A 55,887-nucleotide genomic window follows, 5' to 3' on the forward strand; every position below is an offset into this window, starting at 1 on the left:
GAGAGTTCGGTCTTTGTGGCGGCGGGGAGTCCTGTTGGGGTTGCTAGGAGGACGGGGCCGTTGAGTGTGCCGGCCGCTGCTGCTCCTGAGAGTGCATCGGGGTAGGTGGTGCCGCTGGCGATGTAGACGGTGCCGACACCGGTGGCGAAGGTAGCCTTGGAGATAGCTGCCGATGTCGCGTATCTGTCGGTTCCTGCGATGCGTATGACAGTTGAGCTGTAGGCGGTTAACTGTGTTTGGACGGTGTTGTTGAAGGCGCCGGTGCCGCCGAGGATGATGATTCGTTTGGGTTTGAGGCGGGAGAGTTCGGTCTTTGTGGCGGCGGGGAGTCCTGTTGGGGTTGCTAGGAGGACGGGGCCGTTGAGTGTGCCGGCCGCTGCTGCTCCTGAGAGTGCGTCGGGGTAGGTGGTGCCGCTGGCGATGTAGACGGTGCCGACACCGTTGGCGAAGGTAGCCTTGGAGATAGCTGCCGATGTCGCGTATCTGTCGGTTCCTGCGATGCGGTGGACCGGTGCGGACGGAACGATTGCTGAACTGGCCGTCGACATCGAAGACGTACCGCCTGCGTTCTTGGCTGCAGCCCTAAACGTGTACGTCGTTCCGTTTGTCAGTCCTGGCACTGTGCAGGTTCCGGCAGCTGTAGCCAGGCTGCAAGAGGCGCCTCCTGGTGTCGCAGTGATTGATACAGATGTGGCTGCTGCGCCATTGATGTTCTTGGCAACAGTGACTACCGCGCGGCCGTTGCCGGGGACTGCCTTCGGCGCGGGGGGAGCAAGAGGTGGCTGGTTGATGTTTTCACCGCCGGCAATTAGGAATGAACTCCATCCGGAGCCTATCGAAGAGGCAGGACCAAAGGACGAGTTACCCAGAACGGGGATGTAGCTAATTGCTCCAGCTGTCGTCCGGCGGATCAGCCCGGTGGATCCTGGCGAAGTGAAGTCGCTGTAGACGGAAACGCTAGTGAAAGCGTTCCAACCAGTGCCGATGGTCCTGCGTGGCTCATTCAGGAGGCCCCCCGACCCGTTTGAACGGGCTAGTCTCAATGTGCCGTCTGGGTACTGGGCCATAAGATCTTGGCGTCCATCGCCGTCGTAGTCCAGCATGGTCAAATTGATGCCGTTCCAGCCCTGAGCGATTCGTTTTGGCGTTCCCAAAGCGTTGCCCGATGAATTCGTCCAAAGGCTGAGGTCGCCGTTGCCTCCGCGGGTCAGTATTTGGGGGTATTTGCTTGAGTTGAGCCAGTATCCGACCGCGAGTTGGTGGCCGGACCAGCCTGACGCCGCGAGCGTACGGGGTCCGGAGAACCCCCCGCCCGGCAGCCCCGGGTAGAAGGCAAGGGATCCGGTTTTTCGTTGGGCCAATAGGTCCAGCACGCCGTCGGAGTTCCAGTCAATGACAGTGATGGAACGCATGCTTGTCCACCCCTGCCCAATCTGTCTGCGGGTTCCGAAGGCTCCTGATCCATTCGCAGGGTAATTCCATAGTGCTCCGGAGCTATCTGCGGCAACTAAATCCGCAGCGCTGGCGATGGAGGGTTTTCTCACCGGTGTCGGAGTTGGCGCTACCGGCGCGCCTGCGTTGGCAGCAAACTCATTCAGACTGCTCTGGGTCCCGTTCCAAGTGTTGGAGTCGCCTGCGAACGGACCGCTGTCGCTGTATTGCCAGACACTGTAATTTTTCCATGCCCCGGGTACCCAAGGGTTAGTAGCGCCATAGGCGGCAATGTGCAGAGGATGGTTTGTGAATGCTGTGGAATTGGAGGTGCAGTCCTGCCACCAATAATAGTTGGTGTAGATCATAGGCAGGCGGCCTGTTCGGTCTAAGATGCGTTGCGAGAACGCACTGATCCACGACACCATTTGGTTAGGGTTCAGACCATAACAATTTGCGCCGTAAGGATTGTTTTCAATGTCCAAGAGGGGCGGTAGTGTCTTGCCGTCCGCACTCCATCCGCCCCCGTTATCGACAAAAAAGTCTGCCTGGGACACAGCGCTTGATTGGTTGGGAAGCGCGAAGTGGTAGCCACCTCGCAACATGCCTACTTTGGAAGCGCCGGAATAGTGAGACGAAAATGACGCGTCCCGGAAAGTGTTCCCTTCCGACGCTTTGACGTAGACAAATCGGGCACCAAGACGCCACTGCTCAGTCCAGCTGACCTGGCTGATCGAGTGGGTTGCACTATCAGCCTGCCAACCGCTGACGTCCATGCCTAGTACACCCGCTGGAATTGCTGCAGACAAGGGCTGCGCCGCAAAAGGTTGTGAGTTTGTGGTGGTCGTCCCTTTGGGCTGCTGGGCTGAAGTATCCTTAGCCAACCCCATGCCCATGTAGGCGCCGTATGGTGCATCCACGGCTGATGAAGGCGTGGGTGACGACTCGGGCGAGGACAACGGGATGGCAGACGGTGCGGGCGATACAGGAGTAGTAGAAGTCGCCGTTTGAGGGACCGCGGTAGTAACTGCCTGGGCTGAGGGATCGGCCGGTGCAGGGGTCGATTCGGCATGTGCCGGAACCACGCCAAGCGAAAGCACCAACGACATTGTCAGCAAGCCAGCAATCACTATGGGCCGGGCTCGACCGGACGGGCGGCAACCGGGAAGGGATGAAAACCTGGACCTAGTTGAAAACATAGATGTAGCTCCGGAGCGGTGTTTGTAGTTGGTCACGTCTGAACGACGGCTAAAAGGCACAGGCCAGAGACTAAGATGTGCCCCCAAGACCATACCTTCCAGCTTACCCTGCGGTGTAGAAGTGGCCAACGATACTAACGTTGTCTGTTCCAGCTAACGGTTCCCGGAGAACCACCAGGCGCTATAGGCTTGAACACATGAAGGTATTAGTCACCGGCGGCGCCGGCTATATAGGTTCACATACGGTCCTTTGTCTTTTGGCAGCAGGTCATGAGGTTGTCGTCCTAGATAATCTTGCGAATTCATCTGTTGAGTCGCTGAATCGTGTCGAGGAGCTTTCTGGCAAGCACCCGGTTTTTCATGAGCTTGACCTGTTGGACGCAGCAGGAGTTGACTCGCTGTTTTCTGCTGGAAAATTTGATGCTGTTATCCATTTTGCAGGTCTAAAGGCAGTGGGAGAGTCGGTGGCTGAGCCGCTGCGCTACTACCAGAACAACATCGTTGGCACGTTGAACCTGCTCGCATCCATGGACAAACACGGCGTTCGCACCATCGTCTTTAGCTCTTCCGCCACAGTGTACGGAGCCAGCGAAGAAGTCCCTCTGATAGAGAAGATGCCGTTGGATGCCACAAACCCCTATGGACGCACCAAAGAACAGATCGAGGACATACTCACCGATCTGGGAGCAGCTGATCCCAGCTGGAGGGTGGCCCTGCTGAGGTACTTCAATCCGGTAGGCGCGCACGAATCCGGTCGGATCGGGGAAGACCCCACAGGCGTCCCTAACAACTTGTTGCCATTCGTGGCCCAGGTGGCGGTGGGCCGGCGTGAGAAGGTCATGGTATTCGGTAACGACTACCCGACTCCCGATGGCACGGGAGTTCGGGACTACATCCATGTCATGGATCTTGCCGCAGGGCACATTGCCGCATTGGACTACCTGCCCGAGCACTCAGGTGTCTTCCGCTGGAACCTAGGCACGGGTAATGGCTCATCAGTACTTGAAGTCATTCAGGCCTTTGGAGCTGCCGCCGGAACGCCGGTGCCGTTCGAGTTCGCTCCGCGCCGCACCGGCGATGCCGCAGTCAGCTACGCAGACCCGTCAGCGGCCCTGGCCGATCTGGGCTGGTCGGCGCACCGCAGCTTGGCGCAGATGTGTGAAGACCACTGGCGCTGGCAGCGCGAGAACCCCTTGGGATATGGGGCTTAGTAACCTCGGCAGTTAGGCGACGAGCCGGCGTTTGACTGAGCGCAGCAAGCTCTTCCCCAGCGAGTCTTCGCCCTGGGCCCGTGCGGGCCCAGGGTAGAGCTTTGCGGCTTCAGCCATCTTGCGCGCCATCAGGGTGGGTAGGTTTTGCTGGAGGGTGTTGGCGGTTTGAGGCGCAGGAGAGTCTCCGGCGGCTGCATACTTCCACCCTGAACCAAGGCTCTTCACAGACTCGTGCTTGACATCGTAATAGCCAGTTTTCGCCTCGATAACCGTTCCCGTTGCACCGGCCGCGGCCGCGAGCAGATGGAAGTGAAAACGGGTGGTCAACCATTCTTGGCTAGCTGCCACGGGCAGGCCATTGAGCCAGATTTCTGAAAACGGGACGAAGTTTACCTCCGGTATCAGGTCGCTTAACTGCTCGAAGGCGACGCGGTCCGAGCCAGGAATGGCCTCGAAGTAGTGGACGCTGCGGCCCTTTTCAGCCGCTAGGATAATGCGTTCGCGGGCGATCGCCACAGCATTCTCCAGATAGCCGTCGTCGGAGGTGTCATTTTGTATGCAAATGCAGAGACTGTTGGCAGCTAGCGTATTTCGCCCCAGTTCTGCGCCTACTCCCAAAAACGCATCATCAATCCCCGAGTTCAGACCGAAAGTACTTGCACTTTCAGCGTCCCGAGCACTGGCGTACTCAAAGCCATTGAATAGTGAGTCGGCGTCAACTTCGCCATTGACATCAAACGGCATAAGTCCAAGACCGGTGGCAAACAAGCGAGCTCCTGACACCTCGCGTACGGCTTGCATGGCGGCAATGAGGCCATAGTGCTGAGGCCACATGCCATTGATGTGGCCACCGCCTAGGAGGTGCAGTGAGCTGGCTTTGCGCAATTGCAAAAGACCAAGATCGTACTGCGGCGAGCCGAGATTTTTGACCAAATCGGTTACTCGGTCCTTCAGCGCCCGCGGAGCAAGGCTGGCAGAGTCCGCCACTGCCCGCCAGAGAGTGTTGGTGACACGCAGTTTGGGGTGCAAGCCGGCAAAAAGCACTTGAGCTAGCCCGGGGTGAGGGCAGTCCAAATAGACTTCCGTATGTGGCTGCGTCTTGGCCAAATATCGCAGCCACGAGGACGCAATGAATTCGTCACCAAAATTGGGGTTCCCCGACGGTGCAACGAGGTAAATGAAGGGCTGGCTCATGCTCATAGATTAGCTGATCCACACATATAAGTTCTCATATTTCTCGCAGCAGAGCGCACACTCTACTCACAGGTAACTCAACGGACACAGGGCGCTTCGGTGCAGTAGGAAGCAGCAACAAGCCACTGCTTCAAATGCATAGTTATCTACAGCGCCAAAACTCGCCCAATCCCGGCGCTAGTCTCCGGCTACGCTCCGCGCCGTTGGAAACGGCGAACATCGCAAAGGGGGCGGACGTTGTCTGATTGGATGCGCTGACACAAGTTGAGGATGACGTCAGGTAGCTCATCGGCTGTAAAGGTCTTGATCCGCTGAGACAAGGCATGGAAGTCGGTGCCTTGGTTGAGGCAGTTGTCAACAACTCTGTCAACAACTTTTGCGAGCGTTCCCTCCTCGGTGCAGTCCCGGCACTCGCTCAAGCTGCCGATGCCAAGCTGACGGTTTGCAACGCCGTCGCCGGTTTCGGTGCGCTGCAATTACTCCTCGAAGATCCAGATGAAGTCATGCATATTGTGTAAGCCGGAGGTCTCGGACGATTGGACAGGACATGGTGGTTTCTCCGCCAGGCCGGTTACTGGGAGAGGGTCACCAGGGGCGCGCGCCGGGTGCTGCCCAGGAAACCACTCCGTGCTGAAACTGTTGTTCGCAGTAACCGTTGGCGCAGACTTCATTCCAAATTGGGTAGCCCATTCGTCCATTGACTCCGCCTAGCTGGTTCCAGCGCGACTGTATGCCATTCTTGACGAAAACGGCTGTGCGAGTGTTTGATGACCAGTAGTAACGACCGGTTTGGAATTGCTGATAACAACCTTTCTGGGCGAGTCCACAGATCTCATCACCCAAAGGGTAGCCCTCCGGGCCCAACCATCCAGCGAAGGCACCGGTGTGCGCTGCACCTATGGCTCCACGCGTTATGCGAGCACCCGAGGCTGCCGACCAAATAATGGTCCCTCCTTGAAACCCTTGCTTGCAGCCTCCGCGAGGAATCCCACACTGCTCCTCGGCAGTTGGATAGCCCAGGTAGCTATTCTGGGCGCCGACGCTTTTGTACCGTGACCCGATGGCTCCACGAAGAGTCTTTGCTCCGGTTTTGGTAGACCAAGCTATTTGCCCGTTCTGGAAGTTCTGAACACAACCTTTATCGCGCAAATTACACTTTTCATCACTCAGTGGAAGGCCAAGAGTGCCCACCATGAATCCTGAATTCCAGTACATCGACCTGATGCCGCCCCGGACTATTGTGGCGCCAGTCCTCTTTGACCAGATGATCTGCCCGCCCTGAAAAGACTGAAGACATGAAGTCGTTGAACCAAAACATTCTTCCTGATCAATGGGATAACCGAGAATGCCGTTTTGAGCAGCGGTGCTTACCCACTTGGACTTGATGCCACCTTTGATCAATGAGGCAGCTGATGTGGAGCTGGAGAAGATCGTCCCGGTGTCGAAGCTTTGGCTGCATCCGCTGTCCTTCAATCCGCATGAAGCCTGGCCAATAGGGTAGCCAACAACGGAGATTCCACCGAGCCAGTTAAATCTGTAGCCGATATCTGTTCCAAGTGCGATTGAGATAATGCCCTGTAGAGGTTGCCAAGTACGAACCGTGATTCCCTTGCCGTCGAAGGAGTCGAACTCTTGGTAGGAGCCTTCTGTGGTATTAATTTCATCAGTAACTGGCACGCCTATTCCTGATTTCAATCCCCCAACTTCAAACCATTGGGGTCCAACATGCCCTTGACTTCTGAGCGCAACCGTTACGGTATTGCCTCTGACAACGAAGATTGTGCCACCCTCAAATTCTTGGCGGCAGATTCCGTCCTGACAGTTGGCATCTGCGGAGGGTTCCCCCAACACGCTTAGGGCTCCACCCATTTTCTGCCACTTCTCGGTCATGAGCTTGGTGAGGACGGCGGGCACCGACATAGGTGCAGCTGGTGGAGTCGCTAGCTTTGTAATTGGAGATGGAATCAGTACGGACGTTGGCTCCGGAGTGATCGGTTCAGGAGAGGCTGGCTCGTGGTCTGGAGAAAAAGTGGGGATGGCTGGTAGAGCTGACTCAACTGCAACCGTTGGAGATGGCGTAGGTGAACTCTCGCTCTCCGCCGAAGCTGGTGAAACCACCCAGCCGGTCATGACCATGCTCAAGGCTGCGACCAGCGCGATAGTTCGTCGTTTCACGGATTCCCCCGGGTGGATTTTACAAAGGCTTCCCAAATATATGCTTGTGATGCCAGCGGCGCAATACCGAACGACATGAAGTAGCCACCTGCAGCCCCTACTTATCCACAGCCACACGATTGCCCCTAGCGCGTCCCTGTTGAACGGGTCTAGGCTCCTGACCATTGGCAAGGGCGAACACCGCAAAGGGGCGGACGTGGTCTGATTGGATGCGCTGACACAAGTTGAGGATGAAGTCCGGGAACTCATCCGCCGTAAAGGTCTTGATCCGCTGAGGCAGGGCATGGAAGTCCGTGCCTTGGTTGAGGCAGCGGTCAACGATTATGGCGAGCGCTCCCTACTCGGTGCGGTCCCAGCCCTCGCCCAAGCTGCCGATGCCAAACTGACGGTGTTCAACGCCGTCGCCGGTTTCGGTGCACTGCAACCACTCCTTGAAGATCCGGACATAGAGGAAATTTGGCTCAACGCCCCTGATGAGGTGTTTGTGGCTAGGCACGGCGAATCCGAACTCACCAACCTGGTATTTACCGCAGAGCAAGTGCGCGATCTGGTGGAACGGATGCTGAAAAGTTCTGGCCGCCGGCTGGATTTGAGCAGCCCCTTCGTGGACGCCGCCCTACCGGACGGCAGCCGGCTGCACGTGGTGATCCCGGACATCACCCAAACCCATTGGGCCGTGAACATCCGCAAGTTCACTGCCCGGGCCAGCCGCCTGGACCATCTGGTGGAGCTGGGTTCCCTCACACCACAGGCGGCACGTTTTTTGGGGGCAGCCGTCAGCAGCGGGCTGAACATCCTGGTCTCGGGCGCAACCCAGGCTGGTAAAACCACACTGCTGAACTGTTTGGCCTCCGGTATTGGTTCCCGCGAGCGTGTGGTTACCGTCGAGGAAATATTCGAGCTGAAGCTTCCCCTGCGCGACGTGGTGGGGCTGCAATGCCGCCAACCCAACCTCGAGGGCATGGGCGAGATCCCGCTGCGCCGCCTCGTCAAGGAGGCACTGCGCATGCGCCCGGACCGGCTCATTGTGGGTGAGGTGCGTGAGGCGGAAAGCCTGGACATGCTGATCGCCCTAAATAGTGGTCTTCCCGGGATGGCCTCGGTCCATGCAAACTCGGCGCATGACGCTGTGGTGAAGATTTGCACCCTCCCGCTTCTCGCAGGAGAGAACATCACGGCCGCCTTCGTCCTGCCAACAGTGGCGGCCTGTATAGATCTGGTGGTGCACTGCGTCCGAGCTCCCAATGGGCGGCGGTCCGTGGGGCAAATCCTGGCCCTGGGCCGCCGTGTGGAAAACGGCATCATCGAATCGAGCCTCGTCTTTGACACGGTCAACGGCCGGCTGGAAGCCTCGGACACCGCTATGCCGGCTCCTGAGAAGTTCGCAGCGGCAGGCTACAACGTGGCCGCCTTGATGGGGGAGTCCTAATGTCCGCGGTCCTCGGGCTGGTGGCAGGCCTGGGCTTGTTCCTGATCTGGACGGCCTGCTGGAGTGAACCTGCCCGCAGCGCTGTCCCGGTCCGGGGTAATAAGGTGGCCTCATTGCTCCACCGGGCCGGCGTTCCTCAAGTCAGCCCGGCCTCCCTGCTGGTCAGCACCGCCGTGTTTGCCGTGGTGGTGGTCCTGATTGTTGTGGTGCTGACCCGCGCCCCGGCCATAGCCTTGTGCTTTGGCTTGTTCAGCGCCTACCTGCCCTTTGCGCTGCTGGCGATGCGCGCACGACGCCGGGCGGCAGTCATGCGCGATCTCTGGCCTGACGTTGTGGACCATTTACGCTCGGCCATCAGAGCCGGGCTTTCACTTCCCGAAGCTCTGACTCAGCTGGGGAGCAAGGGCCCGCTCCAACTCCGTGAAGAATTCAAAGCCTTTGGTGCGGATTACCGGGCCACCGGGCACTTCGAAAGCGCCTTGCAAAGACTCAAAGGATCATTGGCTGATCCCGTTGCGGACAGGATCATTGAGGCGTTGCGGCTCACGCGCGATGTTGGCGGCTCCGACTTGGGCAAACTGCTGGGCACGCTCTCCGAATTCCTGCGGGACCACGCCAGAACCCGGAGCGAACTTGAAGCCCGGCAGTCATGGACGGTCAACGCAGCCCGCCTGGCCGTAGCCGCGCCCTGGATTGTACTGATGCTCATGGCCACGCGCCCCGAAGCCATTGGCGCGTATAACTCAGCGCCCGGGTGGGCGGTACTGGGAGGGGGCCTTGTGCTCTCCGTGGTTTGCTACCGGATCATGCTGCGCATTGGGGCGTTGCCAGAGGAACAGCGGGTGCTGCAATGACGGGGCAGCTGCTGCTGGTGACCGGCGTCGGGCTTGCCCTGGGGGCCGGGCTATGGCTGACGTTGGTGCGGCTTCCTGCCATGCGTCGGCCCAGCTTTGCCCAACGTGTGGAACCTCAATTACTGACGGCTTCCAGGCGTTCCCGGCTTCTGGAGAAGGAAGAACAAGTGCCGCTCTTTGGCCCACTGGAGCGCATTGCGCGCCTGGTGCTCAAGGATGCTGTGCAGAGACTTGGCCGGAGCAATATCAGTGTTCACGGACTCAGCGCCCGTCTTGCACAGGCTGGGCGGCAAGAGAGTGCTCTGGAATTCCGTGCCGCACAGTTGATTGTTGCCGGGGTGGGGCTGCTTTTAGGGGTGCTGTTGGCGCTGTTCTTACTGTGGCAAGGCCGCCTGAATCTTCTGGGCGCTGTGGTGCTCTCTGTGGGGCCCATGATGGGCGGGTACGTGTTGTATGACTACCTTCTGAGCTCACGGATCCAACGCCGGCAGGCCCGCATGCTGGCAGAATTCCCGGCGCTCGCAGAGCTGATGGCTTTGGCGGTGGGTGCGGGGGAGAGCGCCGTCAGTGCGCTGGACCGGGTGGCACGGTCCTCATCCGGGGTGCTTTCTGCCGAATTTGGCGCGGTCCTGGCTCAAACACGGACGGGAATGCCGCTAGTAGAAGCCCTGAATCAATTCTCGGCCAGAGTCAATGTGCCGGCCCTGGCCCGGTTTGTGGACGGCATCAGTGTGGCCATCAATAGGGGCACCCCGCTGGCCGAGGTACTACGGGCACAGGCTCAGGATGTGAGGGACGTGGCCAAGCGTGAGCTGATGGAATCGGCCGGACGCAAGGAAATCGGCATGATGGTGCCACTGATCTTCGGGGTGCTGCCGCTGACAGTTGTTTTCGCCGTCTTTCCCGGCCTGGCCCTGCTGCAGTTTGGTTTCTAGATGGGCAGACACGGGACTACACGCAGAGGAAAGACTTTAGCAAAACAACAGCATCAGCAAAGGGAGAGGAAACATCATGCACGTTTTCAACAAGGCCAGGGGAAGGGCAACGGCGCGGTTCAGGGCAGTGATGACGTTCAGCGGCGGGCTACACGTGCGCGCGAGGATGTGGATCAGTGTGGCGAGGGGGTACTTGGTCCGGCAGTGGCAGCGGGCCAACTGCCGGTTGTCCCTGCCACTGGCCCTGCGCCCAGCAACGGGCAGAAGCCAAGGAGACGTGCCCGGGTGGGTTTTAATAACCCTCATGAGCGCCGTTCTGGTGGCCGGGTTGCTGGCCATCGCCGGGCCCGCACTGGAGGGCCTGTTCAACCAAGCCATGGAACAAGTTCAGCCTTAGCTTCGGTGCGGGAAACCGGGGCTGCGGTGGTCGACTTTGTTCTGGTGGGAGCGTTGGTGACGGTGATCTTTGTGGCCCTGCTCCAGCTGGCGTTGGTGCTGCACGTGCGCAACACTATGGCTGATGCCGCCTCATCCGCTGCCAGATACGGTGCCTTGGGGGATAGGACCGCGGCCGATGCCAAGGACCGGGCCATCCACCTTATGGATGCTGCCCTGGGGCCCGGCTATGTCCAGGACGTGTCCGTCAGCATTGACACACAGGACGGCCTGGATATTCTCCAAGTCTCGCTCAATGCTCCCTTGCCGTTGATAGGACTCTTCGGACCGGCACGATCCCTGGAGATGACAGGCCATGCCGTCATCACCCGTTGAAGCAAAGCCGCCGCCCGGCGCTAAATCAGAAGAAGGCAGCGCCATTATTGAGTTCATCTTTCTCGCGGTGCTGCTCATGGTGCCCGTGGCTTACCTGATTCTGACGGTGGGACAGCTCCAAGGCGGAGCATATGCGGCAGTGGGGGCCGCAGATCAAGCCGCCAAAGTGTTCGTTTTGCACAAGGACCTCCCCTCCGCACACCAAGCCGCAGAGCGTGCGGTGCGGCTGGCCGTAGCGGACATGGGCTTTGACCCCGGTGCTGCAACTCTGTCCATTACCTGCGATCCCGGCTGTTCCACGGCCGGAGCCATAGTCCGCGCCCACGTGCAGCTCACAGTGGAACTGCCCGTGGTGGGCTCGCTGCCAGGAGTCAATGCCACGGCCGCCACGGTGGAATCCACTGCCCAGCAAAAGGTGGGACGCTACAAATGAAAACCCGCAGGAAAACTGAAACATCTCCAACAACCAACACCGGAGAAGAAACCGGACACGTCATGATCCTGTTGATCGGCTACGTCCTGATCAGCCTGTTGGTAGTCACCGTGGTGGCAGCGGCCGGCAGCATCTACCTAGGGCACAAGAAGCTGCTGTCCATGGCAGACGGCGCTGCGCTCGCAGCCGCGGATACTTTTGAACTCAGCGGAGGCAGTGCCACCGCTGATCCCGGGACCTTGCTCACCGCTCACAGCGTTCTCGGGGCAGCCCAGGATTACCTTGCCGGGATCGGCTCCCCGGAGGGTTTGGGCAACATTGTCCTGGATTCGGCCACCGGTGTGGGGGACGGTAGAACAGCGGTGGTGGGGGTGAGCGCCGTCGTCCATCCCCTCTTTATCAACTTCCTGGTCCCGGAGGGGATCAGTATCAGTGTCAGCAGCACAGCACGGGCCAACTTGGTGCTGTGAAAAGTGCTGTGACGCCCGCGCTGGGGCCCGCCGCATGCAGCCCTGCCAATGCCGTAGGCTTGAATATCATGGCAGAGATTGACTTTCCCGCAGAACTCCGGGCCCTACGCGCAACCTACACTTCCATCGAGCAGGTCTCCGAAGTGGAGAAACTCATGGAAAACATTGAGGATTTATCTGACCAGGCTGGTTCGCCCAACCTCTGGGATGATCCCGCAGCCGCGCAGATAGTCACCTCAAAGCTCAGCCATGCCCAGTCCAAGCTGGAGAAGCTGCGTTCCCTGGAATCCCGGATCGATGATCTTGAGGTCCTTGTGCAGCTGGCTCAGGAAGAGGGCGACGCCGATTCCCTCACCGAAGCTGTCAAGGATCTCGCCGGTTTGCAGAAGTCCCTTCAGGATTTGGAAATCGTGACTCTGCTCGCTGGTGAATACGATGAGCGTGAAGCCGTCATCACCATCCGTTCCGGCGCTGGTGGCGTGGATGCTGCCGACTTCGCCCAAATGCTGTTGCGCATGTACCTGCGCTGGGCCGAACGCCACGGATACCCCACAGCGGTTCTTGACACCTCCTACGCGGAAGAAGCCGGGCTGAAATCCGCCACGTTCGAGGTCAAGGCACCGTACGCCTTTGGCACGCTCAGTGTTGAGGCCGGCACGCACCGCCTGGTGCGCATCAGCCCCTTCGATAACCAGGGCCGCCGCCAAACCTCGTTCGCCGCCGTGGAGGTCATCCCGCTGATCGAATCAACGGACAGCATTGAGATCCCGGATAACGAGATCCGGGTGGATGTTTTCCGCTCCTCAGGTCCGGGCGGGCAGTCCGTGAACACCACCGACTCCGCCGTACGCCTGACCCACCTTCCCACCGGCACCGTGGTGTCCATGCAGAACGAGAAGTCGCAGATTCAGAACCGGGCGGCCGCCATGCGCGTGCTGCAATCGCGCCTGCTGCTGCTGAAGAAGGCTGAGGAAGACGCCACCAAGAAGGCCATGGCCGGTGATGTCAAGGCCTCATGGGGGGATCAGATGCGTTCCTACGTGCTGAACCCGTACCAAATGGTCAAGGACCTGCGCACCGAGCACGAGGTGGGCAACGCTGGCTCCGTGCTGGACGGCGAGATTGATGACTTCATCGACGCCGGAATCCGCTGGCGCGCCGATCAGCGAAACGCCGAAAAGCACTAGACCTTTCGAATTCCCCGTCACAATTGCCGCACAGCTGTGGCAGGGTGGCCGCCAGCAGTAACGTGACTGGCGTTACTCTGTCACACGGCCCGGAAGCCTCCGGTACTTCCGGACAGCATGGGGTGGCTGCGTGCTTGCAGCCATGGTGGGGAAATGGGAATTTGGGTCGGAAGCTGTTTGGCGACATATCCCCGTTGACCTATGCCCTCGCCGTGAAACGGCAGATCGCCCAACGCACGCTGCGCGATTTCATCCGCCGGTTAAAGCTGGCCTCCACCCGCGGGCAACAGGACCTACCGGTGGTCGTGTACAAGCACAATTCCCTCATCCGGCGGAAACTGGGAAATGTGGATGCGGCGCTGCAGGAAAACAAGGCTGTCAGTCTGGGCTTGGCCGCGCCGCATGTGGACGGGATCCTGATCAAGCCCGGCGAAACATTTTCCTTCTGGCACCTAGTGGGGCATTGCTCGGAGAAGAAGGGTTACAAGACGGGCATGACCGTCAGTAGCAACGGCCCATCCTCCGGGATTGGTGGGGGCCTGTGCCAGTTCACCAACCTGCTGCACTGGATGGTGCTGCATAGCCCGTTGGACATTGTGGAACACCACCACCATGGTGGCATCGACTTGTTCCCCGATTTCAACCGGCAAATTCCGTTTGGCACGGGAACCTCCATTGTCTACAACTATCTGGACTACCGGGTGTACAACCCCACGGAGACCACCTTCCAGGTCAGGGTTTCGGTGACCGAGGAATACCTGCGCGGAGAACTGCGCGCCAGTGAACCACTGGGCGTGAAGGTCCATGTCAAAGAAACAGACTCCCATTTCCAGGAAGTGGGGAAGGACGTGTACCGGCGCAACAAGGTCTACCGCAGCGTCATCGACAAACGCACGGGCAATGAGATTGCTAAAGACGGGTCCACCCGGAGTGCGAGGCCTCGCACAGCTAAGGTCGCGCTGCCGGGTGGCCCGGGGAATAATAATCGCGTGTGCAATTATTATGAGTAACTAGACTTGCGGATAAAGCGTAGGCGCTCCCCGTTAGGCGACGGCAGCCAGAAATGGTGCGTTGTACATTGCCAGGATCCGCCGCTTCATTTCCTGCGGGTTGGCAAGGTCCTTCCATTCGAGCCGGACGAAACGCCAACCCAATTCCATGAGCCGCTTTTCGCGCTTCCGTTCCTCCAAGATGACCTTGTCGGTGCGTTCATAGGCGAAGTACTTGATATCGCCGTCAAACTCGACGATCAACTTTTGCCTTTCCCAGAGAAAATCAGGGCGATAGATCCTGCCACCCGCAAGAAGTTCCTTTTGCAGGACTGGCTGGTCAATGGCCATGCCGGCAATGATCAACCGGGTCCTGCTCTCGCCCGGTGATTCCGAAAGACCGTCCAATGAATGCAGCACCCGGCGCGCCTTGCGAACGCCGCGGCGCCCCGGCATCGAATCGACCAAGGCCAACATGACCGCCATCCGGGCTCCCTTGGACAGTGCATGGTCACCAATTATTACTGCTTCTGCGAATCCGCCTGCCCTTGCACAATCAACGACCGTGCGCTCCAACGTTGTTACAGTCACGGACATGCCGGTGCGCAGAAGCAACGAATGGGAATCCGTGACGGGCACAGCCTCGTGGTGTTGGACAACGTCCCTGGCACCGCTTGTCCCGGAGCTGGCCGATGCCCCGGTGACATGAATGCGGGCATCACTGTTCCAGATGAACAGCCCGTGCAGCCGCGCGGCCGTGAAGTACGAGTAGACGGGTTCGCCCCGGACCGTCATGATGTGCGCCAGGATCCGCAGTTTGTCCTTGTCCCAGGGCTTCAACGCTGCCCAGTGTGCGGCTCGCACGTAAGCACCCTTCCGCAGTCTGAAAACTAGTCTCCGGTCCAAAGCGGTGGCGAGCAATCGTTCGCCAAAGCCCGCTTCGGCCAGCTGGGCAGAAGTGGCAACCTGATAGAACGCTGGCCAGGCCTGAACCAATCGTCGCTCCAATTTGTTCTGTTCCATGCCCCGAGTCTGTTGATGCGTTAGGACGTTTTCAAGGAGACTTTGTTGAAACCACCCATTCTGTGGACAACGTAGCCAGTATGCCGCGTGAAATCATCAGCTTCTTCCTTGTCCACACCGCAGAAGCTATACCTTGACATGGCAGGGGCGTGAATGTCAGAGGAACAGAAAGGGCTTCCCCGCGGGAATTGAACTCAAACGGGGCCAACCCGCGAACCACCCCTCAAGAAACGCCGTTCTTGCGGGGTGACACCGGTTTCGGGAGTATACGCAGCCCGGTCCCCTTCTCTCAGCAGCGTTCACCCGGCTTGGCCCCGTTCTCGCGGAAACGTGGCCGCGTCCCGGGGAGCGGGCCGGCCGCAGTGAGAAGCCTGAAGCCGGTGCCTCGGCACCCCACCCTGGATTCACAGCAACCCCCAACCTCGACACACCGCTGCGGAACCAGCAATAGCGCGGCCACACGCCTATAGTCGTTAAGCTGGCGGCTTCTTCCCCCAAACACCTGCCCGGACGCCAGCATGCCAGCGAATTGCGCTGGCCGGGCAATGAAAAAGTCATGATTCGTTTTGAAAATGTGAGCATAGCTTACGATCGCAAGGATAAACCTGCGCTCGACGACGTCTCCTTCGATGTGGAACGCGGCGAGTTTGTGTTCCTAGTGGGCTCCTCCGGTTCCGGCAAGTCAACCCTGTTGCGCTTGATTTTGCGCGAATACCGGACACCACACGGGCAGATTTACGTTGCCGGACAGAATGTTGCCAACGTCCCCAGCTGGCGCGTGCCCAAGTTCCGCCGCGGCATTGGCGTGGTGTTCCAGGACTTCCGCCTGATCCAGACTAAGACCGTGTTCGCCAATGTGGCCTATGCCATGCAGGTGCTGGGCAAGAACCGGGCCGCCATCAAGTCTGAGGTGCCGCGCGTGCTGGAACTGGTGGGCCTGGAAGATAAGGCGCACCGCACACCCACGGAACTCTCCGGTGGTGAGCAGCAGCGTGTGGCCATTGCCCGCGCCATCGTGAACCAGCCAGGAATCCTGCTGGCCGATGAGCCCACAGGAAACTTGGATCCCATCACCAGTGCCGGCATCATGGCCATCCTGGACCGGATCAACCAAAACGGCACCACGGTGGTCATGGCCACGCACGACGATGACATTGTCAACACCATGCGCAAGCGAGTCATCGAGCTCCACCATGGCCAAGTGGTCCGGGATGAGGCTACAGCCCTTTACACCTCCGCGATTCCGGTGGTGCAAGCAGGCGCCGCGGGACCCGCTGTGGTCCCCGTCAAGACGGACGACGCCGAACCCATGACCCGCCGTCGCCGCGCAGCAACTGCCGCGGCAGCAGAGGACGGCACTTCCGCGGAGGAGGGCATGCCGCCACGACTTGAACGCAAGCTGGGAACGCCGCTGGGGGAAGCGGCGCCATCGCCTGCCGATGAGATGAATGACGGGAACAAAAAGTGAGACTTGCCTTCATTATGAGCGAGTTGGGAAGTGGCCTGCGCCGCAACCTGACGATGGTCATTTCAGTGATTCTGGTGACGTTCGTGTCGCTGACGTTCGTGGGAACGGCCGGACTCTTGCAGATGCAGATTGGCCAGCTCAAAGGATTTTGGTATGACAAGGTCCAGGTCACCATTTACCTGTGCACCGACATTCCTGCGAATACCAACTGCGTTTCCGGCCCGGTCACGGATGAGCAGAAGACAACCATTGAGGATCTGCTGGAATCACCGGCTGTGAAGCCGTATGTGGAAACATGGACCTTTGAGTCCCAGGAGGAGGCGCTGGGTCACTTCCAGGAACAGTTTGCCAACTCACCCATGGTGGATTCTGTGGAAGCTGCGAACCTGCCATCCTCGTACCGCATCAAGCTGACCGATCCGACGAAGTACCAGATCATCAACGAGACCTTCGCAGCAACCCCTGGCGTGGATTCCGTGGTGGATCAGCGCAAGGTGCTGAATAAGCTGTTCTCCTGGATGAACATTGCCACCTATGTGGCCATGGGAGTTGCTGCTCTCATGACCATTTGTGCGGCGCTGCTGATTGCCACCACCATCAGACTGTCGGCGCAATCGCGAACCCGAGAGATTGAAATCATGCGTCTTGTGGGCGCCTCACGGACTGTCATTCAGCTACCCTTTGTGCTGGAAGGTGTCATTGCAGCCACAATAGGGGCGCTTCTGGCCTCAGGTGCGGTCTGGTCCATTGTGCACTTCTTCTTTGGCGGTTACCTGGCCTCTTCCAGTTCCGGAACCCCCTACATCTCAACCGCTGATGCCTTTGTGATCTACCCGGTCCTGATACTGCTGGGCATCGTCTTGGCCGGCATCGCATCAGCTGTTTCGTTGCGTAAAAATCTCAAAGTGTAAGGTAAGTAGGGGCCTTGTTACCAAGGAGGCCCTGTGACTGGAGTTGTTAGTGTCAATCGTCAAGGAGCTCAAGGCATGAATTCGAAATCAAGCGGGGGAATTGGAACCGTGAAATCCCCCCGGCTTGGGCGTGCTTTGCCCGGGTCCCGAGCGCTGCGTCACCGTTTCGGTGTTGCTATTGTAGCTCTTCTCGCCGTGGGGTTATTGGGGCTCGTGCCCCCCGCCCAGGCCGACGATCTTGGCGATCAGGCCAGTGCCCTTGAACAGCAAGCTAACGATGTTCAAGCATCGCTTGAGTTTGTGGACTCCGGGATTGCCAAGTCTGCCGCGGATCTTGTCATGTTCCAGGGCCAGCTTCCAGGTGCCCAGGCGGCGCTGACACAGGCACAGGGCCGCGTGAGCGCGGCAACGGCTGAGGTTAACTCCCTCGCAGCACGGATGGATCTTGCCCAGCAGAATAAGGACAAGATCACAGCCCAAATAGCCACGGATGCCAAGAAGGCCACCGAAACAAAGGCTCTCATTGGCCAGATCGCCGCACAGTCCTACAAAGCTGGCGGCTTGCCCGCCAACTTGACCTTGATTCTGGGCGCTGAATCCACCACGGACTTGGCTAACTCCATAGACTTGGCCGAGCAGGCATTGCGCAGCCAGACCGCTGCTCTGGAAGAGTTGACGGCACAGAAGGCAACCAACCAGAATGCCCAGGCCCGTCTGGTAGCGGTAGAAGCTGAAATCACTGACTTGAAGTCGCAGGCCGATGCGGCACTTATTGCCGAACAGAGCGCCCGTGATGCAGCCGCCACGCAAAAAGCAACAGTTGATAAGCTCATCACCGATTCAGCTTCACTGAATGCCAAACTAGAGGCTCAAAAGCCGCAAATCCAGGCCAAACTCAAGGAAGTTCAGGGCAAAAAGGCTGCCGTTGCCGCAGAAATCGCGGAGATTCAGCGCAAAGAGCGTGAAGCTGCCGCGGCCGCTGCCAAGGCAGAAGCCGAACGGATTGCCCGTGCGCAGGCAGCAGCAGCAGCAGCAGCAGCCGCAGCCGCAGCAGGTAACAATAACGGTGGCGGTGGTGGCAATAGCTTCGTGCCTCCGCCCTACGTGCCGCCAGCACCGGGTAACCCCTCCGCGTTCGGACTCCAGCACCCCTTCTCCGTCAATGTCCCCATTACCTCCGGTTTCGGCTGGCGGCAAACACCTGCTGGCACCATCGACTTCAACGGCACGGGCGGCTACGTCCACACTGGCATTGACTTCGGCGCCACGTGCGGTACCCCCGTGTACGCGGCAGCAGCGGGCACCGTGGTCATGGCTGGCTGGGATGTTTGGGGAGGTGGCTGGGGTGTCAAGATCAGCCACGGTGTCATTCAAGGGAACGCTCTCCTGACGGCCTATTACCACAACACCAATGTCCAGGTCAGCAATGGCCAAAAGGTCAGTCGCGGCCAGTTGATCGCCATCTCCGGTGGAACAGGCAACTCCACCGGTTGCCACGCGCACTTTGAAACGTGGCTCAACGGTGTTGCTGTTGATCCCATGACCTTGCTCTAGGCTCTAGAAAAACCGCTTTTTGTACCACCCGGCAGGCCCGGCTGAGAGTTGCATGACCCTCAGCCGGGCCTGGCGTTGTTAGACTTATACCTTGCGCCGCTGATGCGGCACCCAACCATCCGTGAAGGAGCCAGCTGTGCCGAAGGAAAGTGGCCTGAAGGTAGTGGCCACCAATCGCAAGGCCCGGCATGACTACCTCGTCATGGATACCTTTGAGGCCGGGTTGGTCTTGATGGGCACCGAAGTGAAATCGTTGCGTGAAGGCCGGGCCTCCCTGGTTGATGGCTTTGCCACCTTCTACGGAGATGAACTATGGCTTGAGGGTGTTTACATCCCCGAGTATCTAAATGGAAGCTGGACCAACCACACAGCCCGCCGCCGCCGCAAGCTGCTGTTGCACCGTGAAGAGTTGGAAAAGATTGAACGTAAAACCCGCGAATCCGGGTTCACCATCGTGCCCCTGCAGCTGTACTTCAAGGACAGCCGCGCCAAGGTGGAAATTGCCATTGCTCGCGGTAAGAAGGATTACGACAAACGCCACGCCCTGCGTGAACAGCAGGACAACCGTGAGGCGCTCCGTGCCATGCGCGAGAAGAACCGCGGCAGCGAGTAGGCAAGCAGGTTAGACCATGACGCGTGCTGGGCTTGAGAGCCCATCTCATCGGACGGTTTTATGAGTTGTTTGTGGGTGGTGTGCCCTAAGCTGACAGGTGAAGCATCTGTGGCGGAAGGAGGATCGTGACTGCGCTAAAAGATAAACGCTGGTGGATCGGCGCCCTTGGGCTTGTTGTTGTTGCGCTGGTGGTATTTTTTACCCTCCAATTCTTTCGCAACAATGCCCCTCAGATATCGCCCGCCAGTACTGCGCCCGCCAGTACCGCGCCGGCACAGACCGGCCCACCCGCCACCAGCACGGCCCCGCGGTCATCGTCCCCAGGCAACGCCTCGGTGCCCCCAACGCAGGCAAGTGTGGCTCCTGCGCCACCTGCGCCAAGCGTGGCTGAGGCAAAACTGGCGGCTATGACGTTAGAACAACGGGTGGGCCAAACGCTCATGGTTTCCTCGCCCGTGACCGGGGCAGACGCTGATTCTTTGTACGCCTTGGACACCCTGTACGTGGGCAATATTTTCATGGCGGGCCGCAGCGCGGCGGGGCAGGCCGGGATTGGAGCGGAAGTGGCTGCCATTACGGGTCATGTTTCCGGCTCGAGGACAGAGGGTGCGCGGCCATTCGTTGCTACCGACCAGGAAGGCGGGTTCGTGCAGATCATGCGCGGGCCAGGTTTTGCGCAGATACCCCAGGCCATTGAGCAAGGTCAGCTTTCGCCCGCGGAACTGCTCCGTGAGGCCACGGTGTGGGGGCAAGAGCTGGCCGCCGTGGGGGTCACCGTGAATTTGGCTCCCGTGATGGACACAGTGCCCAGCGCAGAGTTCGCGCCACTGAACGCACCCATTGGGACCTTCGGACGCGAGTTTGGTTACACGCCCGCGGCAGTTTCGAGCCACGGGTTGGCTTTTGCTCAAGGCATGATGGATGCGGGCGTAGAGCCTACTGTGAAACATTTTCCGGGTCTGGGGCGGGTGACTGAAAATACTGATGTCTCCGCCGGCGTAACGGATGGCATTACGGTGCGCAATGACACCTATGTGGCCCCGTTCCGGGACGCTGTCAATGCTGGAGTGCCGTGGCTGATGATCTCGAATGCCTCATACCCGCGCATTGATCCGAACAATATGGCCCCGTTCTCCCGGATCATTGTGCACGACATGGTGCGTGGGGACCTCGGCTTCAAGGGTGTCATCATCAGCGACGATATTTGTAACGCCGTCCAAGTCTCGTCAGTACCAGTCTCACAGCGTGGCGTGCTTTTCCTGGAAGCTGGCGGCACCATGGCGTTGTGTACCAATCAGGGGTTGATGCCGCAAATTTATGCGGGCATGGTTGACGCTGCCCGGACGGATCCCGCTTTTGCCGCAACAATTGACGCTGCGGCGCTGCTGATTCTGCAGCAAAAGCAAGCCAAGGGCCTCATTGACTAGCCCGAAGGAATATATTTGGCCCCGCATGCGCTAGCATGGATAGTCCACGGACAGTTCCCAACGGGCACGGTGCGTGGAATTGAAAAAACAATAGGGGATGATCGGTTTCGACGGTGTTCGTCGAGACAGGTGAAGCGGGTCGAGGATACAGGGTTATCTCGTAAACGATCTCTGTAAAACAATAAGTGCTGAATCAAATCGCACTGACTTCGCTCTTGCTGCCTAAGCAGTAAGACAGTCCGTCAGCCCGGGAATGCTCTCGTCCCGGATCCTGACGTCATTTAGAGGGCCACTGCTTCAAACGCTCGTTGTAGGCGTTTGAGGGACTCTTATACAACTGGGCCTGGCAGCTACTTGTTTGCGAGATAGCTGGGGCCGAGAAAAACCGACGCAAACTGCACCCGGAGAAGCCCTGACAACACAACATCGGACGGGAGTTCAATTCTCCCCATCTCCACATCCCTATTGGGACCTGTTCCCCACCATAGCGGTGGGGGACAGGTTCTTTTTTGTTCCGAAGCCTGGTTTTGCGGGTGGGGACTAGCACTCCACCACGTTGACGGCGAGCCCGCCCAGGGCTGTTTCCTTGTATTTGGAGTTCATATCGCGGCCCGTCTCCCGCATCGTGACGATCACCTCGTCGAGCGAAACCCGGTGCTGCCCGTCGCCCCACAGCGCCATTTTCGCCGCGTTAATGGCCTTGGCTGCGGCAATGGCGTTGCGCTCAATGCAGGGGATCTGCACCAACCCGCCAATGGGATCGCAGGTAAGCCCCAGATTGTGCTCCATGGCGATTTCCGCCGCGTTTTCCACCTGCTCCGGCGTACCTCCCATGACCTCGGCAAGACCCGCTGCTGCCATGGACGACGCCGATCCCACCTCACCCTGACAGCCCACCTCCGCACCGGAAATGGAGGCCTGCTCCTTGTACAGGACACCCACAGCCCCGGCCGCGAGGAGAAACTTAACCACGACGTCGTCCTTCTCCCGTTGGGTGGCAGTTGCCATCCCGTCGGTGTAGTGGGTGGCGTAGAACATGACTGCCGGGATGATGCCGGCGGCGCCATTAGTTGGTGCTGTGACCACCCGCCCGCCGGAGGCGTTTTCCTCATTGACGGCCAGTGCCACCAAGTTGACCCATTCCTGCCAGAACTTCGGGTCCCGGTGAGGGTCCTCCTGCTTGAGCCGGGCATGCCAGTCTGGTGCCCGGCGTCGAACTTTGAGGCCCCCTGGCAGCAACCCGGTGCGGGCCAAAGAAGCGTTCTTGCACTCCTCCATGACATCGCGCAAGTGCAGAAGCCCGCTGCGAATATCCTCGGCGCTGCGTTCCACTAGTTCATTGGCATACATGACTGCGCTGAAGTTCGCGCCGGCGGTGGCGCAATGGCCCAACAGTTCGGCCGCCGTTCTGAAGGGGTAGGGCAGTAGCGCCTTGGAACTCTCCAGCTCGGCCGTGGCGCTATCCACTTCGCCCTCACGCACAATGAAGCCGCCACCCACGGAGAAGTAGGTGGCTTCGTGGATGGCATTGCCGGCGTCGTCGAGGACTGCGAATTTCACGCCGTTGGTGTGGCGGGGCAGGACCGTCAACGGGTGCAGGATCATTTCTTCGGCACCGTAGGCCAACTCCTTGCTGCCGGCAAGCAACAAGGGGGCGCCGGTGGCAAAGGCGGCAAGCCGTGATTCCACCTCCGCAGGGAGGATGAGTTCTGGTTCTCGGCCCTCGAGCCCCAGCAGTACTGCAGTCATGGTGCCGTGGCCGCGGCCAGTGGCGGCAAGGGATCCATAGAGGTCAACTCTTATAGCAGCAACTCGTGTCAGTACGCCGGCCACTTCGAGTTCGCGGGCGAAGGCTGCGGCGGCCCTCATCGGTCCCACGGTGTGGGAACTGGAGGGGCCAATTCCTACGGTGAACAGATCAAATACGCCGACGCTCATGGCAGGGCCTTCCGGGATCATTGGGGCGCAGAGTCCAGGGTGTTGACCTGCTTTCCCATGGTACCGCCACACCACGCGCACAGCCCCAGTCCGCACTTATCAGAGCCGGTGGTGAGCTCGAAAATTTATAGTTTCAAGCTAATGGTCATTTGATGGGCCGGTGGAAGGCCCTGGAAACGCTTATTGAGATGGGCGCTGATTGCACGAAAATCGTGTTCCGCGTTGGAATCAGCGGCTTCTTTCCGAGTAAGAAAAGCTCCTCAGCGTTACTAAGTGAAGGTCCATCAAAAAAGGCAAAGTGAGAGCAAAAAATTGAGTGGTGGTCTGGCTCTGCAGCCAAACCACCACTCACCCCCAAAGTTTCATGCGGACATTCGCAACATCCCGTGTTCACACATTCATTATTATGTCAGAGACTAATGGAAAAGTGTACATCTGGGCTCGAAATAATACATCGAAGTGATTATCAGCGGAGTTACTGCTGGGCGGGGCGGCGGATGAAAGAGAACCAGACAAGAGACATCCCGGCCGCTACGAAGAGAATGGAGCCAAAGGAAAGTAACTGAACAAGGCTGCCCACGGGTAGAGGCGCGAGCTTGAGTACCAGAGTTATGCACACGAGGAAGAACCCCATGGACAGGCAGGCAGCTGCACTGCGGTCCACCAGGGCATACCCTGCGGAGAGGGCCGTCTTGGCCGTCGCGGGAACAAGTATGGCCGCAGCATAGGCCGTATAGCTCAGTCCAATCCACATATAGGCCGCCACAGTGGGCTGGTCGCCAAAACGGGTCAATCCAGGGCTGGAGCCCTCCACCTCAGAGAGCAGAAAAGTGATAAGAATACCCACAGTGCTAGCGGCCAGCACCAGTAGCCCTAGGGGTCCTCGGATGAGCTTGAGAGCTGTTGGCGATTTATAGGCCGCAGCGACTCTGGAGGCTAAGAGGAAAAAGACAGCAAACAGACTCAACCTCACAATCACATTTGCCAGATTGTGCTCTCCCAAGAGTTTATCCACGGGAAGATAGATGCTTGGAATGCTCAAAGCCACGGCGATGGATGCCAAAGCAAAGATCCAAAATAACCCACGGTTGTGCCCGGAACGTAGGGCTGGAAGGCGCCAGGCAGTGCACAGGAGGCAAACCCCCAGCACTACCCACTGCAAGATTGAAATCATCCGAGATTCTCCCAAATACTTTGAACAGCGGCTCTGTCATCTTCATTGCGGCGCATGAGGCGGCCAAGGATTTCGAGCCGCTGAGCGGCGAGGCTAGCTAGAGCGCTGTTTGCGGTCTGCCTCAAGGCGAGTTCTCTAGCATCAGGAGCCCACCCTGCCTCTGTGGGGGAGAGAAAGCCGGTGGCAACCAGACCGTTGGTCAAGCCCACGTTGGCAATCCGGGCTGTGGCTACCGCAAGCTCTGCTGAGAGCCTATTGGCGCTGATTTGGGCTGAGAAGTTCTGGGGTGCCATGTCCGCATCCCGGGCCACTCTCTGACGCAGCTCACCCACATCCACGGCGTCGAGCCAGGCGCGCACTGAGGATCTGTGCGGCACTGATGTCAATAGCGCAGGCTTACGGGCCAGGGCGCCCTCTACCTGCGTCTGCCGGTTCAAGATCTCTTGGAGCAGGTCATAATCTGAAATTTGGCTCAGCAGCTCAGCTTGCGTAGGCGCTTTGATGCCTGTGGCCAGGTCAGTGAAGAGGGGGAAAGTAGAGAGGGAGGCCACCACTGGTAGGTTCAAAGAACGGCTGACGGCGGCTACGGTGGCCACTGAAACCCGCCCCCGAACCAGCTGCTGGGCCAAAGTTGAGCGCTTAATGCCGGCGGATCGGCACACCGCTGCTTGGCTGATATCGCCAGCAACAGTGCGCAGCCACTGCTGGAAGAGTTTGGCCGGAACTGTCACGTCAAAACTCTACTCGATGCAGGCCTGCAGCGCTGTGGCAAGCCGCGAACAAACCACACCACCCCCACGCCCCGTTGCCTAACTACTGGTCTTGGGAATCGACGATGCCAATAAAACGGCTCCCCACGCCGTCGTACTGGCTGCGACGAGAACCGGGCTCAGGCTCAGGCAGCTCCGAAGTTTCATGGAAGTCGCAGATGACATAAGTGAATTCCGGCCACCACTTTTTGGGGCGGGCCACTTCCAGGAAATCGCACAGGTAGCAGCGCAGATCCACCCAGACCGGACGTTTACCGGTGGCGTTAGCCCGGGATTGCGCCAGCCACGCCGGGGGATTGGTGTCAAGGGCGGCAACTTCGGCGGCGCTCAAACGCGAGGGGATACCGTTGCGGGCTGCCATCTCCGGCGGAATATTCAAAGCTTGAGCCACTTGCCGGCGGTTGAGCGAGACGCGGGGGGAATTGTTGTTTGCCATGGTGCTATCAAGAATAGGTCTAAGCCTGCGCGCTGGCGATTCCTGCTCTCCGGCAGGGCACCGCAAAAGCTGCGTGGAGCACGCCAAACACGCTCGGATGGCGCTCTATGGGGTCCAAACGGGGCCCTCGGGAGGGTGATAATCGCCACAAATTACCCATGGTGCAGGGCGCCGTGAGAGCAAATTTTGCGAGAATACAACAAATTTCCATACCATCCCCTATGCTGTGGGAAAACATCGAGGAATTTAAGGCGCGTTTCCAGCTTTCTAGGGCTAGGATGGGGCGCTGAAAGACCCCGCCATTACCACGAGTACTTCAGGAGTTTGAAAACCGCATGGCAACGGATTACGACGCACCCCGCAACAAGGACGAAGACCACGAGACAGAGTCGCTTCAGGCGCTCCAGGTTCAGCGTGGCGGTGCACAGACGGCCCATATTGACGTCGAAGATTCAGACACCGCAGAGGGCATGGATCTGCCCGGCGCGGACCTCTCCAACGAGGAACTGGTTGTTCAGGTCATTCCCGCCCAGGATGATGAATTCACCTGCTCATCATGCTTCCTGGTCCGCCACCGCAGTCAGGTAGCACGCGAAAAGAACGGCATGCTGTTCTGCAAGGATTGCGAAGGCTAAAGAGGCCGGTACAGCCCGCGGCAGCCTAAGCACTGCCGCAGGCTCAGCTGCACTGCCGGCACGTAGCGTTCGTTGCATCCGGGCGTCATCAAGCAGGAGAGCAAATCATGGTTGAGCGTGTTCAAGAGCTAGCGGCGCGGTTCGCCGCGCCCGGCGCTAATGCGCCGTGGCTACTGTGCGACAGCCATCCCGCTGGCGAGATTGCCTTCACGGTGATTGACGCAGAGTTAGAGAGCATAGACATCAGTTACGGCGAACTGCGGGCGAAGTCCACGCAGTTCGCCGCAGCTTTGCGCTCTCTTGGAGTCAAGCGCGGAGATCACGTGGCCACTCTCATGGCGAAGTCTGCCGAGCTGGTGATTGCCCTGCTGGGAATTTGGCGGCTGGGAGCCGTTGACGTTCCCCTCTTTACGGCTTTCGCCCACGACGCCATTGATTTCCGCCTCAAGGCCAGCGGTTCGCGGCTGGTCATTTGCGATGCCGATCAGCGCCGCAAGCTGCTGCCGCCGGGTGAAGTCCCCACGGATGCCTCACATCTGGTGATTGTGGCTCACGGTGACGCTTTTGGTTACGATCTCTCACTCGATGAGATGGTGGCCGGGACCGGCGCCTTTGCCGATTTGGCGGAACTCTCCGCCGCAAATACAGGCCCGCCTTCCGCCGAGGATACTGCCGCGGATACGGCCCCGTACGACGCCGGACTGGTGGCCGTGGGTGGGGGTGGAACGCTGGCGCAGTTGTTTACCTCAGGGACCACTGGCGCGCCTAAGGGTGTGCCCATTCCCCTGCAGGCGGTAGCTTCCTTTGCTGGCTACCACCACTTTGGTTTGGATGTCCGCAAGGACGATGTTTTCTGGAACGCTGCCGATCCCGGCTGGGCTTACGGCTTGTACTTCGCTATTTTGGCGCCTCTGGCCGCAGGTCACCGCTCACTATTGCTCCGTGCCCCCTTCACGCCAGAGCTGGTGTGGGCCGTCATGGAGAAATTCTCCGTCACTAACTTTGCCGCAGCCCCCACGTTGTACCGTGCATTGCGCGCAGGATCTCCGGACGGGCTCCACCACCAGCTGCGCCGGGCCTCCAGCGCCGGTGAGCCGCTGACTCCCGACGTGATTGCCTGGGGCAAAGAGCGCTTCGGCGTGGACGTGCATGACCACTACGGCCAAACCGAGTTGGGCATGGTGGCCGGCAATGCCTGGGATGAATCCCTACAGGCACCCTTGCGGCCCGGCTCCATGGGCGTGCCGTTGCCGGGCTGGAGCGTGGACGTGCTGGCCGAGAATGCTGATGTGCCAGCCGCTGATGGGGAGCAGGGCCGCATAGCAGTCAATGTTCCACAAAGTCCCTTCATGTGGTTTTCCGGCTATGTGGATGCCCCGGCAAAGACTATGGAACGGTTCAGCGCTGACGGCCAGTGGTACCTCACCGGTGATGCCGGCCGCCGAGATAGCGATGGTTTCATTTACTTCTCTGCACGCGATGATGATGTCATCATCATGGCCGGGTACCGTATTGGCCCCTTCGACGTGGAATCCGTCATGGTGCGGCACCAAGGCGTTGGTGAAGTAGCGGTCATTGGTGCCCCGGATGATATTCGCGGTGAGGTTTTGGAAGCTTTTGTGGTGCTGCGCCCCGGATACCAGGCCTCCGATGAGCTCTGTATGGAATTGCAGCAGTTGGTAAAAACCGGATTTGCCGCCCATGCTTACCCGCGGCGCATTCACTTTGTTTCAGAACTGCCCAAAACACCCAGCGGCAAGGTGCAGCGTTTTGTATTGCGCCGGGACCGGGCAGCAATGACCGAGAAAAACTAGCAGGCGGAGAAATCTAGTGGGACGACGCAGGGTGGATGGGCCTCAGGCCGCACGCTTGGACATGGTTGCGTTGAGCCCTGCGCTCCGGGGCGCAAGCCAGGTCCTCGGCTTCGTGCTGGAGGTGGCCATGCTGGCCGCATTCCTCTACTGGGGGTTCGCCCAGGCTGCACCCTGGAACCTAATCCTTGGCATAGCGCTCCCAGCGGTTGTGGTTGTTCTGTGGGGCGCCTTCTTGGCTCCTCGCAGCGAACGCTTTGTGGGGGCCCAACGCGCACTGTGGGCGGCCCTGCTCCTGTTCGTAGCCGCGGCTGTGGCCCTGTTCAGCGCAGGCTCAGCTGTTCTGGGCATCCTCATGCTGGTGGGAGCGGTGAGCCATTTTTCCCTGGCCCGCTGGCTCAGTGACCCGAAGTAATAGCTGGGAAGCTGCCGGTCAGAGCCCGGAGATTCAGAGCCCGGACATGTGGGGAACCATCAGGGTTCCTCCCGTGGGCTCCTGAACGCAGCAGCCGGCGTGCTGTCCTACCGATGCCAGCCACAGCGAAACCGCAGCGTCAGGGCCCAAGGTGAGAGGGCCGGCGTCGTGCGTGGCAGTTCTCAGGCCCACCTGCCAGCCGGCGCCAAAGGGCAACTGGCCAACTACCAACAGCTCCGTGTCAAGCCCCAGCCCCTGCTGCTCAAAGTAGCGCAAAAGCTCAGGGTCATGATCGCTGATGCGGCTGATCCGGCCTACATGCCCAGGATCGAGCTCGTCCAGACGGTGTGAGGGGACCATGGCGATCTGGCCCTGCGCATCGGGGATGGGATCGCCATGAGGGTCACGGAACGGGTGGCCCAACTTGGCGCTCATGCGTTCAATGAAATGATCAGAGACGGCATGTTCTAGCTGCTCCGCCTCGTCATGGACCTCGTCCCAGGTGTAACCGAGCTCGTTCACCAGGTACGTTTCCAAAAGCCTGTGCCGCCGGACCATGGATAAGGCAAGGCTCAGACCCTTGGGTGTCAGGTGAATGGGGCTGTAGGGCTGGTGATCCACAAGGCCCTGATCCTTGAGCTTGCGCACCATTTCTGAGACGGATGAATTGGCAACGCCCAGGCGGGTGGCCAGCACCGAGGAGGTGATGGGTTTGTCCTGCCACTCGGTGTAGGCATAAATGACCTTCACATAGTCTTCGAAGCTGGAGGAAGTGGCAGTTGGTTTCACACTCTTCAGCCTACCCGTTAGCCCTGCCCCGTGAAGGTTAGCCACAGCAGCAGCGCGTTGAGAGCCACGATCAACACCACGCTCACCAATGCGGCCAAGCGCAGGAGCAGGCCGTCACGGTGTTCGCCCATCAGTTTTTTGCTGGCCGTCAGGCGTAGGAGGGGAATCAGCGCAAAGGGGATGCCGAAACTGAGCACAATCTGGCTAACAATCAGCGCCCACGTGGGGTCCACACCGACGGAGAGCAAGATGATAGCCGGGATCAGGCTCACCATTCGCCGGGTTTGCAGGGGGATACGCACCTTGAGCAAGCCGTTCATGATGGTGGAGCCTGCGTAGGCGCCCACCGAGGTTGACGCGAGTCCTGACGCTAGCAAGCCCACGGCAAAGACCACGCCTATCACCGGCCCCAGACTGGCGACAATGGCGGCATGGGCTCCTTCAATACTGTCAGTTCCAGAGATTCCACCCAAGGTGGAGGCCGCTAGCAGTAGCATGCCAATGTTGACGGCGCCGGCAAGAATAAGGGCCAAGACTACATCGATCCGGGTCGCCTTGATGATCTGGCGCAGGCGCTCTGGGGTGCTGCGGGCATCCGTATGGCGGTCCTTGGCCAGCTGTGAATGCAGATAAATGGCGTGCGGCATCACCGTTGCACCCAGCATGCCAGCCGCCAGCATGATGCTATTGGCGCCGTCGAACCGGGGTACCAGCCCGCCGATCACACCTGCCGGATCTGGTGGACTGAGCACCAGGCCTGCCAGAAAACCAATGGTGATAATGACGAGCAGAACAATAATGACGCTCTCAAAATGGCGTTGGCCGCGTCTATTCTGAACTGTCAGCAGAGCCATGGAAGCCAGGCCCACAATGAGCCCGCCTATGGGCAACGGAACCTGAAACAGCAAGTGTAGGGCGATGGCGCCGCCCACCACTTCCGCAAGATCGGTGGCCATGGCCACGAGCTCGGCCTGCACCCAAAAGAGCCGGCGGTTGCGGGTGCTGAAGCGTTCACCCAAGTGCTCCGGCAGGGATTTGCCCGTCACTACCCCCAACTTTGCGGATTGGTACTGGACCAGCATGGCCATGACATTGGCTGTGACCAAAACCCACACGAGCAGGTAGCCGTATTTGGCGCCGGAGGTCAGGTTAGCGGCCACGTTGCCGGGATCAACGTAGGCAATGGCCGCGACAAAGGCCGGGCCCAGCAGCAGCATCATGCCACCGCGAGGCCTGCGCAGTGTTGCCCTCTTGGCAGTGTCGAGCAAGGTCTCGCCTTTCGATGATCCTAAGTAGTTTATTTAGGTATACCGAAATTCTAAAACGTGGCAGGGGTGGTTGTCGAGCCGGGAATGACTTATAGAAACTTTACGGGTGGCCCGGGCCGCAGCTAGCGTTTTTGCGCCCGCCATGTTTGGGAGCTGTACGGTAGCTCAATGCTTTCACCAGGCGCGTGTTCCAGATGCTCATACAAGTACCACTGCAGATTGGTGATGACCTTGTCCCTGACCTGGTCTGTTGCCCTGAGGTAATAGCTGCGTGACTTTGCCAGATCGATGATCTCCTCAGCCGTGCGCTGCTGGGACCAACGGGTGGTGTGAGGCTGGGCAGGGAAGAATTCCGGACCAATCTGAGGGCTGAAATCTGCCTTGTGCACATCCCCTGCGTGCATGATCCGGGCCAAGCGGTGAACCCAGGGGAGTCCGACGTCCAGCTGGTTCCAAATCAGGCCCAAGGTTCCCCCCGGACGCAGTACGCGGGCAATCTCGGTACTTGCCGCGAGAGGATCCACCCAGTGCCAAGCCTGGGCCACCACGGCCAAGTCCATGGATTCATCCGGTAGGAGCAACTTTTCGGCGGTACCCACAACAGTGGTGACCTGGGGCAGCTCCGCGTCAAGTTGCGCCAGCATGTCCGCTGAGGGGTCCACCGCCGTCATCGAGAAGTTGTGGAGGGCCAACAGCTGCGTGTATTTGCCCGTGCCTGCACCAATGTCCACCACATCTTGGACGCTCCCGGCAGTTTCCAGCAGCCACGTCAAGGAATCCTCAGGGTAACCCGGGCGCACCAAATGATAATGCCCCCCGCCTTCCAAAAACGCGGCGGCCATGTGTTTGCGCCGCGCCGCATCAAAGACCGGTCCGCCGGTGCCTGCCATGGTGCTCCTGAAAGTTGTGCCGGTCAATGCCGTTCAACTTTACCCCCAGGTGCTCCCCGCCCCGCACTTCCGGACGCTACTGCGTCTGCAAAATATGCCCGAATCTAACCGAGCGCTGGTATGTAGGGTGGGTTAGTCGATGCTGCAGGGGGCTGCCCCTGCTGTCCCTGGCGTGTTCGGGGCCCAGCTGGGGTACTCCCGGTTGTCATTGGCGGGGACCCAGCGGCCGGAATCCACCACGTAGTCCCAGCCCAAGCCCTTCTGCAACAACGTTTGGATTCCGGCCACCAAGCGCTGAGCGTCCTCCAGCTGTGAGCCCACACCAAAGCTTGCGCGTAGGGAACCCGCGGGCAGGCCCAAGCGGTTAAGCAGCGGGTGTGCGCAAAACTTTCCGTCACGCACGCCCACGCCGTGCTCGGCGGAGAGGTATGCGGCCACCAACCCGGCGTCGTACCCGGTGACCGAGAAGTTGACCACCCCAATGCTGCCGCAGTCCGGGTACGTGTCCGCGTCGCTAAAGAGCGAGTGGACAGTGACGCCCTCTAGCTCGTTGAGGCCGGCCACCAAGTGGGCGCGCAATTGCTGCTCGTGCTGGTGCCAGTCATCGGCATTCAGCGCAGCCAGCACAGAGGTGGCCTTGGCCAAGGTGGCGGCACCCAAAACGTTGGGAGTGCCGCCCTCGTGGCGGGCCGGTCCGGTGGTCCAGCTGATGGATTCAAGCCGGACGTCCTTCACGGCTCCGCCACCGGCAAGGTGAGGGTGACCGGCGTCGAGCCAGTCAGGGCGGCCCACTAAAACCCCGGCGCCGAAAGGGGCGTAAAGCTTGTGGCCCGAGAACGCCAAGTAGTCAATGCCGGTGGCAGTCAGATCGATCCGGCGGTGCGGCGCCAGTTGGGCGGCATCGAGAACAATCCGGGCGCCATAGCGGTGCGCCAGGGCGGTCAATTCGGCCACGGGCAGCACCTCCCCTGTCACGTTGGAGGCTCCGGTAACGGCCACGAGCAGCACGTTTCCTGCCCGCAGCGCCGTCTCAACACGGTCTAAGGTAGCGGCGATAGAGTCAGCGCCAACAACTGAACGGTGCGGCAGGGCCTGCCAAGGCAGCAGATTCGCATGGTGTTCAATGTCCAGGTAGAGCACCTCGCCGTGAACGTTGGAACGGCCCTCGGTGAAGCCCCTCTGTTGCAAAATCGATTCCACACAACCCGCCAACAAGTTCAGCGAATCTGTGGTGTTACGGGTGAAAATGACCGTGTCATCAGGCCGGGCGCCCACAAAACCGGCAACAATCTTGCGAGCATTTTCATAGACGGAGGTGCTGACCTGCGAGGCGAATCCAGCGCCACGGTGCACGCTCGCGTAGAACGGCAGCACCTCATTCAGGTGCGCTGCCACGTCCTTGATGGCCGGGGCAGACGCTGCATAGTCCAGGTTGGCGTAACGCACATGCCCGCCGTGAATCAGGGGGGCCGCCAGATCCTGGCCTACCACGGGCAGGAGCGGTGAATCGATGAGTTGTGTTGCATCCAAAACGGCAGAGCTCATGAGAAATTCCTTCGACACCAAAGGACCTTTTGGGGGTGCCAAGAAGTCCGCGCTTGCCAGAACCGAACAGGTTTGGCCAGGTCGTCACCCGGGGCACCCCACCGCGAAAGGAGGGTTGCCGGCCAGCAAACCGGGGTTTAGCGCTGGCACTCGTGACCTATGCCCAAAAGAGTAGCCCAAGATTTCTGCCGGTGCATCTATTACGTTTCATTTCGCACACCCTGGGTGAGTGCCGCGGATGGTGAAACAAAGAACGACGGCGGGAGGCCGCCGTCGTTCTTAACTCACTTGTACTTTATTATTTTATGCGTTCAACGGGTCAGCCCAACAAGTCATCCCAATTGGGGTTCAGGCGTTGTAAAACTTCCGTGTGGAGGATGGAATTGGTGGCCAGGGCGTTGCCGCCGAAGGGGCCGTCGGCTCCCTCGAGCGAGGTGAAACGGCCGCCGGCTTCCTGCACAATGGGGACCAGTGCAGCCATGTCATAGAGGTTCAGTTCCGGCTCACAGGCAATGTCAACACTGCCCTCAGCCACCATGCAATACGACCAGAAATCGCCATAGGCCCGGGTGCGCCAGACATCGTCGGTCAGGGAGATGAACTCATCACGGTTGCCACGTTCGGCCCAGCCCGTGAGCGAAGAGTATGAGAGTGAAGCATCTTTGAGCTCGGCCACATTAGAGACTCGGATGCGGGTGGCGGCGGCGAGTGACTTGCCCATGTATGCGCCCGTTCCTTGGGCCGCCCACCAACGCTTGCCCAGCGCAGGGGCACTAACAAGGCCGACTACGGGGACGCCGTCGTCAATTAGAGAGATCAGGGTGGCCCAGACCGGCACACCACGGACAAAGTTCTTGGTCCCGTCAATGGGATCGATAACCCAGCGCCGCGAACCGTGGCCACTGCTGCCGAACTCCTCACCCAGGACTGCGTCGCGGGGGCGGACCCGGGAGAGCTGGCTGCGGATGGACTCTTCTGCGGCCTTGTCGGCGTCGGTGACAGGGCTCAGATCCGGCTTGGTCTCGACGGCCAAATCCAAGGCCTTGAAACGGGACATGGTCAGGGAGTCAACACTGTCAGCAAGGACATGGGCCAGGCGGAGATCGTCGTTGTACGTCTGGGGTGCGAAGGTCATGGGTTCACGCTATCGCGGTTTAGGCCCAACACCCGTCAGGACGCCGCTGGGCCTGAGCACCATTTGTCCGCCAACGGTGCGCCACTCTTGAAGTGGAGCACCATTGACGGGTCAACCGTGCGCGGCACCAGGGCCGCGCTAGTCCGTGCTGCCAAGTTCCTTTTCTGCGGCACGGCCTTCGGTACGGTCGCTGGTGCCCAGCAGGCGCCGCAGCGAGGCAAGCCGTGCCGGCCCCGATGCGCCCGCGTGCCCGGCGGCAACGTAGGTATCCACACAGCAATTGACGGCGGCGCTGTCATGTTTGCAGCCGCGCTCACAATCCTCCGTGCCCGGTTGCAGATCCGGGAAGGCCGCAATAATGCGGTCGGGGTCCACATGGGCCAGACCAAAGGAGCGGATGCCGGGGGTGTCAATGATCCAAGAACCGGGCACTGCATCTTGCAATTTCAGCGCCAACGCCGAGGAAGAGGTGTGACGGCCGCGGCCTGTGACGGCATTGACGCCGCCTGTGGCCCGCTGCGAACCTGTCAAGGCGTTAACCATGGTGGACTTGCCAACGCCTGAGTGCCCCACCAGGACGCTGACCTTCCCATCGAGGTATCCGTGCAATTGTTCCACGGCGCCACCGGATAGGAGCGCGGAGTGGCCGTCGTCGCTGCGTGCGTCGATGCCAAAGACGCCGTCCGCGGCAGTGCGGCTGATGATGACCGTCATGTCCAGGTGCTCGTAGTTGGCCAGCAACTCTGAAGGGTCCTTGATGTCTGTTTTGGTGATCAGCAGCAACGGCGCAATTCCGGAGTCATAAGCGGCCACCAGGGCCCGGTCGATGAAGCCAGTGCGCGGTTCCGGATTTGCCGCGGCCACCACAATGACCAGCTGGTCTGCGTTGGCCACCACCACCCGCTCCACAGGATCGGTGTCATCGGCACTGCGGCGCAGCAGCGTGCGGCGTTCCTCGATCCGGACAAGCCGGGACAAGGTGTCAGGCTTGCCGGTGGTATCTCCCACGAGAGAGACAAAGTCCCCGGCCACCACGGGATTGCGCCGCAGTTCCCTGGCACGGGCCGCGATCAGGACACGTTGGCTGGGCAGGTCCTCATCCACAATGGCCGTGTACCGGCCCCGATCCACCGTGATAATCCGGCCAATGACGGCATCTTCATGGGCGGGCCGGTCCTTGGTGCGCGGACGGCTGCCCTTCTTATTGGCTCGGACGCGGACATCGGATTCGTCCCAGTTGCTGTAATCCCGTGCCATACCCTAAACCCCGGCTTCAACCGCCGCAGTGCTACCGGTGCCAGCGGACGGTTCGGCGGTTTGGGCCACCATATCCGCCCACATGGCAGGGAAACCAGGCATAGTTTTGGCCGTAGTGCCAATGTTTTCAACCTCGACGCCGGGCACGGCCAAGCCGATGATGGCGCCAGCCGTGGCCATCCGGTGATCGTGGTAACTGTGGAAGACGCCGGCGCGCAGCGGTGCCGGGGTAATGATCAGGCCGTCCTCGGTTTCCACAGCATCCCCGCCCAAGGCGTTGATCTCGGCAACCAGAGCGGCCAGCCGGTCCGTCTCATGCCCACGCAGGTGTGAGATCCCGCGAAGGCGCGATGGCGTTGACGCCAACGCGCAGATGGCTGCCGTGGATGGGGCCAGCTCTGATGTGTCAGAAATGTCCACACCGCGAATTTGCGCCCCGCCCGTAACTGTCAAGACACCGTTTTCGAGTGTCACCGTGGCACCGAACTGGGGCAGGATTTCACGCCACTTATCACCCACCTGGGTGGTGTTGGCGGGCCAGTTGGGGATGCGGACGGTGCCGCGAGTAGCCAGCGCAGCCGCCAGGAAGGGGCCGGCGTTGGAGAGGTCCTGTTCAAGTTCCACGTCAAAACCGGCAATGCTGGCAGGCTTGACGAACCAGTGATTAGGGGTGGAATCATCCACAGAAACGCCCAAGGACCGCAGGATTTCCACAGTCATGGAAATGTGGTCCACGCTGGGGACGGACTCGCCAATGTGCTCAAGGTGCAGACCCTGGGAAAAACGGGAAGCAACCAGCAGAATTGCCGAAATGAACTGTGAGGAACCGCCCGCATCAACTTGCACATGGCCGCCGTGCACAGCGCCGGTGCCGTGAACAGTGAACGGCAAGAAACCATCCTCACCATCGTCAACCCGCACACCGAGCCCCTCCAGTGCCACCACAATCGGAGCCATGGGACGCACCAACGCCGCGGGATCGCCGCTGAACCTCACAGCACCGGAAACCAGTGCGGCCAGCGGAGGGACAAAACGCATGACAGTGCCCGCCAGGCCGCAGTCCACCAGAATCCCGGAATCGGGAGCAGAAAAATCGGCAGGAATGGGGGTGACCACCAGATCCGGGACATCACCGTTACCGGGAACTTCCAAGATGCCGGCACCCAAGGCACGCAGCGCGCCGATCATGAGGTCCGAATCGCGCGATTGCAGCGGTGCGCGCAGACGGGATTCACCCTCGGCGATGGCTGCGAGAACAAGATACCTGTTGGTCAGCGATTTGGAAGCCGGAATTCTTACAGTGGCATCCAGAGGCAGTGCGGAAAAAGGTGCGGGCCAATGGGCGGTGGTCATGGGTTCTTACTGTCCTGTCACATCGTGAGCGAGCGCGCGGACTTGCTTATCCGCATTCTTCAACTGGGTTTTGGCATTCTTTTTGCCGCTCGCAAGCAGTTTCTCGGTGCGCCAAGCAAGACCCGGACGCCCCTCGGTATCCATACTTGCCAGCAGAGCGCCGCCAATCAAGGCAATGTTGCTTGAGAGCTGATTGCGCCGGTGGGCACGGTTTTCCTTGGTGTCTGTGTTCGCATTGCGGTACTCAACCACAGTGGACAGCCCCGCCGTCAGGGCCAGCACGACGGCGGCGGGCCGGGAAAATTTGCCAGCGGCCAGCAGGACGCCGGCACCCACCTGGGCTGCGGCAAGTGCCCGGGCGAGAGTTTTCTCACTGACGTCAAGGGGCAGGGCCGCACTGAGCGGGCCCAAAACAGGTGAGAGTTGCTTGGCTGTCGTCTCTGCGTGGCGCAACCGGTCTAAGCCGGAAAAGATAAACGACGACGCGAGCATAGGGCGGGCGATTGCTCGGATAATGGACAAGGAGGCCTCCTTAGTGGTGCTGTCAGCCATCCGTGGGCGGCCTGTGCCAGCCCGCGGAAGGCTCATGCTGTGTACAAGTCTCCCACGAGTGTTAGTGCTCATGCGCTCATTGCGGAATATCCCGCGCCGTTACCCAGTTTGAATGATTAGAGATGGTTCCAGAGAGCGCCGGGTAGGCGGAAGAAACGTGTGAAGGAAAGGCGGCTATGCAGACTCTTAGCCCTGTGGCGCGTGCAGCAACGGACGGGGAGCTGCGTCTGAGCATAGACTCATCAGTGATGAACACTTCCGAGCCTGAGCAAACCACCAGTACCGAAACTGTGAGCACGCCCACTGTGGCTATCACGGACGTTGCTGGTGTTGATGTTGCCAATGAGTCCATTGAAGCAAGGCGCGCCCGTTTTGAACGCGATGCCATGGTGTACGTTGACCAGCTATATTCGGCGGCCATGCGCATGGCGCGAAATCCTGCAGACGCCGAGGATTTGGTGCAGGAGGCCTACACCAAGGCCTTTTCAGCGTTCCACCAATATAAGCCGGGCACAAACCTGAAGGCTTGGCTGTACCGGATACTGACCAACACCTACATCAACTTGTACCGCAAGCGTCAGCGTGAGCCGCTGCAATCCAATGCTGATTCCGTGGAGGACTGGCAGCTGGCACGGGCGGAATCGCATACGTCCGCGGGTTTGCGTTCCGCCGAAGCAGACGCCCTGGACCACCTGCCAGATTCGGACGTGAAGAACGCACTGCAAGCCATTCCGGAGGAATTCCGGTTGGCCGTGTACTTTGCCGATGTGGAGGGATTTGCCTACAAGGAAATCTCAGAGATCATGAACACCCCCATTGGCACCGTGATGTCACGGCTACACAGGGGAAGAAAACTATTGCGAGATATGTTGGCTGACTACGCCGTGGAACGCGGTTACCTCAAGGACGCCAAGCAACTAACTGAGACGGAGAAATGACCATGGGCGACTGCCAAAGCCTGGGCGATTGCGACGACGAACGCATCGCAAGGATCTACGAATACCTTGACGGCGCGCTGTCCTGCGAGGACCTCACCGAGATCAAAAATCACCTTGACGCCTGCACCGACTGTTCGCAGGAGTACGATCTGGAGTGCGTCATCCGTTCCGTGGTGAAGCGCTCCTGCAAGGAAGCCGCTCCGGAAACCCTCAAGGCAGCCATCCTGGCCCGCCTCCATGCAGGTAAGCCAGCCGCCGTTTAGCGGGCAGCCGTTTAGCTGACAGCCGTCTAGTCAGCAGGCGTCGGAGGACGCAGGGAGATGGTGCTGTACTGACTGGCCGGCCGGCCCGTCACGCGCCGGTGCAGCGAACCTGCGATCAGATGTGCCTGCACCTTCGCCATTTCGGCTTTCTTGCCAGCAAAGAGCTCGTCCACAGCGGCGGTCCATAACTGCAGCCAACGGTTGAAATGCTCCAGGCTCAGCGGTTCTTTAGCGTGGATATGGAAGTGGATCTCCAAGGCATTCCTGTTGTACAACCCGGCCTTGAACAACACTGTCTGCCAAAAGTCAGCCATGATGGGCAGGTGCCGCGGCAGGTCCATGTGCACCACATCGGTGAAGATGTACCCGATCGAAGCATCCGCGAACGCCTTGGTATAAAAGCTCTCCACCAGCATCAAGATGTCCTCCCGCGTGGTGATATCGGGGAGCTCCGCCGCGCATTTTTTCGTGCTGGAGGGGTTGTAGGCTGCCACGTTCGACGCCGTTCTGCCGGAGTTGCGTGCCGTGCGTTTCATGGGTGCCTAAGCCGCCACGGCAAGAAGCAGCAGAACGCCGGCTAGAGGAAGGGCAATGGCCTTGAGAAGTTCCGAGGCAATGTAGGTGATGTGCGTGATGGTGGCGACTTTGGCCTTCACCGCGGTACCGCCCGAGTGGGTCAGGGCCGTGTCCGAGAGTGCCTTGGTCCGCGCGGACATTGCAGGGCGCAGAACCAGGGCCTGTAGGGCCAAGGCAATAAGGGGCAATGCCAATATAATGCCGATAGGCAAAGTTACCAGGTCCTGTCTTTGCGTCCATGCGCCCACCATGGCTACTGCCAAGAGCGCCTCCACCAAGTTCAGCACCTTGAAGACGAGCCTGCCAATGCCAACTCCCAAAGCGTGAGTCATACCCGGGGCCTTGAACTTCAGCGGCGTTTCTATGAATGAGATGGCGAAGATCATGCCAAACCAAACAAACGGAACTATGACCAGCACAACCAGCGCGAGCATTTCCCAACTTCCTTCGAGGGCGGCAAGACGCCGTTATTTCCAGCCTATCTTTAGAACAGTATTTTCCGTGATTAATGGGCTGGTGCGTAGCTCACACAGGGTTGGGGCGCGGCATGAAAAAGCCCGTCCTGCCGGTTGGCGGGACGGGCTTTTACTTATTACGTCAAGACTTACGTGTTGGGACGCTTACCGTGGTTTGCGCCGCCACTCTTACGATCCCGACGCTTACGTGAACGCTTCGACATAGCTGCCTCCAATCATCTGAAAAAAGATCTTCAAAACCGATCCAAATCAAGTTTCTCATAGGTGACACATCCGCGCCTAACCGGCGGTTCAGGCGTGGCTGCTCAGTGACGACGGCGGGTAAAAGGGCGAGGTGCCTGCTCCCAGCATCATGGCTGCTGCGTCGCCAGCGAGCCACCAGGAAACAGTGCTCACACCGGTGTGGGCCAGGTCCTGTTCAACCCCACCGGCAGGTGCTGTGCCAGTAGGGGTGACTGGCCGTGGGTGTAGTTGCGGCGGGCGAGCCCGCATAAATGCTTGCAAAAGCGCCGTTGACCGTCACACCCCAGAATGCTGCCACAATGCGCTGGGGAACTTCCGTGGTAGCGGCATCGGCCGGGTATTTAGGACCGGCAACCGCCTCGCTGCCCAGCTCATAGAAATTTACGCTCGCTGGCCCGGAGAGACGGTCCTTGAGGCTCTTTACCAAAAGTGCCGCTTGTTTGCTCGGAGTGCCCACAGTTTGGCCCGAGCCGCGGGCAAAGATCGATTCAATATGGGCGCAGGGCTCACCTAGTGCGCCACCGGCGGCTTGAGCGGCGGAAATAGTGAGTGCTCACGCAGGGCAACTTCGTCCCAGATGACAGGCACGCACTGAATGAAAACCGTCAGTGCGTGCCTGTACTTTTTAGTGTGCTTCGAGGCCGCCAAGCCCCGGATGATTCGGTACGCGCCTAGTTGGCTTCGGGAAGATCAAGCCACTGGTACCAGCCGCGGTGCAACACCAGCCAAGCCATAAGACCGTACCCGGCCTGGCCGGGCGCCCCTGCGTTGGCGGCTACGTCATTGCGCCACTGCTCATGATTTTGCAACGGCGTGAACGTATCAACGTAGTGGTGCTTGCGGCGGGTGGTGACATCAGCAAAGGCCGTATTCAACTCCGCCAGCTTGCGGTTCAGGGCAGGATCCAGCGACGGCGGTGGCCCCACCACGAACACGGGGATGTTCAGCTGGGTGGCGCCGTCGAGGATGTTCGCCAGGTTCAGCCGGCTGCGGGCAGTGGATAGCCCATATTCAATGTCACGGCCGGAAAGCCCAATGACCAGACGGTTCTCATGGAAGTCATCAAAGCGGCGCCCGGCCTCGTTGAGCCAACGCCCCGCTAAAGCCTCGGTGCCTTCCCGCGGGCAGGCCAAAACAAAAGGCTCTATGGAAACATCGTCGGAGGGGGTCCTTGCCAGAACCCGGCCCAACCAGCCCAGCGCGCGGGGATCGCCCACACCTGCCACCAATTCATCCCCGACAGCTACAATTCGCAGGTCCCGCTTCTCCACGGCTCCCCTTTCCTTCATGTAAAAAATCCGAAAGTCTAAACAAAAGATGCCCGGCCTGATAGTGCAGACCGGGCATCTTGGATGGGCTAACTACGCTCGAAAGCCTGCTTGATGAGCAATGTTTGCTCCACCGCGTGGGTCTTGGCGGACCCCGTAGCTGTGGCTGCAGAGGCAGGGCGGGAAACCCGGTTCAGTTTCTTCGCCAACTCCGGTGCCAAGTTCAGGCCCATGAACGGCCAAGGACCCTGGTTGGCAGGCTCGTCCTGTGCCCAGACCAGATCGGCATTGGGGTACTTGGCCAGTTCGGCCTTGATCTCCTCCAGCGGGAGCGGGTAAAGCTGCTCAACACGGATGATGGCAACCTTAGTGTCGGCGGCCTTCTCACGTGCTGCAATCAGATCGTAGTACAAGCGGCCCGAGACCATAATGACGCGATCCACGGCGTTGTTGTCCACCGCTGCATGCTCACCAATCACGGGACGGAAACCGCCCGTGGTGAAGTCCTCAACGGGGGAAGCGGCAGCCTTCAGGCGCAACAGCTGCTTCGGGGTGAAGATGATCAGCGGCTTGCGCGGGCGCAGGTACGCCTGGCGACGCAGCAAGTGGAAGTGCGAGGCCGGCGTGGTGGGGTTGGCCACGATCATGTTCTCTTCAGCACACATCTGCATGAAGCGCTCAATGCGAGCTGAAGAGTGGTCCGGTCCCTGACCTTCATAGCCGTGCGGGAGCATCAGTACCAGTGAGGAACGCTGGCCCCACTTCTGCTCAGCAGAGGAGATGAATTCATCAATGACCGTCTGGGCGCCGTTGACGAAGTCACCAAACTGGGCTTCCCAGACAACCAAGGCATCCGGGCGCTCCACAGAGTAGCCGTATTCAAAGGCCATGGCAGCGTATTCACTCAGGAGTGAGTCATAGATCCACAGTTGTGCCTGATCCTCGCTGAGGTCACGCAACGGGGTCCAGACCTTGCCATTGGCGCGGTCGTGGAACACTGCGTGGCGCTGTACGAAGGTGCCTCGGCGTGAGTCCTGACCAGCCATGCGGACAGGGACGCCTTCCATGAGCAGTGAGCCAAAGGCGCTGAGTTCACCAAAGCCCCAGTCAATGCCGCCTTCACGGGACATTGCCTCACGCTTAGCCAGGAGCGGCTTGAGCTTCTGGTGAATCTCAAAACCTTCCGGGATCTGTGTGTGGATGGAGCCGATCCGGGCCAGCATGTCTGCGCTGATGGCCGTGATCTGAGGATCGTTGACACCGGAGTCAGCCTGCTGGGCGGTGGGGCGCTCCAGATCCGAAATGGCCTGCGAATCCTTGGTGATGATGGGGATCGGGGATGTCTGAGCAGCATGCGTTTCAGCGAAGACGCGCTCGAGGCGTTCCTGGTAGTCGCGCAGCAGCTGCGTGGCTTCCTCTTCGGTGATGTCGCCACGGCCAATCAGCGCTTCCGTATACAAGCGGCGCACTGAACGTTTGGCTTCGATCAGGTTGTACATGAGCGGCTGCGTCATCGAGGGGTCATCGCCCTCATTGTGCCCGCGGCGGCGGTAGCAAACCAGGTCAATCACAACGTCCTTGCGGAAACGCTGCTGGAACTGGTAGGCCAGCTGTGCGGCACGGACCACGGCTTCGGGATCGTCTCCATTGACATGGAAGACAGGTGCCTGGATCATCTTGGCCACATCGGTGGAGTACACCGAGGAGCGCGATGAAGACGGGGCCGTGGTGAAGCCAACCTGGTTGTTGACAACAATATGGATGGTACCGCCGGTGCGGTAGCCGCGCAGCTGGGACAGGTTCAGGGTTTCAGCAACAACACCCTGACCCGCGAAGGCGGCGTCGCCGTGCACCATGATGGGTAGCACGGGGAAGTTCTCGCCCTGGTCCAGACGGTCCTGCTTGGCGCGGACAATTCCTTCCAGGACGCCGTCAACAGCTTCCAGGTGGGAGGGGTTTGCAGCCAGGTAAACCTTGGTTTCGTTGCCGGCGTCGGAAGTGAAGGTTCCTTCCGTGCCCAAGTGGTACTTGACGTCACCGGAGCCCTGGACGCTGCGCGAATCCTGGGTGCCCTCAAATTCGCGGAAGACCTGGGCATAGGTCTTGCCGGCAATGTTGGTGAGCACGTTCAGGCGGCCGCGGTGGGCCATGCCAATGGCAACTTCATCCATACCGTCATCAGCGGCATCGGAAATGATGGAGTCAAGCAGCGGAATCAGGGATTCGCCACCCTCCAGGGAGAAGCGCTTCTGGCCAACGAACTTTGTCTGCAGGAACGTCTCAAACGCTTCGGCGGAGTTCAGCTTGGAGACAATGCGTAGCTGCTCTTCGCGGCTCGGCTTGGAGTACGGGTGCTCCAGCTCGTTCTGGAACCATTCGCGCTGTTCAGGTTCCTGGATGTGCATGTATTCCACGCCAGTGGTGCGGCAGTAAGCGTCACGGAGGACGCCCAAGATGTCACGCAGCAGTAGTTTGGACTTGCCGCCAAAACCGCCAGTGGGCCATTCGCGGTCCAGATCCCAGAGGGTGAGGCCGTAGGTCAGCACATCAAGGTCCGGGTGCGTGCGCTGGACGTATTCCAGCGGGTCGGTGTCGGCCATGAGGTGGCCGCGAACACGGTATGAGTGGATGAGCTGCTGGATGCGGGCGACCTTGTTGATCTGGTCGGCCGGATCCACCTGCAGGTCAACACTCCAGCGCACAGGCTCGTACGGGATGCGCAGGGATTCGAAGATTTCATCATAGAAGTTCTCGGCACCGAGCAGCAGCTGGTGCACCTTCTTCAAGAATTCGCCCGAACCGGCACCCTGGATGACGCGGTGGTCATAGGTGCTGGTCAGCGTCAAAATTTTCGATACGGCGTTGCGAGCGATGATCTTGGGGCTGGCACCCTGGTACTCGGCCGGGTAATCGAGAGCGCCGACGCCGATGATGGCCGCCTGGCCCTTGGACAGGCGCGGCACCGAGTGCACGGTGCCGATACCACCGGGGTTGGTGAGTGAAACGGTGGTTCCGGAGTGGTCATCCGCTGTCAGCTTGCCAGCACGGGCACGCTTGATGAGGTCCTCATAGGTACGCCAGAACTCGGCGAAGTTAAGCGTCTCAGCCTTCTTGATGTTCGGCACCATGAGAAGGCGGGTGCCATCCGGCTTGGGCATGTCAATGGCAATACCGAAGTTCACGTGCGGAGGCTGCACTGCTACGGGCTTGCCATCGATTTCGTCGTAGTAGACGTTCATCGAGGGGAATTGGCCCAGCGCCTTGATGACGGCGTAGCCGATCAAGTGGGTGAAAGAAACCTTGCCGCCGCGGGCGCGGGCCAGGTTGGAATTGATGACAACACGGTTATCGATCAGCAACTTCGCCGGGATGGCGCGCACGCTGGTAGCCGTGGGAACTTCAAGGCTCATGACCATGTTGGCTGCAATGGCCTTGGCCGGTCCACGCAACACAGTCTTGACTGCTTCAGACGGGACGGACACGTCCTTGGCGGACTTGGGCAGCTGGGCCGGGATGGGGGTGGTTCCCGTGCGTGCTGCATCCTTGGCCGGAGCCGGCGGACGCGGGGCAGCCGGCGCCTTGGGGGCCACGGCGGGAGCTGCCGGAACAACGGCGGCGGGGGCCGGCGTCGTGCTTGCAGCCGCGGTGTTTGCCGCAGGGGCAGCAGGCGCAGGGGCGGCAGGTGCAGCAGCAACAGGGGCAGCTACAACTGGAATCTGGGCGGTGATGGGGGCGGAATTGCTGGCAGTATGGCGGCCATTGCCGGCCGCATCATCAGCAGCGAAACCCTCAAAGAGTGGCCACCACTTGGTGTCTACTGAGTTCTTGTTGCCCTTGTAGCGCTCATACAGTTCATCGACGAGCCACTCGTTGCCGCCAAATTCTTCTGGTAGACGGTGGATGGATTGCTCTGGCACGTGTATTACGCCTCTTCCATGAGTTCTTGTTGCCCGCTGTGCAGTCATACGCGTGGCGACAGCACCCGAATCTGGCGGATGTTGACGGCGCAAACGTGCGAAGCCTATTCGTAAATGGTCAGGATCCGAGAAATCCCTTCCTCGAGCAAGTCTAGTAAGATTCACGGCCTGTAGGCCAATCTATGCCGCGGCGCGCCCGGGTGCTTCGTAAAAACATGCACGTTCTGGCGGTGAGGCGCCTCACATGGTGGCTAGACTCGGAGGCGGATGCTGCCAAGCTCAGAGGCGGCTGCCGGGCGCTGTGCGTACGCTGCCTAGCAGCTCTTCGGCTATCCGCCCGGGCATATACCACCGGCACGCGTGAAAGAGGGAGAAAGATGCGTTTTCTGACCCAACCCACCACGGACCTGACCTATTCAGATGTTTTCTTGGTTCCCTCGCGCTCCACAGTCTCATCACGGCTGGATGTGGACTTGTCCAGCGGCGATGGCACCGGCACCACCATTCCACTGATCGTGGCCAATATGACGGCAGTCTCCGGGAAACGGATGGCTGAAACCGTGGCCCGGCGCGGCGGCATGGCAATCCTGCCCCAGGACATTCCGTTGGATGTTCTGCGTTCCGTCACCAGCTGGGTGAAACAGCGTGATTCGCTTTTTGAAACACCTCTGCTGATGAGATCAAGTGACATTGTGATTGACGCCCTGCACCTCATGGGCAAGCGCTCCCACAACGCCGTGGTGGTGGTTGACGGTCATGACTTTATGGGTGTGGTGCGCGGTGCCGATTGTGAGGGGGCAGATAGATTCGCCTCCCTAGCCTCAGTTATGCGCTCAAATGTTTTGACGCTGGAGTCCGCACCCTTTGACGAGATTCGCACGCAGGCCGACGCCGGTGAACTGGATTTTGCTGCCGCGAAGGCGCAGACGGATGCGGCCCTACGGTCAGCCTTCGCAGTCCTTGATTCGGCGGGGGCCGACTACGCCCCTGTCCTGCGGGCTGGGGAGGTTGTAGGAGTTTTGACCCGTTTAGGGGCGCTGCGTTCCACCATTTACCGGCCGGCTCAAGATGATTCGGGCCACTTGCGGTTGGGTGTGGCCGTGGGGATCAACGGTGATGTTGCCGGGAAGGCCGCGGCTCTTTTGGACCATGGTGTGGACGCCCTGGTGGTGGACACGGCACATGGTCACCAGGAAAAGATGCTGGCCGCACTGCGCGGTGTGCGCCTGCTGGGCCCATCCGTTCCGGTGGTGGCGGGCAACGTGGTCAGCGCTGCGGGTGTGCACGATTTGGTGGAGGCCGGCGCGGACATCATCAAGGTAGGGGTTGGTCCGGGTGCCATGTGCACCACACGCATGATGACGGCTGTGGGCCGGCCCCAGTTCTCTGCCGTTTTGGAATGTTCCGCGGCAGCCGCAGAGCTGGGTGCCCACGTGTGGGCCGACGGCGGTGTGAGGTACCCGCGTGATGTTGCCTTGGCTTTGGCTGCCGGTGCCAGCCAGGTCATGATTGGCTCTTGGTTCGCCGGCACGTATGAGAGCCCGGGGGATCTGCACCTGGACGCCACTGGGCGCCAGTTCAAGGAAAGTTTTGGCATGGCCTCGGCCCGGGCCGTGGCGAACCGTTCCTCGGGGGACGCCGCCTTTGAACGCGCCCGCAAGGGATTGTTCGAGGAAGGAATCTCTACTTCCAAGATGTATCTGGATCCGGCTCGGCCGGGAGTGGAAGATCTCTTGGACATGATCACGGCAGGGCTGCGCAGCTCATTTAGTTATACGGGTGCGTCCTCCCTAGCCGAATTCCGGCAGCGGGCCATTGTTGGGGTGCAGTCCGCGGCTGGTTATGAGGAGGGCCGGCCACTACAGCAAAGCTGGTAGGGGAGCAGCTCACCTGGGCTCCGGTGGGCTCATCCGGGGTTTCTGGCCCAAGGTTTGGTATACAAGAAGCTATGACTACCCCTGAAGATGCTTCACCTTCACCCACCAGCCGAGTGCCTGCTACCCGAAAGTCTGCCACCCGGATTGTGGTCATGGGTGTTTCCGGGGCCGGTAAGTCCACCATCGGCACGCTCGTTGCGGACGCCCTGAATGTCCCCTTCGTGGACGCCGATTCGCTGCATCCGCTGGGAAATGTCCGCAAGATGGCCGGCGGCACCCCGCTTGATGACGATGACCGCTGGCCCTGGTTGTACCTGGTGGGCCACGAATTGGCGGCCACCACGGCCAGCGGAATTGTGGTGGCCTGCTCGGCGCTGAAGCGGCGCTACAGAGACGCCATCCGGGAACAGGCGCCCGACACCATTTTCTTGCACCTCGATGGCACGCTTGAGGTGCTTAGTGCAAGGCTTGAGGGCCGCTCCGGGCACTTCATGCCGCCGAAGTTGCTCGCCTCCCAGCTGGAAGCCCTGGAACCGCTGGAAGCCGACGAGTCCGCCGTCGTGGTTGATGTGGGTGGGAGCATGAGCGAAATTCTGGACCGCGCCGTGAGCGGCATTCGCCAAGTGCACGGGCAATAACATGTCCGACGCCGGAGCAAGCCTCCGCGCGCAGGAACAGTTGAGCGTGGGCCAAGTTGCCCAACGTGGTGACGTCAGCGTTTCAGCACTGCACTTTTATGAGCGGCAGGGGCTTATTTTCAGTTCCCGAACCTCCGGGAACCAGCGCCGCTACCCCCGCTCAGTGCTGCGCCGTGTGGCTGTCATCCGGGCAGCCCAGCGTGCAGGCATTCCGCTGTCCCTGGTGCGCGGGGTCTTTGCCGAACTCCCTGATCACGGCGTCCCCACCCAGCAGGATTGGCAGCGCCTGTCCGAGCACTGGCAGAGTGAATTGGACGCCCGCATCGCCGCTCTGCAAAAACTGCGGGGCAGTTTGGGTGGCTGCATTGGCTGCGGTTGCCTTTCGCTGGCAGAATGCGGCTTCGTCAACCCTGATGATCAGGTAGCCGATTTGGGGCCAGGGGCGCGGGCGTTCGACGGCATCGATCGGGATGAATAATACAACGGTGTCCAGCGGTGTGAGGGGCCTCATGGCGCTCCGGCTTGACCTCAACTAAGGTTGAGGTTCTAGAGTCACTTGAGGATCTTGGCCCAGAGGTCAAGACGCGGTGAGAGGAATTTTGTTATGACTGTGCAGGCCCATCACGTTCAGCTCGGTGCACCGTTAACGCAAGAAACCATGACGGCGGGCTTCAAGGCAGCCTTCGGCGGGCACCCTGCCGGCGTTTCCATCATCACAGCCGATTCTGTGACGGGGCCAGTGGGCATTACGGCGTCGTCGGTGGCTTCAGTTTCCGCAGACCCGCCGCTTTTGGCCTTCTCATTGGCTGCCTCGAGCGGTTCGGCGGCGGCGATCGCCGTGGCCGACTCTGTTGTGGTGCATCTGCTCACTGCCGGGGATCTAGAGTTGGCCAAGACCTTCGCAAACTCCGGAGCTGAGCGATTCGCTGGAACAATGGCCTGGACCCGGCTGGAGACAGGTGAGCCGCTGCTGTTGCACGGTGGCTACGCGCTGCGCTGCAAGATCATCAGCCGTACCCCGGCCGGCGGCTCCTTACTGCTGGCGGCGCACGTTCAAGAGATCATCACCTCCGAAGATGGTGCGGCGCATGGAGACCATGTGCCCATGGTTTACCACGGCCGTAACTTCCATGCTTTGGGCGAACACACAATCTTGCCCCACTAGAGATTCACGGCAAACTCACGGCTTTTGTTCACCTGTTCGACACCGAAGTCTCAGCAGTCCCGGTGTGCACTGGGGTAGACTGAACGTCCAATGGAAAGTAAATCTAGGGGCCGGCGCAACGGCTTACAGGGCACTGAAGGTGCCACTTGTATTCACGTTGCTCATGCCGGCAAAACCCGTACACATGACCACAGTTCCCTCACCCCCGCAGTGGCCGGCCCCAGCGCCGACCACCCTCCGCCGGCGGTCAACCCCCCTCAACGGACAGCATGGCTGTCCGTCACATCTAGGGGGGTGCTGTAAATGGAATGGTTACTACTTGCAGCAGGCCTGCTGTTAATCCTTGGCACAGGATTCTTTGTTGCCGTTGAATTTTCCCTCGTTGCGCTGGACCAATCCACCGTGCAACGGGCCGTGAACAATGGGGACAAGGCAGCAGTTCCGCTGCTGCGCTGTTTGAAGTCTCTATCTACGCAACTTTCCAGCTGCCAGCTGGGTATCACCTTGACTACTTTGTTGACGGGATTCCTGATGGAACCGTCACTGGGAGCCTTGCTCCAGGGACCGCTAGGCGTGCTGGGCATCCCCGAACTGGCAGTTGCTGGCATAGCGTTGGCCCTGGCCATGCTGATCGCCACGCTCCTGTCAATGCTGATTGGCGAACTGGTTCCCAAGAACATGGCCATTGCCAAGTCGCTTGAAATCGGCAAGCTGGTGGCCCGGCCGCAACTGGTGTTTACCGCCGTTTTCAAGCCCGCCATCATTGTCCTGAACGGCTTCTCCAACAAGGTGCTGAACGTGTTCGGCATGGAAGCCAAGGAAGAGATTTCCGGCGCCCGATCGCCGTCGGAGTTGGCCTCACTGGTGCGCCGTTCCGCAGCCATGGGCACCTTGAACAAGGGAACGGCAACGTTTGTGGCCCGCACCCTGAGCTTTTCCGAGCGCACCGCCGCAGACGTCATGACACCGCGCATGCAAGTTCAGACGATTGAAAGTACCCAGTCCGTGGCGGAGATCATTGACGCCGCCCGGCGCACAGGCTTCTCCCGATTCCCTGTCATCTCTGAATCGCCAGATAACATTGTGGGCGTGGTACACCTGAAAAAGGCTGTTGCCGTGCCCTCCCACAAACGTGAATCGCTCCAAGTTGGCGCCATCATGACTGATGTTCTGCGGGTGCCGGAAACTGTTCACCTGGACGCCTTGATTCTTGAACTCCGCGAGGGAAACCTGCAAATGGCCGTGGTACAAGATGAATATGGTGGCACTGCCGGCGTGACCACACTAGAAGATCTGGTGGAGGAAATTGTTGGGGAAGTTTCCGACGAGCATGACCGCATCAAGCCGGGCATTTTGCTCGGTGCTGACGGGACCTGGCTTTTTCCTGGACTCATGCGCCCCGACGAGGTCACTGAGCGCATTGGCCCGCTCAATGTTCCAGACGAGGCAGGCTACGAAACTGTGGGCGGCTTCATGATGGCAGAGCTGGGCCGCATCGCCGTCCCCGGTGACAGCGTCACTGTGGAGGGAGGGACTCTGGTGGTTGATCGGATAGAACAACGCCGTATTGACCGGATCCGGTTCCTTCCGGCACCAAGTCCCGACGGCGCCAAAGGTGGCCCCGGTGCCACCGAAGGTGCAGCCTCAAAGGAACGCGGTGAGCGAGCATGAGCCCCATTGCCGGAATTGCCTGGTTGGTGGTGCTGCTCCTGGGTAACGCCTTTTTTGTTGCCGCCGAGTTTGCCGTCATGACTGCGCGCCGCAGCCAGATTGAACCTCTGGCGGACGCAGGTTCCAAGCGTGCCAAGATCACCTTGGGCGCCATGGAAAACGTCTCGCTGATGCTGGCATGTTCGCAGCTTGGCATCACGGTGTGTTCGCTGCTGATCTTGAACGTCTCCGAACCTGCCATCCATCACCTGCTGGCCGCACCACTGCATGCCCTGGGTATCCAGGACAATGTGGCATCACCGGTGGCCTTCATCGTTACCTTGGCGCTTGTGACCTTCCTGCACGTGACGTTCGGTGAAATGGTGCCGAAGAACATGAGCGTTTCCGCAGCGGATAAGGCGGCCTTGCTGCTGGCACCGCCGCTGGTACTTGTCACTAAAGTGGTGCGGCCCCTGATTGTGGCGCTGAACTGGACTGCCAACCATATTGTGCGGTTGTTCGGGATCACACCCCAGGATGAGGTGTCCTCTACCTTCACGCTGGAAGAAGTGCAATCGATCGTGGAGGAATCCACCCGCAGTGGGCTGGTGGTTGACCAGACGGGTCTGATCACCGGTGCCCTGGAATTCTCGTCCCAGACGGCCCAGAGCATCATGGTGCCCTTGGCGGATCTGGTCACGTTGCCAGCAAATGTCACCCCCGCGGACTTTGAACGTGCCGTGGGTAAAACAGGCTTCTCACGCTTCGTTTTTGCTGATGAGGCGGGCGTGCTGATCGGCTATTTGCACCTGAAGGACGTGCTGCGGATTCCCTTGGAGCGCTACCAGATGCCCATCGGTGAAGCACGTGTGCGTTCCATGGTGAATCTGGCGGCCACCGAGGAAATTGAGGATGTTATGGCTACCATGCAGCGCACCGGCTCACACATGGCCAGGGTTATCGATGCCCATGAACAGACCATGGGCGTGCTGTTTTTGGAGGATGTTATTGAGCAGTTGGTAGGCGAGATCCGCGACGCTACTCAGACGCACATCCACGAGCGACGAAAAGCTTGATGCGAACGGTTCCTAATATGCGCTATGCTGGTCTTATTGGTAACAATTCTCATTAGCATCCCGTAAAGGAACCTTATGTCTTCACGTCGGCGCACATTTCTTGCCGTGGGCTCAATAGTGGCCGCCTCCCTCACCCTCGCCGCCTGCGGTGGTGGGGGAGGCGTCTCCACCACCGCCGCAGCGGAGGGCACCATCTCGGTGGTGGCCTCTACCAATGTGTACGGGGATATTGCCCAGGCCATTGGCGGGGAGTACGTCAGCGTTCATTCCATCATCGCCAAGGCCTCGGCGGATCCCCACGGGTATGAAGCCAACGCTCAGGACAAGCTGGCGGTCTCCAAGGCGCAGATCGGCATTGAAAACGGCGGTGGCTACGATGACTTCTTCGCCCAGCTGGCCAAGGGGCAGCTGGATTCGGGAGAGATTGTCAATGTCAGCGAGCTCTCAGGATTGGACACCGGAGCGGACTTCAACGAGCACCTCTGGTATTCCGAACCCACCATAATCAAACTCGCCGATGATCTCGCAGCCCGCTTCTCAGCAGTGCTACCGGCCCACGCGGAGACTTTCACCACCCAGGCGGACGATTTTAAAGCCGGTCTGAAAGAGGTGGCAGATGGCCTGGCCCAGGTGAAGACAACCTTTGGTGGTGAGTCCGTGGCCATCACTGAGCCCGTGCCGCTGTACCTTCTAGAACAGGCCGGTCTGACTAACAAGACCCCCCATGAATTCACGGATGCAGTAGAAAGCGGCAATGACGTCCCGGCCGCAACTTTGGTGGAGATGAAAACTCTGCTTTCTTCCGGCACCGTTGCGCTGCTGGCGTACAACGAACAAACCGCAAGCCCACAGACCGAACAGGTTAACGCCGAAGCCGTGGCCGCCGGTGTTCCCGTGGTGGACTTCAATGAAACTCTTCCGGAAGGGTCCACCTACCTGCAGTGGATGCTTGCTAATGTTAACCACTTGGAACAAGGACTAAAAGCAGCGGCCGCCAAGTGAGCGAAGCCGCTGTCATAACACTGAAACGGGCCACATTAGCGTACGGGCCGCGAACTCTCTGGGAAGATCTGAACCTGACTGTGGCCCCCGGAGAATTTCTCGCCGTCCTCGGTGCTAACGGCAGCGGCAAAACCAGCTTTCTGAAGACCCTGCTGGGCATGACCCAGCTTAGTTCCGGCACGCTCATGCTTGATGGTGCACCTGCTCGCCGTGGCAACCGCACCGTTGGCTACGTTCCCCAGCAAAAGAATTTCGCGCCAGACACCCCCTTGCGGGCCAGGGATTTGGTGGGCTTGGGTGTTGACGGTGACAAATGGGGCTTCCGTCTCCGCGGCCGGTCCTACCGGGCGCGTGTGGATGAATTACTGGAGCAAGTGGGTGCCACCAGTTACGGGAATATCCCGGTGGGCATGCTTTCCGGTGGTGAGCAACAACGGCTGCGCATTGCCCAGGCCGTTGCCGCCAACCCGAAGATTCTGCTCTGTGATGAGCCGTTGCTCTCCCTTGATTTGAATCATCAAAAAGAAGTCAGTGCCTTGGTGGGCCGGCAAGCCAAAGATCACGGGGCCGCCGTCGTGTTCGTCACGCATGAAATCAACCCCATTCTGGAACACGTGGACAGGGTGCTGTACCTGGCAGGTGGAAAATTCACGCTCGGAACACCGCAGGAAGTCATGCGCAGCGAGGTGCTCTCGGAGCTGTATGGCACACGGGTTGAGGTACTCGCGCTGGACGGACGGCTCGTGGTGGTGGGCGGTCCGGACACGGTCCTGGATGGGCATGCGCTGGACACGCTGGGCTCCGTGACGGAACGGGAACTTTCATGAACTGGACAGATTTTTCTGATGCCGTCTTCAACTTCTCCAACTATGGCGAACTGCTGCCGCTGTTCCGGGACACGTTGCTGGCCGGTGCCATCCTCGGTGTGGTTGGCGGGCTGATCGGCACCTTTGTCATGATGCGGGATTTGGCGTTTGCGGTGCACGGCATTGCCGAATTATCCTTCGCGGGGGCCGCCTTTGCCTTATTGATTGGCGCGGACGTCATTTTTGGATCCTTGGTTGGCTCCATTTTGGCCGCCTTGTTATTGGGAGTCATGGGTGTCCGGGCCCGGGAGCGTAACTCGGTCATTGGCGTCATCATGCCATTTGGGCTGGGTTTGGGCATCTTGTTCCTGTCCCTCTATGAGGGCCGCTCCGCCAATAAATTCGGGCTCTTGACGGGGCAGATTGTCTCCGTTGATTCAACTCAGCTCTCCGTCTTGGCGGGCACGGCACTGGTGGTGGTGGTGGGGCTGGCCCTGATTTGGCGGCCGCTGACATTCGCCAGCATTGATCCTGACATTGCAACAGCACGCGGAGTGCCCGTGCGCACACTCTCGTTGGCGTTCATGTTCCTGTTGGGCATTGCCGTGGCGCTGTCGATCCAAGTGGTGGGTGCCCTACTGGTTTTGGCCCTGCTCATCACGCCCGCCGCCGCGGCCTTGCAGGTCACGGTGGCGCCCCGGAGGGTGGTTGTGCTGAGCGTGGCCTTCGCCATGATCTCCACCGTGGGTGGAATCATGCTGGCCCTGGGCGGCAGCATCCCCATTAGCCCTTACGTGACAACACTTTCCTTCGTGATTTACTTGCTGTGCCGGGCCACAGGGGCGGTGCGGCGCCGTCGTGGTTGGTCCCAGCGCCCCGCTTTGGCCGCATAGCTTCCCGGGTCCTCTGAAGCTGCACACGGTTTGGGCCCCAATGGTGCGCTACTTCAAAAGTGGCGCACCATTTGAGATCTTCCGTACGCACGTCCAGGGTAGGACGAGGCAGAGTGGTACAGGGAAAGGGTGCGCAGCAGAACGGCTTACGCGGCTGAGCACTCCGGGCACAGACCGTAAATTTCCACGGTGTGCTGGACTTGGGTGAAGCCGTTGGCTTTGGCGATGGCCGCCGCCCAGCTCTCCACCTCTGGTGCCTGCACCTCCACTGTTTTCCCGCAGTTGCGGCACAACAGGTGGTGGTGGTGGCTGGTGGCGGAACAACGCCGATACACGGCCTCGCCTTCGCCGTTGCGCAAGGTGTCCACCAGACCCTCTTCAGCCATCGAGGCGAGGATCCTGTAGGTGGTAGCGAGTGAAACCCGGGTTCCTTGTTCATGCAGCAAGCGGTGCAGTTCTTGCGTGCTGACGAAGTCGTCCAGAGTGTCCAATGCTGCGCCGATGGCAACACGTTGCTTGGTGACGCGCTGCTCCTTCACCGGGGCATCCGACATGGTGCTCTCTTACTCTCATAGGGGCCGTGTTCCAATCACCCAGCCTAGCGCACCAGCATGAAAAGTCCCGTGGCGCCGCCCATGGCCGGGGCGGCGATACGGGCATAGGCTGACAGCATGTTGCTAACAAAATACACCCACTCTTGTATCCGGCTCGAGCAAGACGGGCGCGTGCTGGTGCTTGACCCGGGGATCTTCTCGGAGTCCGCCACGGCGCTGGCGGGGGCTGACACCGTCCTGATCACGCATGAACATCCGGACCATTACGACGGCGATGCCCTGGCACACGCGCTCTCAACCCTGCCGGACTTGAGCGTTCACGCTCCGACCGGTGTGGCCCGCGACTTGCGGGTGCGGGCGCCAGAGGCGCAGGGCCGGATCATGGACGCGGCGCCCGGGGAGCGGTTCACGGCCGCCGGTTTTGCCGTTGAGTGCTTTGGCGGACAGCACGCCCTCATTCACCCCAGCATTCCCGTGGTGGCCAACGTGGGCTACCTGATTGATGATGATCTCTATCACCCAGGGGATGCCCTCATAGTCCCCGACGGGGTCAGCGTGGGCACCTTGTTAGTACCCGTCCATGCGCCGTGGTCGAAGGTGTCCGAAGTGGTGGACTTTGTGGTCTCGGTGCGCGCCCCGCACGCGTTCCAAATCCACGACGGCCTGCTCAATGAGCAAGGACTCGCGTTCACGGAGTCGCACATCGCCCGCATTGGCGGGCTGCACGGGGTGAAATTTCGGCACTTGCACGCCGGGCAATCCGTGGACATTTAGGCGTGGCGAGGTACAGGGTTTAGCCGGTCCTGCCCGCTTATCCGTCCAGCCCGTCCTGGCCGGTTTAGCCGTTCCAGAGGCCAGTGGCGAAGAAGTCTTCAATGACTTGTAGGTGCGGTGCGGGGTCCAAATCCTTCTCGCGCAGCCACGCCGCATTGTTGTAGCTACCCGCGTACCGTTCACCGCCGTCACACATCAGCGTGACAATGCTGCCCTTTTCTCCGGCAGCCACCATGGCCGCCACCACCTGCCACACGCCCCACAAATTAGTGCCCGTGGACGGTCCGGCGTGCATGCCGGTGAACTGTTCAAAGTGCTTCATGGCGGCCACGGAGGCGGCGTCGGGAATTTGGAACATGGCGTCAATGACCCCTGGCACAAAACTGGGCTCAACCCTGGGCCGGCCGATCCCTTCAATGCGGGAGGACGTGCCTGTGACGGTGTCCATGTCCCCGCTCTTCCATGCCGGGTAAAAGGCCGAACCTTCCGGATCCACCACGGCCAGTTGCGTAGCGTGCCCGTGGTAGCG

At 60.0% G+C, this 55,887-nt stretch carries 56 protein-coding genes, 1 other RNA gene, 1 pseudogene and 1 riboswitch (1 of these 59 only partly in view); of the genes and pseudogenes, 32 read left to right on the forward strand and 26 right to left on the reverse strand.

Going from position 1 to position 55,887, the window contains the following annotated elements; all coding sequences use genetic code 11:
• Together ABIB48_RS09850 and ABIB48_RS09855 are read right to left on the reverse strand one after the other, a co-directional pair.
• Positions 1–1,412, reverse strand: a 1,412-nt coding sequence (locus ABIB48_RS09850; RefSeq protein WP_354212970.1) for a cell wall-binding repeat-containing protein, incomplete at its 3' end; no start/stop codon positions are given.
• Between the two features lie 6 nt (positions 1,413–1,418).
• Positions 1,419–2,723: pseudogene (locus tag ABIB48_RS09855) on the reverse strand (lysozyme); the annotation flags it as partial.
• A 104-nt stretch (positions 2,724–2,827) separates the two neighbouring features.
• Here ABIB48_RS09855 and galE point away from each other — a divergent pair.
• Positions 2,828–3,841: a UDP-glucose 4-epimerase GalE gene (galE, locus tag ABIB48_RS09860; RefSeq protein ID WP_354212872.1), complete on the forward strand. Its 1,014-nt coding sequence runs from the start codon at positions 2,828–2,830 to the stop codon at positions 3,839–3,841.
• A gap of 12 nt (positions 3,842–3,853) precedes the next feature.
• Here galE and ABIB48_RS09865 read toward each other — a convergent pair whose 3' ends face one another.
• Complete coding sequence (locus tag ABIB48_RS09865; RefSeq protein WP_354212873.1) at positions 3,854–5,035, reverse strand: polysaccharide pyruvyl transferase family protein; 1,182 nt, start codon at positions 5,033–5,035, stop codon at positions 3,854–3,856.
• Between the two features lie 338 nt (positions 5,036–5,373).
• Here ABIB48_RS09865 and ABIB48_RS09870 point away from each other — a divergent pair, with 338 nt between their 5' ends.
• Positions 5,374–5,553, forward strand: a complete 180-nt coding sequence (locus ABIB48_RS09870; protein ID WP_354212874.1) for a hypothetical protein — start codon at positions 5,374–5,376, stop codon at positions 5,551–5,553.
• A gap of 67 nt (positions 5,554–5,620) precedes the next feature.
• Here ABIB48_RS09870 and ABIB48_RS09875 read toward each other — a convergent pair whose 3' ends face one another.
• On the reverse strand, positions 5,621–6,925 hold the full coding sequence (locus ABIB48_RS09875) for an LGFP repeat-containing protein (RefSeq protein ID WP_354212875.1): 1,305 nt from the start codon (positions 6,923–6,925) through the stop codon (positions 5,621–5,623).
• A gap of 490 nt (positions 6,926–7,415) precedes the next feature.
• On the opposite strand from ABIB48_RS09875, the gene ABIB48_RS09880 reads away from it, so the two are divergent.
• From ABIB48_RS09880 to ABIB48_RS09920, 9 genes are all read left to right on the forward strand, one after another.
• On the forward strand, positions 7,416–8,639 hold the full coding sequence (locus tag ABIB48_RS09880; RefSeq protein WP_354212876.1) for a TadA family conjugal transfer-associated ATPase: 1,224 nt from the start codon (positions 7,416–7,418) through the stop codon (positions 8,637–8,639).
• Positions 8,639–9,493: a type II secretion system F family protein gene (locus ABIB48_RS09885; protein ID WP_354212877.1), complete on the forward strand. Its 855-nt coding sequence runs from the start codon at positions 8,639–8,641 to the stop codon at positions 9,491–9,493. The genes ABIB48_RS09880 and ABIB48_RS09885 overlap by 1 nt, the downstream gene beginning before the upstream one ends.
• The gene (locus tag ABIB48_RS09890) at positions 9,490–10,428 is read left to right on the forward strand and encodes a type II secretion system F family protein (protein ID WP_354212878.1); all 939 of its coding nucleotides are present in this window, start codon (positions 9,490–9,492) and stop codon (positions 10,426–10,428) included. Before ABIB48_RS09885 ends, ABIB48_RS09890 begins: the two co-directional genes overlap by 4 nt.
• Before the next feature lie 166 nt (positions 10,429–10,594).
• Positions 10,595–10,825: a hypothetical protein gene (locus ABIB48_RS09895; protein WP_354212971.1), complete on the forward strand. Its 231-nt coding sequence runs from the start codon at positions 10,595–10,597 to the stop codon at positions 10,823–10,825.
• Positions 10,826–10,851: 26 nt separating this feature from the next.
• Positions 10,852–11,199, forward strand: a complete 348-nt coding sequence (locus tag ABIB48_RS09900) for a TadE/TadG family type IV pilus assembly protein (protein ID WP_354212879.1) — start codon at positions 10,852–10,854, stop codon at positions 11,197–11,199.
• Positions 11,180–11,632, forward strand: a complete 453-nt coding sequence (locus ABIB48_RS09905; protein WP_354212880.1) for a hypothetical protein — start codon at positions 11,180–11,182, stop codon at positions 11,630–11,632. Before ABIB48_RS09900 ends, ABIB48_RS09905 begins: the two co-directional genes overlap by 20 nt.
• Positions 11,629–12,102: a pilus assembly protein TadG-related protein gene (locus tag ABIB48_RS09910; protein ID WP_354212881.1), complete on the forward strand. Its 474-nt coding sequence runs from the start codon at positions 11,629–11,631 to the stop codon at positions 12,100–12,102. Before ABIB48_RS09905 ends, ABIB48_RS09910 begins: the two co-directional genes overlap by 4 nt.
• Before the next feature lie 68 nt (positions 12,103–12,170).
• The gene (gene prfB, locus ABIB48_RS09915; protein ID WP_110106721.1) at positions 12,171–13,289 is read left to right on the forward strand and encodes a peptide chain release factor 2; all 1,119 of its coding nucleotides are present in this window, start codon (positions 12,171–12,173) and stop codon (positions 13,287–13,289) included.
• Between the two features lie 212 nt (positions 13,290–13,501).
• Complete coding sequence (locus tag ABIB48_RS09920; protein ID WP_354212882.1) at positions 13,502–14,299, forward strand: VanW family protein; 798 nt, start codon at positions 13,502–13,504, stop codon at positions 14,297–14,299.
• 33 nt (positions 14,300–14,332) lie between these two features.
• Here ABIB48_RS09920 and ABIB48_RS09925 read toward each other — a convergent pair whose 3' ends face one another.
• Positions 14,333–15,301 (reverse strand): hypothetical protein, encoded by a 969-nt coding sequence (locus tag ABIB48_RS09925; protein ID WP_315913052.1) that lies wholly within the window; start codon positions 15,299–15,301, stop codon positions 14,333–14,335.
• A 556-nt stretch (positions 15,302–15,857) separates the two neighbouring features.
• Here ABIB48_RS09925 and ftsE point away from each other — a divergent pair.
• The 4 genes from ftsE (at position 15,858) to smpB (ending at position 19,847) form a co-directional block, all read left to right on the forward strand.
• Positions 15,858–16,769 (forward strand): cell division ATP-binding protein FtsE, encoded by a 912-nt coding sequence (gene ftsE, locus ABIB48_RS09930; RefSeq protein WP_354212883.1) that lies wholly within the window; start codon positions 15,858–15,860, stop codon positions 16,767–16,769.
• Positions 16,766–17,680, forward strand: coding sequence for a permease-like cell division protein FtsX (gene ftsX / locus ABIB48_RS09935; RefSeq protein WP_110106575.1), 915 nt, complete (start codon positions 16,766–16,768; stop codon positions 17,678–17,680). Before ftsE ends, ftsX begins: the two co-directional genes overlap by 4 nt.
• A gap of 75 nt (positions 17,681–17,755) precedes the next feature.
• On the forward strand, positions 17,756–19,234 hold the full coding sequence (locus tag ABIB48_RS09940) for a peptidoglycan DD-metalloendopeptidase family protein (RefSeq protein WP_354212884.1): 1,479 nt from the start codon (positions 17,756–17,758) through the stop codon (positions 19,232–19,234).
• 136 nt (positions 19,235–19,370) lie between these two features.
• Positions 19,371–19,847, forward strand: a complete 477-nt coding sequence (gene smpB, locus ABIB48_RS09945; protein ID WP_110106577.1) for an SsrA-binding protein SmpB — start codon at positions 19,371–19,373, stop codon at positions 19,845–19,847.
• Between the two features lie 229 nt (positions 19,848–20,076).
• Here the strand turns inward: smpB and ABIB48_RS09950 are convergent, their stop codons facing one another.
• Complete coding sequence (locus tag ABIB48_RS09950; protein WP_354212885.1) at positions 20,077–20,289, reverse strand: hypothetical protein; 213 nt, start codon at positions 20,287–20,289, stop codon at positions 20,077–20,079.
• Here ABIB48_RS09950 and ABIB48_RS09955 point away from each other — a divergent pair.
• A complete protein-coding gene (locus ABIB48_RS09955; RefSeq protein WP_354212886.1) occupies positions 20,255–21,274 on the forward strand; it encodes a glycoside hydrolase family 3 N-terminal domain-containing protein in 1,020 nt (339 codons plus the stop codon). The genes ABIB48_RS09950 and ABIB48_RS09955 overlap by 35 nt on opposite strands.
• A 93-nt stretch (positions 21,275–21,367) precedes the next feature.
• Positions 21,368–21,734: a transfer-messenger RNA gene (ssrA, locus tag ABIB48_RS09960) on the forward strand.
• 80 nt (positions 21,735–21,814) lie between these two features.
• On the opposite strand, the gene ABIB48_RS09965 is transcribed toward ssrA, so the two are convergent.
• The 4 genes from ABIB48_RS09965 to ABIB48_RS09980 all read right to left on the reverse strand — a co-directional run bounded on the left by ABIB48_RS09965 (position 21,815) and on the right by ABIB48_RS09980 (position 25,592).
• Entirely contained in the window at positions 21,815–23,212 is a 1,398-nt protein-coding gene (locus ABIB48_RS09965; RefSeq protein WP_354212887.1) for an L-serine ammonia-lyase, read from the reverse strand.
• 475 nt (positions 23,213–23,687) lie between these two features.
• Positions 23,688–24,386 (reverse strand): hypothetical protein, encoded by a 699-nt coding sequence (locus tag ABIB48_RS09970; protein ID WP_354212977.1) that lies wholly within the window; start codon positions 24,384–24,386, stop codon positions 23,688–23,690.
• Entirely contained in the window at positions 24,383–25,117 is a 735-nt protein-coding gene (locus ABIB48_RS09975; protein WP_354212888.1) for a hypothetical protein, read from the reverse strand. The genes ABIB48_RS09970 and ABIB48_RS09975 overlap by 4 nt, the downstream gene beginning before the upstream one ends.
• 82 nt (positions 25,118–25,199) lie before the next feature.
• Positions 25,200–25,592 (reverse strand): hypothetical protein, encoded by a 393-nt coding sequence (locus ABIB48_RS09980; protein ID WP_110106580.1) that lies wholly within the window; start codon positions 25,590–25,592, stop codon positions 25,200–25,202.
• A gap of 335 nt (positions 25,593–25,927) precedes the next feature.
• Between ABIB48_RS09980 and ABIB48_RS09985 the strand changes: the two genes are divergently transcribed.
• The 3 genes from ABIB48_RS09985 to ABIB48_RS09995 all read left to right on the forward strand — a co-directional run bounded on the left by ABIB48_RS09985 (position 25,928) and on the right by ABIB48_RS09995 (position 28,453).
• A complete protein-coding gene (locus tag ABIB48_RS09985; RefSeq protein ID WP_062007187.1) occupies positions 25,928–26,227 on the forward strand; it encodes a DUF4193 domain-containing protein in 300 nt (99 codons plus the stop codon).
• A 107-nt stretch (positions 26,228–26,334) separates the two neighbouring features.
• The gene (locus ABIB48_RS09990) at positions 26,335–28,041 is read left to right on the forward strand and encodes an AMP-binding protein (protein WP_354212889.1); all 1,707 of its coding nucleotides are present in this window, start codon (positions 26,335–26,337) and stop codon (positions 28,039–28,041) included.
• A gap of 16 nt (positions 28,042–28,057) precedes the next feature.
• A complete protein-coding gene (locus tag ABIB48_RS09995) occupies positions 28,058–28,453 on the forward strand; it encodes a YrdB family protein (protein WP_354212890.1) in 396 nt (131 codons plus the stop codon).
• 33 nt (positions 28,454–28,486) lie between these two features.
• Here the strand turns inward: ABIB48_RS09995 and ABIB48_RS10000 are convergent, their stop codons facing one another.
• The 8 genes from ABIB48_RS10000 to ABIB48_RS10035 all read right to left on the reverse strand — a co-directional run bounded on the left by ABIB48_RS10000 (position 28,487) and on the right by ABIB48_RS10035 (position 37,212).
• Complete coding sequence (locus ABIB48_RS10000) at positions 28,487–29,242, reverse strand: metal-dependent transcriptional regulator (protein WP_110106583.1); 756 nt, start codon at positions 29,240–29,242, stop codon at positions 28,487–28,489.
• 17 nt (positions 29,243–29,259) lie between these two features.
• Complete coding sequence (locus tag ABIB48_RS10005; RefSeq protein WP_502914123.1) at positions 29,260–30,510, reverse strand: Nramp family divalent metal transporter; 1,251 nt, start codon at positions 30,508–30,510, stop codon at positions 29,260–29,262.
• 122 nt (positions 30,511–30,632) lie between these two features.
• Entirely contained in the window at positions 30,633–31,400 is a 768-nt protein-coding gene (locus ABIB48_RS10010; RefSeq protein ID WP_354212891.1) for a class I SAM-dependent methyltransferase, read from the reverse strand.
• Positions 31,401–31,532: 132 nt separating this feature from the next.
• A complete protein-coding gene (locus ABIB48_RS10015; protein WP_354212892.1) occupies positions 31,533–32,945 on the reverse strand; it encodes an aminotransferase class V-fold PLP-dependent enzyme in 1,413 nt (470 codons plus the stop codon).
• A 44-nt stretch (positions 32,946–32,989) separates the two neighbouring features.
• Positions 32,990–33,103, reverse strand: a riboswitch (SAM riboswitch).
• A gap of 161 nt (positions 33,104–33,264) precedes the next feature.
• Positions 33,265–34,080 (reverse strand): histidinol-phosphatase, encoded by an 816-nt coding sequence (hisN, locus tag ABIB48_RS10020; RefSeq protein WP_110106587.1) that lies wholly within the window; start codon positions 34,078–34,080, stop codon positions 33,265–33,267.
• 138 nt (positions 34,081–34,218) lie between these two features.
• Positions 34,219–35,337, reverse strand: coding sequence for a ribosome small subunit-dependent GTPase A (rsgA, locus tag ABIB48_RS10025; RefSeq protein WP_315913066.1), 1,119 nt, complete (start codon positions 35,335–35,337; stop codon positions 34,219–34,221).
• Between the two features lie 3 nt (positions 35,338–35,340).
• Complete coding sequence (gene aroA / locus ABIB48_RS10030) at positions 35,341–36,690, reverse strand: 3-phosphoshikimate 1-carboxyvinyltransferase (protein ID WP_354212893.1); 1,350 nt, start codon at positions 36,688–36,690, stop codon at positions 35,341–35,343.
• Positions 36,691–36,696: 6 nt separating this feature from the next.
• On the reverse strand, positions 36,697–37,212 hold the full coding sequence (locus ABIB48_RS10035; protein ID WP_110106724.1) for a DoxX family protein: 516 nt from the start codon (positions 37,210–37,212) through the stop codon (positions 36,697–36,699).
• 206 nt (positions 37,213–37,418) lie between these two features.
• On the opposite strand from ABIB48_RS10035, the gene ABIB48_RS10040 reads away from it, so the two are divergent.
• Both ABIB48_RS10040 and rsrA read left to right on the forward strand, forming a co-directional pair.
• The gene (locus ABIB48_RS10040) at positions 37,419–38,180 is read left to right on the forward strand and encodes a sigma-70 family RNA polymerase sigma factor (protein ID WP_110106590.1); all 762 of its coding nucleotides are present in this window, start codon (positions 37,419–37,421) and stop codon (positions 38,178–38,180) included.
• Between the two features lie 2 nt (positions 38,181–38,182).
• Positions 38,183–38,443, forward strand: a complete 261-nt coding sequence (gene rsrA, locus ABIB48_RS10045; protein WP_110106725.1) for a mycothiol system anti-sigma-R factor — start codon at positions 38,183–38,185, stop codon at positions 38,441–38,443.
• Between the two features lie 26 nt (positions 38,444–38,469).
• Here the strand turns inward: rsrA and ABIB48_RS10050 are convergent, their stop codons facing one another.
• The 6 genes from ABIB48_RS10050 to ABIB48_RS10070 form a co-directional block, all read right to left on the reverse strand.
• Positions 38,470–38,979: a group III truncated hemoglobin gene (locus ABIB48_RS10050; protein ID WP_354212894.1), complete on the reverse strand. Its 510-nt coding sequence runs from the start codon at positions 38,977–38,979 to the stop codon at positions 38,470–38,472.
• 6 nt (positions 38,980–38,985) lie between these two features.
• Positions 38,986–39,453 (reverse strand): hypothetical protein, encoded by a 468-nt coding sequence (locus ABIB48_RS10055; RefSeq protein WP_110106591.1) that lies wholly within the window; start codon positions 39,451–39,453, stop codon positions 38,986–38,988.
• 170 nt (positions 39,454–39,623) lie between these two features.
• Complete coding sequence (locus ABIB48_RS18060; protein WP_373366723.1) at positions 39,624–39,698, reverse strand: 50S ribosomal protein bL37; 75 nt, start codon at positions 39,696–39,698, stop codon at positions 39,624–39,626.
• Between the two features lie 215 nt (positions 39,699–39,913).
• Positions 39,914–40,165 (reverse strand): hypothetical protein, encoded by a 252-nt coding sequence (locus ABIB48_RS10060; protein WP_354212895.1) that lies wholly within the window; start codon positions 40,163–40,165, stop codon positions 39,914–39,916.
• Positions 40,166–40,409: 244 nt separating this feature from the next.
• The gene (locus ABIB48_RS10065; RefSeq protein ID WP_110106593.1) at positions 40,410–41,027 is read right to left on the reverse strand and encodes a GDSL-type esterase/lipase family protein; all 618 of its coding nucleotides are present in this window, start codon (positions 41,025–41,027) and stop codon (positions 40,410–40,412) included.
• A gap of 68 nt (positions 41,028–41,095) precedes the next feature.
• Positions 41,096–44,923: a multifunctional oxoglutarate decarboxylase/oxoglutarate dehydrogenase thiamine pyrophosphate-binding subunit/dihydrolipoyllysine-residue succinyltransferase subunit gene (locus tag ABIB48_RS10070; protein WP_354212896.1), complete on the reverse strand. Its 3,828-nt coding sequence runs from the start codon at positions 44,921–44,923 to the stop codon at positions 41,096–41,098.
• A gap of 377 nt (positions 44,924–45,300) precedes the next feature.
• Here ABIB48_RS10070 and guaB1 point away from each other — a divergent pair, with 377 nt between their 5' ends.
• The 9 genes from guaB1 (at position 45,301) to ABIB48_RS10115 (ending at position 54,030) form a co-directional block, all read left to right on the forward strand.
• Complete coding sequence (gene guaB1 / locus ABIB48_RS10075) at positions 45,301–46,800, forward strand: GMP reductase (protein WP_110106595.1); 1,500 nt, start codon at positions 45,301–45,303, stop codon at positions 46,798–46,800.
• Between the two features lie 71 nt (positions 46,801–46,871).
• Positions 46,872–47,438: a gluconokinase gene (locus tag ABIB48_RS10080; RefSeq protein WP_354212897.1), complete on the forward strand. Its 567-nt coding sequence runs from the start codon at positions 46,872–46,874 to the stop codon at positions 47,436–47,438.
• A 1-nt stretch (position 47,439) separates the two neighbouring features.
• Complete coding sequence (soxR, locus tag ABIB48_RS10085) at positions 47,440–47,916, forward strand: redox-sensitive transcriptional activator SoxR (RefSeq protein ID WP_315913074.1); 477 nt, start codon at positions 47,440–47,442, stop codon at positions 47,914–47,916.
• Positions 47,917–48,042: 126 nt separating this feature from the next.
• On the forward strand, positions 48,043–48,603 hold the full coding sequence (locus tag ABIB48_RS10090) for a flavin reductase family protein (protein WP_211315129.1): 561 nt from the start codon (positions 48,043–48,045) through the stop codon (positions 48,601–48,603).
• Positions 48,604–48,906: 303 nt separating this feature from the next.
• Positions 48,907–50,274, forward strand: a complete 1,368-nt coding sequence (locus tag ABIB48_RS10095) for a hemolysin family protein (protein ID WP_354212898.1) — start codon at positions 48,907–48,909, stop codon at positions 50,272–50,274.
• A complete protein-coding gene (locus tag ABIB48_RS10100; protein ID WP_110106599.1) occupies positions 50,271–51,329 on the forward strand; it encodes a hemolysin family protein in 1,059 nt (352 codons plus the stop codon). The genes ABIB48_RS10095 and ABIB48_RS10100 overlap by 4 nt, the downstream gene beginning before the upstream one ends.
• A gap of 75 nt (positions 51,330–51,404) precedes the next feature.
• Positions 51,405–52,331 (forward strand): metal ABC transporter solute-binding protein, Zn/Mn family, encoded by a 927-nt coding sequence (locus ABIB48_RS10105; RefSeq protein WP_354212899.1) that lies wholly within the window; start codon positions 51,405–51,407, stop codon positions 52,329–52,331.
• Complete coding sequence (locus ABIB48_RS10110) at positions 52,328–53,158, forward strand: metal ABC transporter ATP-binding protein (protein WP_245932217.1); 831 nt, start codon at positions 52,328–52,330, stop codon at positions 53,156–53,158. Before ABIB48_RS10105 ends, ABIB48_RS10110 begins: the two co-directional genes overlap by 4 nt.
• On the forward strand, positions 53,155–54,030 hold the full coding sequence (locus ABIB48_RS10115; protein ID WP_110106601.1) for a metal ABC transporter permease: 876 nt from the start codon (positions 53,155–53,157) through the stop codon (positions 54,028–54,030). Before ABIB48_RS10110 ends, ABIB48_RS10115 begins: the two co-directional genes overlap by 4 nt.
• A gap of 146 nt (positions 54,031–54,176) precedes the next feature.
• Here ABIB48_RS10115 and ABIB48_RS10120 read toward each other — a convergent pair whose 3' ends face one another.
• On the reverse strand, positions 54,177–54,584 hold the full coding sequence (locus tag ABIB48_RS10120; RefSeq protein WP_110106602.1) for a Fur family transcriptional regulator: 408 nt from the start codon (positions 54,582–54,584) through the stop codon (positions 54,177–54,179).
• A gap of 117 nt (positions 54,585–54,701) precedes the next feature.
• Here ABIB48_RS10120 and ABIB48_RS10125 point away from each other — a divergent pair, with 117 nt between their 5' ends.
• Complete coding sequence (locus ABIB48_RS10125; protein ID WP_110106603.1) at positions 54,702–55,358, forward strand: MBL fold metallo-hydrolase; 657 nt, start codon at positions 54,702–54,704, stop codon at positions 55,356–55,358.
• Between the two features lie 64 nt (positions 55,359–55,422).
• On the opposite strand, the gene ABIB48_RS10130 is transcribed toward ABIB48_RS10125, so the two are convergent.
• On the reverse strand, positions 55,423–55,887 hold the 3' end of the coding sequence (locus tag ABIB48_RS10130; RefSeq protein WP_110106604.1) for a PLP-dependent cysteine synthase family protein. Its footprint extends 615 nt past the window's final position; only the last 465 of its 1,080 coding nucleotides appear in the window; its start codon lies beyond the right edge, outside the window; its stop codon occupies positions 55,423–55,425.

Origin of the sequence: Arthrobacter sp. UYCu511, from assembly GCF_040547105.1 — a bacterium.
Classification (GTDB): domain Bacteria; phylum Actinomycetota; class Actinomycetes; order Actinomycetales; family Micrococcaceae; genus Specibacter; species Specibacter psychrochitiniphilus.

What these genes read in the sequence shown, in the direction of transcription:
- galE (WP_354212872.1), top strand. Translation starts at nt 2,828, where the DNA reads ATGAAGGTATTAGTCACCGGCGGCGCCGGCTATATAGGTTCACATACG.
- ABIB48_RS09865 (WP_354212873.1), bottom strand. Translation starts at nt 5,035, where the DNA reads ATGAGCCAGCCCTTCATTTACCTCGTTGCACCGTCGGGGAACCCCAAT.
- ABIB48_RS09875 (WP_354212875.1), bottom strand. Translation starts at nt 6,925, where the DNA reads ATGACCGAGAAGTGGCAGAAAATGGGTGGAGCCCTAAGCGTGTTGGGG.
- ABIB48_RS09885 (WP_354212877.1), top strand. Translation starts at nt 8,639, where the DNA reads ATGTCCGCGGTCCTCGGGCTGGTGGCAGGCCTGGGCTTGTTCCTGATC.
- ABIB48_RS09890 (WP_354212878.1), top strand. Translation starts at nt 9,490, where the DNA reads ATGACGGGGCAGCTGCTGCTGGTGACCGGCGTCGGGCTTGCCCTGGGG.
- ABIB48_RS09895 (WP_354212971.1), top strand. Translation starts at nt 10,595, where the DNA reads ATGTGGATCAGTGTGGCGAGGGGGTACTTGGTCCGGCAGTGGCAGCGG.
- ABIB48_RS09905 (WP_354212880.1), top strand. Translation starts at nt 11,180, where the DNA reads ATGCCGTCATCACCCGTTGAAGCAAAGCCGCCGCCCGGCGCTAAATCA.
- ABIB48_RS09910 (WP_354212881.1), top strand. Translation starts at nt 11,629, where the DNA reads ATGAAAACCCGCAGGAAAACTGAAACATCTCCAACAACCAACACCGGA.
- prfB (WP_110106721.1), top strand. Translation starts at nt 12,171, where the DNA reads ATGGCAGAGATTGACTTTCCCGCAGAACTCCGGGCCCTACGCGCAACC.
- ABIB48_RS09925 (WP_315913052.1), bottom strand. Translation starts at nt 15,301, where the DNA reads ATGGAACAGAACAAATTGGAGCGACGATTGGTTCAGGCCTGGCCAGCG.
- ftsE (WP_354212883.1), top strand. Translation starts at nt 15,858, where the DNA reads ATGATTCGTTTTGAAAATGTGAGCATAGCTTACGATCGCAAGGATAAA.
- ABIB48_RS09940 (WP_354212884.1), top strand. Translation starts at nt 17,756, where the DNA reads ATGAATTCGAAATCAAGCGGGGGAATTGGAACCGTGAAATCCCCCCGG.
- ABIB48_RS09955 (WP_354212886.1), top strand. Translation starts at nt 20,255, where the DNA reads ATGACGTTAGAACAACGGGTGGGCCAAACGCTCATGGTTTCCTCGCCC.
- ABIB48_RS09950 (WP_354212885.1), bottom strand. Translation starts at nt 20,289, where the DNA reads ATGAGCGTTTGGCCCACCCGTTGTTCTAACGTCATAGCCGCCAGTTTT.
- ABIB48_RS09965 (WP_354212887.1), bottom strand. Translation starts at nt 23,212, where the DNA reads ATGAGCGTCGGCGTATTTGATCTGTTCACCGTAGGAATTGGCCCCTCC.
- ABIB48_RS09970 (WP_354212977.1), bottom strand. Translation starts at nt 24,386, where the DNA reads ATGATTTCAATCTTGCAGTGGGTAGTGCTGGGGGTTTGCCTCCTGTGC.
- ABIB48_RS09980 (WP_110106580.1), bottom strand. Translation starts at nt 25,592, where the DNA reads ATGGCAAACAACAATTCCCCCCGCGTCTCGCTCAACCGCCGGCAAGTG.
- ABIB48_RS09985 (WP_062007187.1), top strand. Translation starts at nt 25,928, where the DNA reads ATGGCAACGGATTACGACGCACCCCGCAACAAGGACGAAGACCACGAG.
- ABIB48_RS09990 (WP_354212889.1), top strand. Translation starts at nt 26,335, where the DNA reads ATGGTTGAGCGTGTTCAAGAGCTAGCGGCGCGGTTCGCCGCGCCCGGC.
- ABIB48_RS10010 (WP_354212891.1), bottom strand. Translation starts at nt 31,400, where the DNA reads ATGGCAGGCACCGGCGGACCGGTCTTTGATGCGGCGCGGCGCAAACAC.
- ABIB48_RS10015 (WP_354212892.1), bottom strand. Translation starts at nt 32,945, where the DNA reads ATGAGCTCTGCCGTTTTGGATGCAACACAACTCATCGATTCACCGCTC.
- hisN (WP_110106587.1), bottom strand. Translation starts at nt 34,080, where the DNA reads ATGACCTTCGCACCCCAGACGTACAACGACGATCTCCGCCTGGCCCAT.
- rsgA (WP_315913066.1), bottom strand. Translation starts at nt 35,337, where the DNA reads ATGGCACGGGATTACAGCAACTGGGACGAATCCGATGTCCGCGTCCGA.
- aroA (WP_354212893.1), bottom strand. Translation starts at nt 36,690, where the DNA reads ATGACCACCGCCCATTGGCCCGCACCTTTTTCCGCACTGCCTCTGGAT.
- ABIB48_RS10040 (WP_110106590.1), top strand. Translation starts at nt 37,419, where the DNA reads ATGCAGACTCTTAGCCCTGTGGCGCGTGCAGCAACGGACGGGGAGCTG.
- rsrA (WP_110106725.1), top strand. Translation starts at nt 38,183, where the DNA reads ATGGGCGACTGCCAAAGCCTGGGCGATTGCGACGACGAACGCATCGCA.
- ABIB48_RS10050 (WP_354212894.1), bottom strand. Translation starts at nt 38,979, where the DNA reads ATGAAACGCACGGCACGCAACTCCGGCAGAACGGCGTCGAACGTGGCA.
- ABIB48_RS10055 (WP_110106591.1), bottom strand. Translation starts at nt 39,453, where the DNA reads ATGCTCGCGCTGGTTGTGCTGGTCATAGTTCCGTTTGTTTGGTTTGGC.
- ABIB48_RS10065 (WP_110106593.1), bottom strand. Translation starts at nt 41,027, where the DNA reads ATGAAGGAAAGGGGAGCCGTGGAGAAGCGGGACCTGCGAATTGTAGCT.
- guaB1 (WP_110106595.1), top strand. Translation starts at nt 45,301, where the DNA reads ATGCGTTTTCTGACCCAACCCACCACGGACCTGACCTATTCAGATGTT.
- ABIB48_RS10080 (WP_354212897.1), top strand. Translation starts at nt 46,872, where the DNA reads ATGACTACCCCTGAAGATGCTTCACCTTCACCCACCAGCCGAGTGCCT.
- soxR (WP_315913074.1), top strand. Translation starts at nt 47,440, where the DNA reads ATGTCCGACGCCGGAGCAAGCCTCCGCGCGCAGGAACAGTTGAGCGTG.
- ABIB48_RS10090 (WP_211315129.1), top strand. Translation starts at nt 48,043, where the DNA reads ATGACTGTGCAGGCCCATCACGTTCAGCTCGGTGCACCGTTAACGCAA.
- ABIB48_RS10095 (WP_354212898.1), top strand. Translation starts at nt 48,907, where the DNA reads ATGGAATGGTTACTACTTGCAGCAGGCCTGCTGTTAATCCTTGGCACA.
- ABIB48_RS10100 (WP_110106599.1), top strand. Translation starts at nt 50,271, where the DNA reads ATGAGCCCCATTGCCGGAATTGCCTGGTTGGTGGTGCTGCTCCTGGGT.
- ABIB48_RS10105 (WP_354212899.1), top strand. Translation starts at nt 51,405, where the DNA reads ATGTCTTCACGTCGGCGCACATTTCTTGCCGTGGGCTCAATAGTGGCC.
- ABIB48_RS10115 (WP_110106601.1), top strand. Translation starts at nt 53,155, where the DNA reads ATGAACTGGACAGATTTTTCTGATGCCGTCTTCAACTTCTCCAACTAT.
- ABIB48_RS10120 (WP_110106602.1), bottom strand. Translation starts at nt 54,584, where the DNA reads ATGTCGGATGCCCCGGTGAAGGAGCAGCGCGTCACCAAGCAACGTGTT.
- ABIB48_RS10125 (WP_110106603.1), top strand. Translation starts at nt 54,702, where the DNA reads ATGTTGCTAACAAAATACACCCACTCTTGTATCCGGCTCGAGCAAGAC.